Origin of the sequence: Nitrospira moscoviensis (assembly GCF_001273775.1) — a bacterium.
Classification (GTDB): domain Bacteria; phylum Nitrospirota; class Nitrospiria; order Nitrospirales; family Nitrospiraceae; genus Nitrospira_D; species Nitrospira_D moscoviensis.
Map to the genome: position 1 here is coordinate 1,616,888 of NZ_CP011801.1, position 54,861 is coordinate 1,671,748.

A 54,861-nucleotide genomic window follows, 5' to 3' on the forward strand; every position below is an offset into this window, starting at 1 on the left:
GTCACGTGGCCGGTGGCTCATTCGGAGGGCGACGAGGGGATGGCGCGGGTGACGAGCCACGAGGTAGGGTGAAGAAGGCTGAGGCTTAGGTGAAGGCTGAGTTCGGATTCTTCGCTCAACCTCGACCTTGACCTTAACCTTCCGTGTCTGGGACGAGCACGGCGCGGAGCAGCGCATAGGCGGCTTCGATCGTGCGGGTCATCTCCTCGGCCTTTTTGTACGCCTGCATGTATTGCGTGGGATGGTTGGTGAGATTCGCGTAGCGGGCGGGATTCCAGGTATAGAGCTGCACGCGTTTGGCGCGTTCCAGATCTTCCGATGTGACGGGGAGGGTAAGCCCGAGAATCTCCAAGGCGTGGTGCACGTCCTTTTGCGAGATGCCGTCCGTCATGATGCTACTGTGACAAGGCCGCGATAGGGCTGTCAATCAATGCCGACCGTTCTTCCCATCCTCCAGCCGACGCCGATCTTCACCCAGAAAGACTATCGCGATGTCCTCCGGCGAGAAATGGACGCCGGAAAAATTCCGCTGAGCCTCGGACGCGATTGCCCCGTCAAGTGCGAGTTCTGCTACGAGCTGGACCATTCGTACCGCGAGACGCTCGACCCACCCAAGACCACCGACGAGGACTGGAAGTATATTCTCGACTACATCAATAAGAAGCCGACCGATCCGAAGCAGTTCTGGTGCCTGGGCGGCAACGAGTTCATGGAGTGGACCGACCTGTTTCTCCATCCCAAGGCGATGGAATGGGTCGAAGACTTCCTCAAGTACACCGACAAGAACATTCAATTCTTCACGGTCGGCTTCGTCCATGTGCCGAAGATCCATCAACTGGCGGCTCAGTACCCCGGCCGGATCAATTTCGAGCTGTCCGTCATCACGTTGAGCGACTACCGCCCGCGGCTCATGCCGCATGCGCCGTCCGTCAAACATCTCATGAAAGTACTCGACGGGCCGGCGGTCTCCTCGGCGAACTTCTACGCCTTCGACGTCCACACCATGTCGAAGGACGCCGTGACGATTTCTGGCATCAACAAGAAGTGCGTGCTCTGGATGGGCACCCTCACGCCGGTGCGCGGGCTGAAGGAAGAGACGGCCAGCCTCATGCGGCAGGGGCGGAAGTTTCTGGCGGAGGAAGCCCTCCGTATCTACGACGCGGCCCTGCCCAATCTCCAGACCATCCACACGGAGGCCTACATCACGGCGTTCCTGAGCCGGCGGCGCATCGTGAGCCTGTTCGATTCGCTCGAATTGGAGAAGAGGGACACGCTGGTCACGGCCTGGAGCGTCTATAAGATCCTCACCACCTACCGGAAGAACCGCGCCAAGTTCCTCTATGTGCCGAATGCGATGCTCGCCGGCGATTCCGACTGCACGGTCTTGCTGACCTTCGACGACATCGCGCGGCGGCTGAGCGGCCAAAAGCTGATCCACATCCCCAAGTGCGTCATGCAGTCCGGCCGCGGTCCCTACAGCGACATCACCGGCGTGACGCTGGAGCAGTTCATGAAGAAGACCGGCGTCAAGGTGAAGGTCCTGCACAAGATCGACACCCGGTTTGCCAACGAGCAGCTCTACAAGAACGGCTCCTTGCAGAACTACGTCGAAAACTACGTCCGGAATCCGATGAGTCAGAGTTATGAAGCTCTGCCGCGCCCCGCATAGCAGCCATGTTCAAAAAGGCCTTCTGGCAAGGCCGCAGGGAGCACGGCGACTGAGGAGGTACATACCAAGCTTCGCTTGTCCCGCTCGCTTCAATCAAATGCGAGCGGATAGGTATCTTGCCTCCAGTCGTCTTATAGTACGCCGCAAGGAGACGTGCGACTGAGAACGCCGCCAGAAGACTTTTTCAACATGGCAAAAGGCTGATATGCCTGATCGGCATACCATCAAGTTCTACCAGGCGGACGTCTTCACGGATGAGCCGTTCGGCGGCAATCCCGTGGCGGTGATTCCCGAGGCCGATGGGCTGAGCGACGATCAGCTCCAGCAGATCGCCCGGGAGATGAATCTCTCGGAAACCGTCTTCGTCTTTCCGCCCACCGACAAGGCCGCCGTCGTGCGGCTGCGCATCTTTACCCCCACACAGGAAATTCCCTTCGCCGGCCACCCGGTGATCGGCACGTTCTTTATCCTCGCCGAGCTGGGCATCATCCGCGTGAAGGAATCGCTGACACGCGTGATGCAGGAGTGCAACATCGGGCTGTTTCCGGTGGAGCTCCATGCCGTCGCCGGCCTGGTTGAGCGGGTGGTGATGACGCAGCCGAAACCGGAATTCCTCGGTCCGATAGAAGAAACGGAAGACCTCTATAAGGTCGCCAGCGCGCTCGGGCTCTCCAAACATGTGATCGCCGATACCAAGTGGCCGATCGAAGTCGTGTCGACCGGCCTGCCCGTCATGATCGTGCCGGTGCGGACGTTGACCGCGGTTCGCTCGATCCGTCCGGATGCCACGGCCATCGCCGATCTCTGCCGGCGATTCGGCGCCAATGGACTCATGGTCTTTACCACCGTCACGGTCGAGCCGTCGGCGACGGTCCATACCCGCATGTTCGCGCCCTCGATCGGCATTCTCGAAGATCCCGCCACCGGGAGCGCGAGCGGCGCGCTCGGGGCCTATCTGGTCCAGAACGGTGTAGTCGATGTCCTCCCTGTGACGGAGATCATCGCCGAGCAGGGCTTCGAGATCGACCGGCCTTCCAGCATCTACATTCAAGTGGAGTCGGACGACGATATCATTCAGTCCGTCAAAGTCGGCGGGCAGTGTGTCAAAGTGATCGAAGGCACGCTCAACTTTTAGCAGGATGATGAAAACGCCCTGTAACGGCGTTCTCAGTCGCACGTCTCCTTGCGACGTACCACCTCGGGAAACGAGCCGTCTGGGCGGCTCGGGGGATGGGCGGGTGAGAAGGGTACGTCGCAGTCGCCGCGCTCCCTGCGGCCTTGTTACACGGCGTTTTGATCATCCTGTGGTGAGTCGTGCTGACGGTCGAACGGAAAGAAAGGGCGCATTCATGAAAGCCGTTCTCTTTCGTCAGCATGGCGGGCCGGACAAGTTGTCGTATGAGGACGTGCCGGAACCGGCGATCGGACCGGAAGATGTGCTTGTCAAGGTCAAGGCCTGCGCGCTGAATCATCTCGATATCTGGATTCGCCAAGGCAATCCCGCCTATCCAATGCCGCTGCCGCATATCTCGGGTTCGGATGTGGCCGGGCTTGTCGAGCAGGTCGGCTCGCAGGTGGACAACGTGACGGTCGGGCAGCGGGTCTTTCTCTCGCCCGGCATCAGTTGTTGGCGCTGCGAGGCCTGCCTGGCTGGGCGTGACAATTTCTGCCGCTCCTATGGGTTGCTGGGCGCTATGACGGCCGGCGGCTATGCAGAGTATGTGAAAGTCCCGTTCCGCAACGCGATTCCCATTCCCGGCGATTTGCCCTTCGAGCATGCGGCGGCGTTCCCGCTGGTCTCCGTCACCGCCTGGCACATGCTGTTCGCCTTGGCCGACCTTCGGGTCGGAGAAACGGTCCTCATCATGGGAGCGGGGAGCGGAGTTGGCCACATGGCCGTGCAGATGGCGCATCTCGCCGGGGCGCGCGTCATCACGACGGTCGGCTCCGATGACAAGATTCCGAAAGCCGTGCTCCTGGGCGCGCATGCCGTCCTCAACCATGCCAAAGAAAAAGTGGCCGAGCGGGTGAAACTGCTCACGGAAGGCCGCGGCGTGGACGTCGTCATCGAGCACATCGGTCCCGAAGTCTGGGAGAGCTGCCTCGCGTCGCTGGCGAAGGGCGGCCGCCTCATCACCTGCGGCGCGACGACCGGCCCGGAGGTGAAGCTGGATCTCCGGTACGTCTATTCGAGGCAGTACACCATCAAGGGGTCCTACATGGGCACCAGGGCGGAATTGCTCAAAGCTGGGGAGTTGGTCGGTCAGCACAAGCTGAAGCCGGTCGTCGACAAGACCTTCCCGTTAAAAGACGCCCGAGCCGCTCAAGAATATCTGCTCAGTAGGAAGTTTTTTGGTAAGATCGTGCTGGCCGTGTAAGGATGCTGAAAGCGGTCCCCGACGGCGTTCTCGGTCGCATGCCTCGCTGCGACGTACCCCAGAGGGTACGACTCACTCGTCATGCAACCTGCGGCCTTGTTGGATGATCGTTTTGAGCATCCTTAGAGAGAGAAGAGCGGCGAGAATGGTAAAGGACAAATAGGAGGGCCGTATGCCGAACACGATTGCGCGTATCATGACGAAAAATCCCAAGAGCGTCGGACCCAACACGTCCGTCATGAGCGCGGCCAAGACGATGCGCACGGCGCGGGTGGGGTCGTTGTTCGTCAAGAAAGGCAAAAAACTGGTCGGAATTCTCACCGATACCGACATCGTCCGCCGCGCCGTCGCCGGGGGCAAGCCGCTCGGCAAGCTGACCGTTGAAAAGATCATGACCAGCCCCATTTGCACGATCGAAGGCAGCCAAACCGTGGACGATGCGCAGGACATGATGGGCGATCTCGGTGTGCGGCACCTGGCCGTGACCAGAGGCGGAGACATCGTCGGCGTCGTGTCGGTGCGCGATCTGCTGATGTTCTACAAGCGCTATGCGCAGTCGAAGATATCGGAGATGGATTACTCGGAACCGAAGATCGGGCAGGACTGAAAAACCGTGACGCGTGATGAGTGACGAGCGCGGCCTGTTTGGCTGCATCTATGTTTAGGAGGTCGAGCAAGCCCATCTCTATTTGGCCATAAAATCGCCTCTCTCCATGCTAGAAAAGCTGTGTTTTGGTTGGGTGGCTCAGTTCTGAGAGGATCAGCTTATCATCGCAAGACACACGATCACTGACCCGACGTTCAGACGGTCTGAACGGTACTATCGATAAGCTTCTCTTCGGTGCTTAATGCGATACACGATCACCTTCCTGGCATGATCGTCGATCTCATACAGTATGCGATAGTCGCCAACACGGTAGCGGTAGCTTTCCACTCCGGAAAGCTTGATGGCTCGGTGAGATCGTGGGTTCTGTTCCATGCCTCGGAACGCATCGGCGATCTGTTTAGCGATGCCGGCAGGGAGAGCGAGGAATTCTTTGCGGGCGCGAGGTTGAAGCAGAACCTCGTAGGACATCAGCGGGCAAGCTGAACGTGATACGTGAGTTCGTATTCCTTTAGCACCTCGGTGAAGGGGATACCTTTTTCTTTCTTGGCCTTTTCCCGCCGAAGGTCTTCGAGATCCTCCAACTCTTCCATCAGGCTCTCATAGCGAGGATTACCCTTGGCCCATTCCCATACTTCACGGGAAATGCCGATGGAAGCCTGCTTCCCTCGTTTGCTCGCCTTTGTCTTTGGCATATACCATCTCCCTCTGTAGGTCTTTTCGTCATGATGGTAGCGATCCATCATCATAATGGTCAAGGGAAGAAAGCCATGGCGGACTTACTTTGTAAGCTCCTTCACGAGGTGCCCCAGCTCAGGCAGGATCAATTTCTCCATCGCGAGCCGGACGGCGTTTTCTGAGCCGGGGGTGGAGAAGAGCACGCGGCCTTTGATGATGCCGGCGGTGGCGCGGCTCATGATGGCCGGCGAGCCGATCTCCTGATAGGTCAAGTAGCGGAAGACTTCACCGAATCCGTCCAGCCGTTTCTCCAGCAACGCATCCACCGCTTCGAACGTTGAGTCCCGCCTCGAAATCCCCGTGCCGCCGTTGATGATGATGGCCTGCACCGTGTCATTCGCCGTGCCTTCGGCGATCCGGTCCTTGATCTGTGCGGGCTCGTCCTTCACGAGGTGATAAGCGGCGACGGTGTGGCCGTTCTCCTTGAGCAGCTTCTGAATCAGCTGGCCGCTCGTATCCGTCTCCGGCGTGCGGGTGTCGCTGCACGTGATGACCATGCAGCTGACGGACTTGGGTGCGCGGTGCTTATGTTCCTTGTGACTGGGGGTGGTCATGTGGGGTCAGGTTGAGATTAAGGTTGAGGCTGAGGTCGAAGGGCGAAGTTCGCCGCAACCTTAACCTGAGCCTTAACCTTCCTCTACTTCCACACCATATCCGGATTCAGCCTCGCGACCGGCGTGCCCTTGCCGATGTGTTCATCGAGGATCGTGGCGACGTCGGCTTCGGTGACTTTGGCGTACCAGGTGTTGTCGGGATAGACCACCACGGTGGGACCGAGTTCGCAGGGACCCAAGCAACCGGTGGCGCTTACCAGTACTTCGCCCGGTGGAGTGCCCCTCTGCATGAGTCCCATGTTGAAGGCCATGAGCAGCTGTGCGGCTCCGGCTGATCCGCAGGACGGCTTCGGATGGCCGGGTGGCCGTGAGTTGGTGCAGACAAGGATGTGATATTTCGGCTTGGGCATGCGATCTCCTCAATTAAAATTAAACATTCCAGGTTCAAAATTGCATTCAACTAGGCCGGTACAGCTGCCACTGGTCGATGGCTTCCTGGGGCAGGTTCCACTGCTTGAGCCCCTTCATCACCCAGTCGAGGTAGTGATCCTTCGGCTTGAATTTGCCGATGGGCGCCGCGGCGTAGGTGGTGACCAATTCCTTTTCACCCGATTCCGTCACGACCGTCACTTGCACATGCCGGTAGGCCCCCTGCGGAACGTCCTGCTCGAATTCGTCCAGGATCTTCACGTCTTCGTCGGTGAGCTCGAAGACGCCGCCCCAGACTTTTTCGCCGGGTGACGGCACGATGCTCGCGAGCCCGCACCGCCATTGAGAGGACCACCGGCAAAATTTGATGGTGTGGTCCGCCAGGGTGGCGAGGTAGAGGAACTTGTGCTCGGGGGCGCGGCGCTTGAGTTGGGTGGGATTCAAGTTGTCGGCGTACAGGAAAAATTTCATAACGAGCCACTCACCATGAAGATCGTGTGAAAGCTTGGTACTTGTAACACACCGTGTTTTCGCCAGACAAGCGGCTAGATCGGACGCGCCGCTCCATTGACAACAGGCCGAGGCCTTCCTAAGATGCCGCCGGCGCGTCGTGCGCGGCCGCTCGCCGAATCGCCGTTCCCACACCGGACTATGACTCAGGGACAGACACCCGCTTCATCTTCTTCGTCCTCGCTGGTGAAGGCCATCCATTACCTGGTGGTCGCGGTGCTCGTGCTGGGCGGGCTGTACTACGTGTATACGAAACCGCCCACGCTCGATCCCGTCATCGACAAGCGGGCCGCGGAGGCGTTGGCGCTGGTCCAGACGCATCGGGCGATCGGCCATCCCACGATTCTTCAAGCGATGAACGAGCACGTCCGCTCCATGAAAGAGCGGGGGCAGGGGGTGCGGCTGGGCGAATGGCGCGTCAAACAGGTGGATGGCGATCTGTACGAGATCCGTGTCCAGCTCCGGGATCAAAGTGTGAACGGCCAGTGGTTCGAGCGGGAATTCATCTGGCACGCGCATCTCGGTTTGAAAAAAGTGAACGCCGCCTCGCTGCCGGCCGACGGCGTGACGCCCAAGGAACCGGAGCCGGAATCCACGCCGGCGATGCCGTTGCCGCCGGTTCCCGGCGGTCCCACGACGAGTTAAACTCCTTTCAACTCCGGCGGCAGCGCGATCTGCACTTCGTTTCCGACGACCCGCACGGCGCAGCAGGGCACTTCGAAGTTGGGATTACCGACCCGCTGCCCCGTTGCCACGCTGAAGCGCCAGCCGTGCCAAGGGCATTCCACCACGCCGCCGTCCCGCAGCTTGCCTTCGCCCAGCGGTCCGCCGGCGTGCGGGCAGGCGTTGTCGATCGCGTAGAACCGGCCGTCGACGTTGAACAGCGCGATCCAGACGCCTTTGATTTCGACCGTCCGGCCGGTGCCGGGCGCGATATCGGTCACGTGGGCGACGGTGACAAAATCGGTCGAGGGGCGCGGTTCTTGTTCCATCCTCATGTTCTCGTTCGGTGACGGAAGGGGGCTTGCTTGATTTCAGGGGAAGTCTATGGCATAGAAAGGTGCAAACGTGCCCTCACCACGGACCGTCCAGCGAAAAGGAGCCGCGGTAGGGAAATGAGGTTGCTGCATGGAAATGACTCTCCTGCTCAACTCGACGTACGAACCCCTCAGGGTCGTCCATTGGCAAAAAGCCATCGCGCTGCTGTGGCAAGGTAAAGTCGAAGTCCTCGAAGTTTACGACCGCGAGATTCACGGCATCTCCCTTTCCATCAAGCTCCCCGCCGTCATGCGGCTCCTCAAGCTGGTCAAGCTCAAGGACAGCCATCGGGCCGTCAAGTTTTCTCGGATCAACATCTTCACGCGCGACGGCTATACCTGCCAATACTGCAATCACAAGTTCCGCACCGAGGAGCTGACGTTCGACCACGTCGTCCCGATCGCCAAGGGCGGGAAGAAGACCTGGGAGAACATCGTCACGGCCTGCTGGCGCTGCAACAACAAGAAGAGCGGCCGTACCCCCGAAGAAGCCGGCATGAAGCTCAAGAAGCGGCCGGTGAAACCACGCTGGAGCCCCGTCATCACCATCACAATCGGCATCCGCAACACGCCGGAAAGCTGGCGTGACTACCTCTATTGGAATATGGAGTTGGAAGCCGATCCCGCCGACACGTAACGGCTACTGAAACACGTTTTGGGCTGCGTTCTCGCGTCGTTCAGACCCTCAACGTACCGCAAGGGTACGCTTCGGGCCTTCACTCGCTGCGGCCTTGCCGAAAACGTGTTTGAGCAGCTGTTCATCCCGCTCGAAAAACTCAACACTTAACACTCAACATTCAACACTGTTGGCTTAGTCAGTGCACTGAATCGATCACGATATCGATATCGCGGCCGCCGGCGAGGGTGGGGTTCTTGGCATACTTGCCTTCGAGGTCGCCGGGCTGAGCGGGGCCGGCTTGGCCGTCACGATCCAATCTCGCCACCACGTCCACCATCCCGCGTAGCTCCGCCCCTTGGACCATGACGTCGGCGTTCGTAATTTCATACGACACAGGGAATTTCGGGCTGTCGATCCGCTTGGCGGCGATGGGCCGAGGGGGACCTTGCGGGCGCCGGACGATGACGAACAGGACGTCGGTCGGCCGCACCTGATCAGCCAAACTCGGCGCGATCGTCACCTGCCCCGCGATCACGCCGCTGCCCTGGGCGGGATCGCAACTGTGAGCCAGGCCCAGCCACGTTGCGAGGGCCGCCAAGGCGATGATCCCGCCCGCCATGCCGACCGCGCGCCCAGACAATCCCGCCATGTCCGCTTCCTCCGGTGTGAGTCGCGCATTATAGCGGCAGGAACCGGAAAAAGGGAGAGCGCGGTTTACGGTCGAGAAATGCCTATTGTATGATACGGCGGCGTGCGTCACGACTGTGCCAATGGAGGAATCGTCGTATGGCTCCCAATCCAGGATTTCCGCTCATGCTCGATGTCAAAGGCTGGTCCGTCGTGGTCATCGGCGGCGACGAGGAAGCGGCCGAGAAAACGCAGCGCCTGCTCGAATCGGGCGCGCGCGTGACGGTCATCAGTCCCACACTGAACGAAGCGCTGCGGCAGCTGGCCGCGTCGGCCAAGATCATCCATCGCGGGCGGCATTTTCGCGAGACCGATTTGGAGCACGTCATCCTCGTGCTCAACACGATCCGCGGCGATCGGGATTTCGCCAAAATGCTGATCGCCAAAGCGCGGGAAAAAGGCTTTCTCCTGTGGTCCGTCGATTATCCCGAGGCCTCGAGTGTCACGATGCCGGCGGTGGTCGCGTCCGGCCATGCCCGGGTGGCGATCAGCACCAGCGGTGTGGCGCCGGCGCTGTCGGGATTCATGAAGGAGGACTTGGAGCGCATTCTCGACGCCGAGTTCGCCTCGTTCGTCGAATGGCTCGGGCAGCTGCGCGAAGAGGCCAAGAAGAGCGAACCCGACGCCGAGAAGCGGCGCGCCCTGCTGCGCGAAGCGCTGGACGGGTTCCGATTGCTCGGCAAAGTGCAGTATCCGAAAGTCTGGCTCGACGAGAAGGCGAAAACGGCGTCGGCCGTGAAGCGTGAGGCGTGAAGCGAGGCAAGGAGGCGCGATGGTTCTGTTGGAATTCAGCATGTCGCCGTTGGGCAAAGGGGAAAGCGTCGGGGCTTACGTCGCTCGGTCGCTGGATATCATCGATAAGAGCGGCGTACCCTATCGTCTCAACCCGATGGGTACGGTCCTGGAAGGCGAGTGGGAGGAGGTGTTTACCGTCGTCCGGAAGTGCTACGAACGAATGAAGAAGGACTGCAATCGCATCTCGTGCACGATCAAGGTCGATTACCGAAAGGGGCATGCCGGACGATTGGAGAGTAAAGTGGCGAGCGTCGAGAAGAAGCTGAAACGTCGCATCAAGCAGTAGGCCTCCCTCCTGTAGGGCCAAGCGGCTCCGTGCCCAATGGTCCGTATCACTGGTCCATTTGCACCGGCCTGGCCTTCACCATACGAGACTTCCCAATAGACCTTCGGCTCTAAGGTTTTTCTGCTGGAACTTCATAGGCTCCCTCCGTATACTACGCGCTCTTTGATTCCGTGCGCTGCGTGCCATGTCGTCCGTGTGAGCGTGTTGTCATGAGCGCCGACCTGGTTCAGATGACAGAGCCCTTGACCGCATTCAGTGGCGCCCTGCTGTGTATTCCGCTGAATCCGGCCACCGATTCCGAGCGAATCCGGCCACCCCTCGGAGCCCCGCGACGCAGGGCCTCAGTGGTCTGTCTTCAGTGGCCGACTTCCGTCCGATTTTGCCAGCCGTTTGCGCATCGATTCTCCTTTGAGCGTGATCTTATAGGCGTTGTGCACGAGCCGGTCAAGAATGGCATCGGCCAGCGTCGGCTCCCCGATCGCCGTATGCCAGTGATCGATCGGGAGTTGACTGGCCACGAGGGTGGCCCGCCGCCCGTGGCGATCATCAAGGAGTTCCAACAGATCGCGGCGCTGTTCGTCAGTTAAGGGAGCCAGCCCCCAATCATCGAGGACCACGAGGTCCGTCTTCGCGAGACTCCGGAGCAGGCGCCCATAGCGGCCATCGCCTTTGGCCACCGCCAGCTCCCGGAAGAACCGCGGCAGTCGCAAATACAAGGCGGAGCAGCCCAGCCGGCAAGCCATCTGGGCCAACGCACAGGCCAGATACGTCTTGCCCGCGCCGGTGGGCCCCACAATCAACACATTGTCATGCTGACGAATCCACTGCCCCGTAGCCAGGGACGCGATGACGCTTTTCTCCAGCCCCCGCGGATGGCGATAATCGAGATCTTCCAAGGTGGCACTGCCGGGGAACCGGGCCTGGGCCAGCCGCCGCGCCAACCGGTGATTGTCCCGGACCGTGCACTCGCGATCGACGAGCAGCCCCAGTCGTTCCTCGAAGCTGAGCCGCTGCACCTCAGGCATCTCCAGTTGTTCCGCCAAAGCGGTGGCCATGCCGGTGAGCTTCATCGCCTCCAGCGCCGTGAGTGTGGGATGACGTAACATCAGAACCCTCCTTCCTGTTGATAATAGGTGGTGCCGCGCAGATGGTCGTGCGCATGCGGGAGTGGGACCGTCGGAACCGGCTCGGGGAGCGGCTGCTGGTCGAGGCCGGTCTGTAAAATGGACTGCACGCTCTTATAGGTGAACGCCTCCAGCACCTGCGCCCGCCGACAGGCGGCCTCCAACCGCGCTGCGCTGTACGTCCGCTCCAGGCGGAGAATCCCCAGACAGGAGCGATAGCCTTGTTCGGGATGCGGCCGCCGCGCCAGGAGTTCGGCCACGACGGTGCCGGTCGCGGGCCCGACGGTCTCCGCCCACTGGATCAGCCGGGAGGGCGACCACGCCAGATAGCGTTGGTGCGCCGAGGGGAGATGCGCGGTGACCGTGGTGTGGCGGCCGCGCTCGGCACTCCGCATATGGCTGGCCACCCGCTGCCCCTTGTAGAAACACTCGATGGTGGCCGCCGTGAGCCGGACATCCAGGGCCTGATGGACCAAGGCGGAGGGGACGCTGTAGTAGTGGCCCTCGACCTCAAGATGCGAATCGATATTCACTCGGGCGATCCGCCACTCGGCATAGACGTAGGGCTCGGTCGGCAGCGGCTGCAAGGCCGGCCGATCCACGGCCTCGAACTGGGACTGCCGACAGCCAGGGAGCTTTTTGAAGGGCCGGCGATTCAGCCGGTCCAAACAGGCGGCGATGGCCGTATTGAGCTCCGCCAGACTGAAGAAGGGGTGATGCCGCAGGCAGGCCAGGATCCAGCGTTCGACGAGCAGCACGCCCGCTTCGACCTTGGCCTTGTCCCGCGGTTTGCGCACCCGCGCCGGGATTACCGCGACGCCGTAGTGCCGGGCCAGATCGGCGTAGGTGGGGTTCAGCTCCGGTTCATACCGGCAGGCCTTGGTGACGCCGCTGCGTAAATTATCGGGCACGAGGATTTCCGGCACACCGCCCAAGAAGGCGAAGGCCCGGACATGCGAGCCGGTCCAATCGGGGAGCGTTTGGGTCCAGGTCGCCTCGGCATAGGTGTAGCTCGATGCACCAAGAACCGCGACAAAGATCTGGGCCTGTCGAATCGTCCCGGTCTGCCGATCCTGGACCGGCACGGTCTGGCCGGCATAATCGACGAAGAGTTTCTCGCCCGCCCGATGCTCCTGCCGCAGACACCGATCCAGGGTGGCGCGCCAGGCCCCGTAGAGATCACAAAAGCGGCTGTACTGATAGCCGTCGGGGTGCTGCGCTTTGTATTCCTGCCACAGCAGCGCCAGGGTCACGCCCTTGCGCGTCAATTCCTGATGCACCGTGGCCCAGTCCGGCATGGCCCGCGGCGGGCTGGTCGGCGAGGGGGCCGCCGGATACAGCCGGGTTTCCAGCTGCGCGTCATCCAGCTCTTCCGGCAACGGCCAGGACAGCCCAGCCGCCGTGGCGCGATAGAGCGTTTCCGCCACCGTGCTGCGCGCCACCCCACAACTGGCCGCGACTTGTCGGTTGCTGAGCCCGCAAGCCCATTTGAGTCGCAATAGGTCTTTGATTTTTCGCATGGTCACTCGCTCCGCTGGCATCAGTCCCTCCCCCCTAGTAAATGGAGGGGACACGATACCCAGGTTGAGGAGGACCTGTGTCGCGGGCGGCTCCGACAGGAGCCCGTGGCGGATCGCCGGCTTATTCCGAGGGATGTCGGCCACCGATTCCGAGGAGACTCGAAACAGTGGCCGACTTCCGGTCGGAATCAGTGGCCGCGTTCCGTCGGAATGGGTGGCCGACTTGCGTCGGAATCAGTGGCCGGCTTGGGTCGGAATACGCACCCTGCTGACAAAGGATCGTTCGATCCTCGAACGGGAGCTGATGGAGTTCCGTCCCTTCGGCCTGGATGAACATGGACACACGATCAGAGATTTGAGCGGAATGAGCATCCGTGCGACCGTCCTCTACCTGGAGAAGACGCTCGCCGAGACGCGCGGAGAAGCCGCGGGACGGGAAGCGGTGCAGGAGCTCTGTGAGCTCCTGAATCAGCGGATCAAAGATCCGGTTTATCATGTGACGCCGGAGTTTCTCCGGAACGCCTGGAACAGCTACTCGTATGAGTTCGCGGCCTACCTCTATGAGTTTTGCGAACGCCTCTCCGGCGACCCGCGTTTCATGTTCAACAGCGGAGCGGAAAAGGCTTCTCCCATCCTCCAGGTGCTGGCCCGTCCCTTTTCCCTGGAGCAGATCTACGGGATGTTTCCTTACTTCAGCAACAAGTTCGCGTCCGGTTCCATCGAAAGCCGCGTCATCGAGATCACGCCGGTCTCGGCTACGCTCGCGATGCGATTCTCCGATTCGACCCTGCGGCAGTTCGGCTCGTATCGGCGGCGGTGCGCGCACCTCGCCTGCCAGTCCGCGCAAGGGATTTTGGCCGCCGTGCCGGTGCGGGTTCACGGTCTTCCCCCGGCCCGGCTGACGGAACTGGCCTGTATTGCAGACGATGCCGACTGGTGCCGGTGGCTGATCCATTGGCAGCCGGAGAAGGACTCCGTCTTACGCCGTAAGGTGCGGCGGATCGTCGCGCGCCAAGTGGAGTCGCTGTCCCCGGGCATGTCCACGGAGCCGAAGCGCGATGAGGCGTGCAAGGCCGGCACGGCGGTTCCCGCCGTTTCGGGCCAGGCGCCGCCGAGGCGGCTCCTGTGGTTGGTATCCGGCTGGCTGGCCGGCGCCGGGCTCGCCGCCGGCGTGTGGCTCGTCAACCCCTCCGTCGGTCCCGGCGAAGCGGTGCTGGCCGTCCTGACCCCTGTCTTGATCGCCGGCGTGCTCATCAATCGCCGCCTCTGGAGGGACAGCCGGTCGCGCGAAGCGCTGATTCAGGAACAGATCAGCTTCGTCGAGGCGCGGCATGAAGAACTGCGCGAGGCGTATCTGGAGCAGGAACAGACGCGAGTCCAGTTGCGCCGCAAGGTGGCGCATCTCACGGCGCTCCATCGCGCCGGGCTGCTGTTCAGCTCCACCCTCGATCGCGAGACCCTGTTACAGCAGGTGCTGGAAACGCTAACGAACGATCTCCATTATGATCGGGCGATGGTCTCCTTCTTCGATCCGGCGGGCGGCATCATCGAACATGCGCGCGTCCGCGGCCTGTCGCCGGACGTCCAAGCGTTTGCGCAATCCTGCCGCATCCCGGTGACGGACCCGGAAAGCCCTGAAGGGACCGTCGTGTTGCAAGGCCGCCCGCTGCTGATCGAAGACGTGCGGGCCGTCCGGCCGCAGCTTCACCCCATGAATCGGACCTTGGTGGAGCTGAGCCAGGCCAAGGCCTTGATCATCGTGCCGCTCAAGGCCAAAGACCGCATCGTCGGCACGCTCACGGTCGACCGCGTTCAGCACGGCCTCACGCAGGACGATTTGGAACTGATGGCGACGCTCGGCAACCAGGTGGCGATCGCGCTCGACAACGCTTCGGCCTATCGGCAGATCGAGGAGTGGAACGCAGGCTTGGAGTTGAAGGTGCGGGAACGGACCGCCGCGCTGGAACAGGCGGACCGGCTGCGCACGCAATTCCTCTCGCACGTCTCCCACGAGCTCAAAACGCCGCTCACGTCGATCAAAGGCTTTCTCCAGAACTTGCTGGACGGCCTCACCGGCCCGTTGAACGACAAGCAGCAGCGCTACTTGTCCCGCATGTTGGACAACTCCGATCGGCTGATCCGGATGATCGACGATCTGCTGGACCGCACGAGCATCGAGGCGGGACGCGTGGAGCTCAGGCCCGCAGAAATCGACGTGACGGCCTGTCTGGCGGACGTCGTCGAGCAACTCCGGCCGCTGGCTCACGCCAGGCGGCAGCGGTTGGAGGTGTGGGACAAGTCCTCGGCGCTGACGGCCTGGGGGGATCGCGACCGCATGATCCAAGTGATCGTCAATCTCACGCAGAATGCCATCAAGTACACGCCGGATGAGGGAGTCATTACGGTGGCCGCTGAGCCGGCGGGGACGCGGATGGTCCGTATCGTCGTGCGCGACACCGGACCGGGCATCCCTTCCGACTGTCTCGACCGGGTGTTCGATCCCTTTTTCCGCGTGCCACAGCGGCAGCGCAGCGGACCGAAGGGATTGGGACTGGGCCTCTCGATCGTGAAAACGCTGGTCGAATTGCAGGGGGGCGCCGTCTCCGCGCGGAACCACCCGGACGGCGGGGCCGAATTCTCGTTCACGCTCCCGGTCCTCACGCAGACCGCGCCGCTTTATTCGCGATCCGATGGGAGTGCCGCAAAAATTCTTGTGGTCGATGACGATGCGGATATCCGCCAGCTGCTGATCGATCGTCTGCAGGCCCAAGGCTATCGTCCCCGCCCCGCGGCGGACGGCCGCCAGGCGCTGGAGATCCTGGCGGCCGAGCAATTCGGCGGCGCCATCGTCGATATCGGCATCGGCCACATCGACGGGTTGGAAGTCCTGACGCACATCCGCCGGCGGTATCCGGACATGCCGGTCATCATGATTACCGCTTCCGGATCCCAGGAGCTCGCGGTACGCGCCATCGGCATGGGCGCGCAAGCTTATGTGTTGAAGCCGTTCGAAGCCGGCGAACTGCAGCAGGCGGTGCACACCTGGTTTCGTCTTGAAGAATCCGTGTCGGAGCGGCGGCGATACAGGGAGGCGGATGGCCAGGATTGACGGGCGCGGCTTCTGCGCCTGGTTCCAGTCGATGCCGGCCGCCTGGCTGCTCGCCCTCGCCGTATGGGCGGCGGCGAACCCGTCGCCGGCGCTCGGTCAAGTGCCCCGCATTCAGGGACAGGGCACCGCGGCCTCCGGTATGGGCAACGCTTTCGCGGCGCAGGCCGACGATCCCTCGGCGTTGCACTACAATCCCGCCGGCATGACCCAGCTCCGCGGCGTGCAAGTCATGGCGGGCGGGCTCCTGTCGGGTGGAACGACGACCTTCACCAGCCCGACGGGCGTGACGGCCGTCGGCGATCGCAGTGGCAGTTTGGCTTGGCCCCCGCCCGGGCACCTGTATGTCGTCGCGAATCTGAAAGACCTCGGCGTCACGGCCCTGGGCGATGTGACGGCGGGCGTCGGCGTGACCGTTCCCTTCGGCTCGCTGACACGCTGGCCGGAGAACGGGCCCTTTCGGTTGGTGACGACCTTCACCACGCTGCCGCTGCTCGACATCAAGCCGACCGTCGCCTATCGGCTGACGCCGGACCTCTCAGTCGGGCTCGGCGCGGATATTTATACGTTCAGCGGATTGATCGGCGAAGGGCACGCTGAAACGCGCTTCATCTCACCCGGTGCGGCTCCGTTCGGAGCATCGGGATCGAAGGTGGAGGTGAACGGAAAAGACACGGCCGCCGGTTTCAATGTCAGTTTGTTGTATACCGCGCTACGCAATGCCGCCGGTCTGCCGGTGGCGAATATCGGTCTCGTGTATCGCAGCCAAGCCACGCTTCATTTGGACGGCGCGCTGCTGAGCAACGGCACCAAAGTATCCGACGTCTCCACGACGCTGGTGCTGCCCCAAGTCATCACCGGCGGGATTGCGATCTGGCCGGTGCGGAACGCCGAACGGGAATGGAAGCTGGAATTGGACGTCGACTATGTCGGATGGAAGTCGGTGCGGAATCTCGATGTCCGGCTGAGCAATGGAGCCGTGATTCCCCAGCCTCAAGATTGGCGCAGCACCTATGCCACCTTGATCGGCACCGAGTATCGCTGGTTGCGGCTTGATTCCATGCCGGGATGGGAGGTGGCTGCCAGAGGCGGCTATACTCATCAGCAGACCCAGATGCCGGACGCGACCTTCAATCCCGGCGTTCCCTCCGCCGACGTGCACATTCTTTCCATCGGTCTCGGCTTTCTGTGCTGGGGACAGGGCTCGCTGTTCGGCATGCCCTGCGGCGGTCTGGGGCTCGGGCCGGTCAAGGCCACAGCGGTGGGGCTGGATCTTTCCTACCAGGCGTCGCTCTACGAAGATCGAACGGTGAGCGGGAATGGCGGTGTGCGAGCCGGCGTGAATGGGCTGTATCAGACGACCTTGCACACAGGCGGGATTTCGGTCCGGATCAACTTTTAATCAGAACACCGAGAACTTGAAATATTTCTTCGGATTTTTCTTCACGTCCGCCACGAGTTCCTCCACCTCGGTCAACAGCTTGTCCGTCCTGGCGTAGAGATCGTCGCGCGTCACCAATTTGCCCATCGTCCCCTCGCCGTGCTCGACCTTCGTCAGCAGCGTTTCTCCACGCGAGGTCAGGTCCTCCAGCCGCGCGTACAGGGCCGGATCGGCCAATTTGGTCAGCGTGCCGTCCGGTTTGTTGAGTTTGGTTGCGAGCTCGTTCAGCGCGGCGACGGCCGCATTGGCGCGCGCATAGAGCTCTTGATCGGTGATCAACTTGCCGGCGGTGCCTTCGCCGCGCTCCACCTTGCCGAGGAGCGACAGGCTCTTGTCGGTCACCTGCTCCAACTTGTCGACGGCAGCGCGGGATTTGTTGTAGAGATCCGGATCGTTCACCAGCTTGCCGGTCGTGCCGTGCCCGTTGGTGATGGCCGTCAAGGCCGCTTGCAGCTGTTCCAGAGCCGCGTTGACCTTGTCGATCGTGCCGGTCGCATTGGTCGCCAAATGGCTGATGTCGGACTCCGCGCGGCCGGCCAGCGTGCTGCCGACGGGCAGGGGCGGGAGGGAGGCGGAGCCGGGGAGCACCTCCAGATATTTGTCTCCGAGCAGACCCAGCGCGCGGATGCTGATCGACGCGTCCTGCCGGATATGCGGCGCGACATGCGCCCGGACGGTAAAGGTGATCTCGACCTGAGGGCTGTTGTTCGCGATCGCGATCGTATGCACGTTGCCGATGTCAACGCCGTTCATGCGCACCGGACTGCCGATCTTCAAGCCCTGCGTATGGTCGACCACGGCGCGAAACGTCGTTTTCTGCCCCAGGAGCCCCATCCCTTCTTCCAGGTTGAGGATCACGGCGGACAGAATCGCCAGCGCGACGACCACCAAGGCGCCGACCTTCACGCGGGCCCAATTGAGTCGCGCCTGTCGGGTCATCGGACAGACCTCATGGCCGGCCTCCCGTCATTGCGAGAGACGGCTCGGGAGTGTGTTCCAGTCTTCGGCCGGCAGGGATGACGGATCCAGGAATCCTCGGATTTCGGCGTCCTGCTTGCCGGCCAATTCGAGTGGTGATCCGGTGAAGACCATGCAGCCCCGCTGGATCATGACGAGGTGGTCCGCCACGCGGAAGGCGAGATCGAGGTCGTGCGTCACGACGACTTGCGTCACGCCCTTGGCTTTGAGCTGGAGAATGAGATGGCCGATCGCGAAGGCGTTCACCGGGTCCAAGCCGGCCGTGGGTTCGTCGTACAACAACAGCGGGGCCCCGCTGGCGAGCGCGCGGGCGATGCCGACCCGTTTGCGCATCCCGCCGCTGAGCTCGCCCGGCATCTTGTCGATCACCTCTTCCAGGCCGACGAACTGCAGGCTTTGCCGGACGATCTCTTCCACCTCGGCGTCGGGCAACCGGCCCTCCTCCCACAGGCGGTAGCCGACATTTTCTCGGACGGACAGCGAGTCGAAGAGCGCCGCGCTTTGAAACACCATCGCCATGTTGCGGCGGATCGGGGCCAGTTGCCGATCGGACAGCCGGCCGATGTCCTTTCCGCCGACCGTGATGCTCCCGCGGTCCGGTTTGAAGAGGCCCAGGACGAGGCGGAGGATCGTCGTCTTGCCGGATCCGCTGCCGCCCAGGATCACCTTGGTTTCACCCTGCGCCACATCGAAGGAGACGTCCTGCAGCACGGGCTTCCCGTCGAGCGTGAGCGACACTCCGCGCAGGCTGATCAGTGGGGGGGCGGAGCCAGTCATGGAATGGCCATGAAGATCTTGGTGATGAAAAAGTCCGTCGCCAGAATGAGGATCGACGCGGACACCATGGACTGGGTGGTGGAGGCGCCGACTCCCACCGTGCCGCCCTTCGTCGAGAAGCCGGCGTAGCAGCCGACCATCGCGATGAGGCCGCCGAAGACCAGCGGCTTCACCAGTCCCAACGCCACATCCCGCTGGTGGATGGCCTCATAGGCCCAGGTCCAATAGAAATAGGAGTCGATGCCCAAATACAATCGCGCCACCAGCCAGCCGCCCAGGATCGCAATCGCGTCGGCGATGATCGTGAGCAGGGGAATCATGGTGAGGCAGGCCAGCAGCCGGGTGGTGGCGAGTTTGTGCACCGGGTCGGTGCCTTCCGCCTTGAGTGCGTCGATCTGTTCGGTCACCGTCATGGATGCGAGCTCGGAGGCGATGCCGGTGCCGACGCGGCCGGCGATCATCAAGGCGGCGAGCACCGGACCGAGCTCGCGGACGACCGACGTGCTGATGAGCTGAGACACGTAAATCGTCGCGCCGTACGGTTCCAGCTGGACGGCTCCCTGCAGCGCCAGCACCATCCCCGTGAAAAGGCCGGTGAGGACGACGATGAAGAGCGATCCGACGCCGATCCGATCCATCTGCAGGAGGGTTTCCCGGAGATAGAACGGCCGCCGGAAGAGGTTCACCAGCGTCCGCGCGGAGAGCTCGGTGAATTCCTGCACGACGAGGAGCGCGTTGAACAGTGTCTCTATGGGATTGAACGCGTGGGGCATGGGGATCCGTGCGGACATGGTGCGCGGCACGAGGGCGCGCCGGCGATCGTCCATCATTATAGGTAATGGATTGCCGAAGGACAATCAGATCGAAAGTGTTGACGCGGCCGGGCCGGACTCATGATATCGGCGGGGAACGCGCGGGCCGATCGCGCACAACACCTCGTAGGGGATGGTGCCGAGCCACGCGGCGACCTCGTCGGCGGTGATCCGTTCGTGCCCTTGCCGGCCGATCAGCACGACATCGTCGCCGACGGCGGCATCGGCGATGTGCGTGGCGTCGACCATCATCATATCCATGCAGACGAGGCCGATGATCGGAGCCCGGCGCCCGCGCAGCAGCACTTGACCGCAGTTCGACAGGCGCCGGCTGACGCCGTCCGCATAGCCGATGGGCAGAACCGCGACTCTGGTCGGCCGGCGGGCCGTAAAGGTGCCGTTGTAGCTGACCGTTTGTCCGGGTTGAAGCGTGCGTAGCTGCGCGACCGTGCTCCGGAGGGTGAGCACGGGTTTGAGATCGGGCACGGGCACCGACTTCGGCAGCGTATGGTATCCGTAGAGCATAATGCCGGGGCGGACCAGCGAAAAACGCGCGTGGGGAAACCGGACCGCGCCGCCGCTGTTGGCGGCGTGGATCAGCGGCACGGTGAAGCCGGCGGCGGCGACCGCCCGGATGGCCTGGTCGAACTGCGCAAGCTGCCGCTCGGTGGCATCGGCGGATTCGCCGTCGGTATCGGCCAAGTGGGTCATGAGTCCTTCGAAATGCACGCTCGCCGGAAAGCGTCCGGAGGTCATGAGGGCGGTCAAGTCCTTCAAGGTCAAACCAAGCCGTCCCATGCCGGTGTCCACCTTGATATGGATTGGATAAGGACCGGACAGCGAGGCGGCGGCCCGCGCCACGTCGGTCAGCAGCGCCGGGTCGCTGACGACCGGGGTGAGCCGGTGAGCGAGCACGTCGTCCACCTGCTCCCGGAACAACGGTCCCAGGACCACGATGGGGACGTCGATGCCGGCGTGCCGTAGCGCGAGGCCTTCTTCGAGCGATACGACAGCCAATCGCGCGACGCCCTGCCGGATCAAGGCGGAGGCGATTTCCACCGCCCCGTGCCCATAGGCGTTCGCCTTGACGACGGCCAAGACGCCGCAGCCGGGGGAGAGCACGCGGCGAAATTGCGTGAGGTTGTCAGTGAGGGCTGAGAGATCGACCGCGGCGCAGGTTGGGGAAAACGTCGAAGTGGTCGGCACGTGACGGGGAAATCCGGAGATCCGGTCAGACCTCCATGATCTCCTGTTCCTTTTTTTTGATCACGTCGTCGATCTTGTGGCCGTATTGGTCGGTGAGCTTTTGCGTGTCTTGCTCCGCCTTCCGCAGCTCGTCTTCGGTGAGCTTCGCATCTTTTTGCAGTTTCTTCAACTCCTCGTTGGCATCCCGGCGGAAGCCTCGGATCTGCACTTTCGTCTCCTCGCCGTGCTTCTTGCAGATCTTCGTCAGCTCTTTCCGGCGCTCTTCGGTGAGCGGCGGCAGCGGCACGCGGATGATTTTGCCGTCGTTGGACGGCGTCACGCCCAAGCCGGAATTGGAGATCGCCTTTTCGATCTCCTTGATGAGCTGCGGTTCCCAGGGTTGGATGGTGATCAGACGGGCTTCGGGTGTGGAGATGTTCGACACCTGTTTCAAGGGCGTCATGGTCCCGTAGTAATCGACCCGCACGCCGTCCAGCAGCGCCACGGAGGCGCGCCCGGTCCGCAGACCGGCAAGATCCCGCTTCAGGTGCTCGACGGCTTGTTCCATCTGGGCGGCGAGCTTCTGTTTGATCGCGGCTGCGTTCGACATGGCGACGCTCCTGACCGGGTCAGCGATTGCCGAGCGTGACGACGGTGCCGATCGGCTCGCCCAATGCGACCCGCTTGAAATTGCCCTTGACCTTCAGGTTGAACACGATCAACGGCAAGTTGTTGTCCATACACAGGCTGATGGCCGTGGAGTCCATCACCTTCAAGTTCTGATTCAAGATGGACATGAACGGAATCTCAGTATACTTCTTTGCGGCGGGGTTTTTCATCGGGTCGGCGTCGTAGATGCCGTCCACCTTGGTGCCCTTCATGATCACCTGGGCGCCGATTTCCATGGCGCGCAGCGCGGCGGCGGTGTCGGTGGAGAAGTAGGGGGTGCCGGTCCCGCCGGCGAAAATCACCACCCGCTTCTTTTCCAGATGGCGGATGGCCCTGCGGCGGATGTAGCCCTCGGCGAGCTGGCGCATTTCGATGGCGGACTGGACGCGGGTCATGACGCCGATCCGCTCCAGCGCATTTTGCAGGGCGAGCGCGTTGAGGACGGTCGCGAGCATGCCCATGTAGTCGGCGGACGCGCGTTCCATGCCGGAGGCGCTCGCCGCGATGCCGCGAAAGATATTGCCGCCGCCGATGACGACGGCGACCTGGACGTCCAAGGCGACGACGGAAGCGATTTCCTCTGCGAGGCCTTCGAGGATGGAGGGCTGGATGCCGTAACCCTGCTCACCGGCCAACATCTCCCCGCTGACTTTCAGAAGGAGGCGCCGGTATTTGGCAGAGCTCATGCTTCGCCCAGTTGATAGCGGGTGAACCGGCGGATATTCATGTTCTCGCCGATCTTGGCGATCTTCTGCGCGAGCAGATCCTTGACCGTCACGGCCGGGTCCTTGATGAAGGATTGCTCCAGCAGGCAGCTTTCCTGGAAGAACTTCTCCAGCTTGCCTTCCACGATCTTGGGCCAGGCGGCCGGGGGCTTGCCCATTTCCTTGGCCTGGCCTTCGTAGATGGCCTTTTCCTTCTCGACGATCTCGGCGGGAATATCCTCGCGCCGGACAAAGGCCGGTTTGGCCGCCGCGACCTGCAGGGCCAGGTCGTTCACGAAGGTTTTGAATTCCTCGTTGCGCGCCACGAAGTCGGTTTCGCAGTTGACCTCAATCAGCACGCCGATCTTCCCGCCCATGTGGATGTAGGCGTGCACCAAGCCTTGGTTGGTCTCCCGGCCGGCCTTTTTCGCCGCCGCCGCGAGACCTTTTTGGCGCAGGTAGTCGATGGCCTTCTCAATGTCGTTGCCGTTTTCAGCCAGAGCTTTCTGGCAATCCAGAATGCCCGCGCCCGTTTTCTCTCTGAGTTCTTTCACCAGCTGACTTGTTCCTGCCATGGTTCGATTGTCCTTCGCCAAAAGAAGAGGAGCCCCGTGCTACGACGATCGGTTCGTTACGATGCCGGCGCGCCTTCGAGGCTCATGGCAGGCTGTTTCTCACCGGCCGTCGGAGCGGCCTGGAACTCCGCTTCCTCGCGCTGCGACTTCAGATGTGCGCCCTCGATGCAGGCGTCGGCGATCTTCGACGTAATGAGCTTGATCGATCGGATGGCGTCGTCGTTGCCCGGGATCGGATAGGTGATGTGGTCGGGATCGCAGTTGCTGTCGACGATCGCGATGACCGGGATGTCGAGACGGTTGGCTTCCTGCACGGCGATCTTTTCCACGCGGGTGTCCAGCACGAACACCGCGCCTGGCAGGCTGCGCATGTTCTTGATGCCCGACAGGTACTTCTGCAGCTTCACGATCTCTTTCTGCATCTGCCCGATTTCTTTCTTGGTGAGCCCGTGCTCGCTGGGATTGAGCAGCGTGGCTTCCATCTTCTTCATCTTGTCGATGCTGCGCCGGATGGTCTGGAAGTTCGTCAGCATACCGCCGAGCCACCGTTGATTGACATAGAACATGTTGGCGCGCTTGGCTTCTTCTTCGAGGATTTCCGCGGCTTGCCGCTTGGTGCCGGCGAAGAGGATCGACTCCCCGGAGGCGACGGTGTCCCGGACGAAGGCATAGGCCTGTTCCAGGCGGGCGGCCGTCTGCTGCAGGTCGATGATGTAGATGCCGTTCCGCTCGCCGAAGAGGAATTTCTTCATCTTCGGGTTCCAGCGGTTGGTCTGATGGCCGAAATGGACGCCGGCTTCCAACAGTTCCTTGATCGTCACGACTCCCATGCCTTCACCTCCCCTCAGGGCTTGCAGAGCACCCGCGCAACGGATGAGGGGAATACCATCCCCTTGTTCTCAAGCCAAGCAGCGTACATACGCTGATGTGGATTTGTAAAAAAGATCAGCCGGCATGTTCTGCCGGCTGGCTGTCTCAGCGGCCGTAAAGACTTGGCACGCTACCATAGTCCGGCAGCCATTTCAACATCTGTTCTCGTCTAGGATCGATAGCTTGCGTTGATGCGGACATAGTCGTAGGACAGGTCGGTGGTCCACATGTGCGCCGCGGCCCGTCCTTGGCCCAGTTGCACCGTGATGGCGAATTCTTTTTCCTTAAAAACCTTGGCAATCTTGCGCTCGGCCGCCAGCCCCGTTCCCATGCCGCGGCGGACCATGGTAACGCGCCCGAAGCGCACGGACACCTTGTCTTGTTCGATCGGCACGCCCGACCGGCCCAACGCGCCCATCACGCGGCCCCAGTTGGCGTCTTCTCCGAACAGCGCCGTTTTCACCAGATTCGACGTGGCGATCGTGGCGGCGACTCGCTTGGCTTCTGCCGGTGTTCGGGCGCCGTTCACTCGAATTTGAACGACCTTGGTCACGCCTTCGCCGTCCCGGCAGATCGCCAGTGCGAGCGTGCGGCACAGGTCGGTCAACGCACGCTCGAAGCGTCGGTAGCCCGCCGTGCCCGGTCGAATCACGCGATTCTTTGCAAGACCGTTGGCCAGGCAGAGGACCGTATCGTTCGTGCTTGTATCGCCGTCCACCGTGATGCAATTGAATGATTGATCGACTGCTGCGGTCAAGGCGCGCTGGAGGGCAGGCGCCGGGATGGCGGCGTCGGTCGTCACATACGCCAGCATCGTGGCCATGTCGGGATGGATCATCCCGGAGCCCTTCGCCATGCCGCCGATCGTGACGACCTGCCCGCCGATCCGTACGGTCATGGCCGTCGTTTTGGGACGGAGATCGGTGGTCAGAATCGCCTGCGCCGCGTCCGCGCCGCCGTCGGCGCTGAGCTTCGCCAGCAGGTCCGGGATGCCCGCTTTCACCCGGTCGATCGGCAAGACGCGGCCGATGACGCCGGTGGATCCGACGAAGACCTCGTTGATCGGCACCGACAAGCGCTTCGCCACAAGCGACGCCATCGTCTCGGCCGCTGCGAGCCCGCGCGCGCCGGTGCAGGCGTTGGCGTTCCCGCTGTTGACGATGATGGCCCGGCCGCGGCGTTGTTTCAGATGCAGCCGGTCCAACATGACCGGCGCGGCGGCAACCCGGTTCTGCGTAAAGACTCCGGCAATCGGGCCGCTGACGTCGGAGACGACCAACGCCAGATCGGGGATGCCCGGTTTTTTGATGCCGCAATGGATGCCGGCTGCCCGAAATCCCACCGGCGCAGTGACGCCCGATCTCGACGGTTTCATCGGTACAGGTCTCGCCGGATTGTGAAAAAGAGGCGGCAGGAGTGCATCACGGATAGCTGCCGGGCGCGGTGAGCCCGGTATCTTCGGGAAGGCCCATCATGAGATTCATCGCCTGGATCGCTTGGCCCGCGGCGCCTTTCACCAGATTATCGACGGCCGCCACCGTTACCACCCAGCCGGCTCGGCGGTCTTGATAGATTCCGATATCGCAGTAGTTCGAGCCCTTGATGTAGCGAGGGTTCGGCATGGTTTCCTCGAAAAGACGGATGAACCGCTCGCCTTTGTAGAAATCCCGGTACAGGGCCCGCAACTCGTTCAAGGAGACGTCCTTCGTCAGTCGACAGTAAGCCGTGCACAGGATGCCGCGATTCATCGGTACCAGATGCGGGGTAAAGGCGACGGTGATGGCGGCCGTTCGGCCCCCCACAATTCCGAGTTCCTGTTCGATCTCGGGAATGTGGCGATGCTGCCCGATCTTGTACGGCTCCAGCGACTCGTGGGCCTCCGGAAAGTGGTAGGGCAGGGCGGGGCTGCGTCCCGCCCCCGAAATGCCCGACTTGGCGTCGATGACGATGCTGTCCGGCTGCAGCCAACCCTGCTTACAGAGCGGGGCCAACTGTAAGATAGCGGCGGTCGGGTAACAACCGGGAGAAGCGACCAGGCCGGCTTTGGCGATCGCGCTGCGGTGCAATTCCGGCAGGCCGTACACCGCTTCCTGCAGGAGTTGCGGGTACGCGTGCGGCGTCTGATACCACTGCTCGTACGCGGCCACGTCCTTCAGCCGGTAATCGGCGCTGAGATCCACGACCAGTTTCCCCGCTTTCCGGCAGAGCGCGACCGGCTCTTGGGATTTCGTGTGAGGCAACGCGAGGAACACCGCGTCGGCCCGCTCGGCGAGCGCGTGAGGCGCCAGCGCTTCGAAGGTGTGGGAGACGACGCCGGTCAGGCTCGGGAAGACGGAGGCGACGGACTGGCCGGCCGATTTCTCCGACGTCACGGCCGTCAGCTCATAGGCGGGATGCGCCGCGGCCAGACGGACCAGTTCCGCTCCGGCATAGCCGCTGGCGCCTGCGATGGCGACCCGGAACTTTTTCATGTGCACGACGTCCTACACGACGACGAACCGACGTGGAGACGCAAAAAAGGGAAGGCTGAGGAGCCTTCCCTTTTGTTCCACACCGGCTCCTGCGGCCTAGCGCTTCGAATATTGGAAGCGCTTGCGGGCCCCCTTCTGTCCGTACTTCTTTCGTTCCTTCACGCGCGAATCCCGCGTCAGGAGGCCTTCCTTCTTCAAGGGAGTCCGAGCGGCCGGACTCATGGCAACGAGGGCCCGCGCGATGGCGTGCCGCAGGGCCCCGGCTTGACCGGTCGGTCCGCCGCCGTAGACGGTGGCCTTGATCGAGTACTTGCCGGTGGCCCCGGCCATTTCCAACGGAAGCTGAATGATTTGCCTCAGGGTGAGACGAGGGAAGGCTTTTTCCAGCGGCTGTTCGTTGACCGTGATCTCGCCGGCCGTGCCCGTCACCCAGGCTCTGGCCACCGCACATTTCCGCCGACCCGTTGCATACTGTGTCACCGCTGCCATGCGACTACGCCTCCTTTATACAGGGAAAAATGCTAGAGAGAAATCGGTTCCGGCCGTTGAGCTTGATGGGGATGGTCCGGGCCCACGTAGACGCGGAGCTTCTTGGCCATATGGTTGCCGAGCGGATTTTTCGGCAGCATCCCTTCGATCGCCCTCGTCAGCAACTGAGTCGGATCTTTCCGGAACAGGTGTTCCGCGGTCGTCGTTTTCAGGCCGCCGGGGTACCCGGTATGGTGGCGGTAGAGCTTGGTTTCCATTTTGCCGCCCGTCAACTGGATCTTTTCCGCATTCACGATGACGACATGGTCGCCCATGTCCACGTTGGGCGTGAACGTCGGGCGGTGTTTGCCCCGCAGAATGCCGGCGACCTTGGCGGCCAACCGTCCGAGCGTCTTGCCCTCCGCGTTCACGAGATGCCAGGTTTCTTTCACATCCGCCGGTTTTTCGAGATACGTCGTCATCGTCCTTCTCCGCTCCTCACGAGATGTTCACGTTCAGACTGCTCACACTTCCTGCGCGCCGAAATTCTTGGTCTCCAACTTGGCGAGCCAGGCGTCCAAATTCTGCCCGCTCCGCCGCTTCCAGACGTCCTGCGTGACGTAAATCGGCGCATGGGTGCGCAACGCCAGCGCGATGGCGTCGCTGGGTCTGGCGTCGATCGTCCGCACGACCCCCTTGTTCTCCAGATACACGGTCGCGTAATAGGTGCTGCTCTTAACGTCCGTCAACACCACCCGAGCGGTGGTAATACCGAAATGCTCTCCGAAACTTTTGATCAGGTCATGACTCATGGGGCGCGGCGTGACGGCGGTCTCCAAGGCGCGGCGGATGGATTCGCCTTCCGGCGCGCCGACCCAAATCATGAACGGCTCCGGCCCTCCGTCGGCGCGGGTCAACACGACGATCCGCGTGTCCGTATTCGCATCGTCCACGACCCGGTTGACCGTCAGCTCGATCAACGAGTCGGTCTTCTGCGGTGTGTCTGTCGCCATCGCGCGTTCCGTTAGGAATCCAGTTTGCCGAAGTCTTCGGGTTTGAGGTTTTCGAGCCACTGCTCCAATTCGTCGGAGCTCTGTTTTCTGATCACCGATTCGCTGGCGAAGATCGGGGCTTGGGAACGCAGCGCCAGCGCGATGGCATCGCTGGGGCGCGAATCGACGGTGTATTCCGAGTCTTCGTACGTCATGTGCACTTTGGCGAAATAGGTGTTTTCGTTCAAATCGGTGATGACGACGCTGATCACCTTGGCGTTGAACGCGTCGAGATAGGATTTCATGAAATCGTGCGTCATCGGACGGGGCGGGGCCACGTTTTCCAGCGCCAAACTGATGGAGCTGGCTTCGGCCTTTCCCACCCATATCGGGAGCATTTCGGCCTGATCTTCGTCCCGCAGGATGACGATATACGCATTGTTGTAGGGGTCGAACATCAACCCCTTCACGTGCATCTGTGTAATCATGGTGATCGTCCGATTCTCTCAGGCGAAACCGAGAGAAGGATGGTCAAAGAATGGAAGACTCTAGCACTTCCGAAATTGCCGTGTCAACGAATCCGGCGACAAGACAGACGAATCCGCCTTTGCCGTGAACGATTGTCGGGCGAGCGGGGCTCTCAACTGCTCGGCGGGCGATAATTCTCGGCAAGCTTCGATGTGTCGGCCTGTTCACCGAGCTTCAAAAACGCCTTCATCTGCTTACGCACCAGGTCCCGTCCACTCTCGTCGCCCAGGTTCACTTGATATTCGTTGATCACCATCACCCGCATGGATTCCCATTTCTTCCAGCAGGACGTGCAGACCTTCGCTTTGATTTCATGTTCCAATTTGCCGAGGAACAGCGGGGCGGTAATCGCCTCGCCGGTCTGTCCGCAGGTGACACATGCGACCTCTGCCATCGCGACGCTCCTTTTCGTCTGTCGGATTCTTGAATTCCATCAAACCGACCGGCATTCTAGCAGAGGCTTTCTCGGGAAGAAAAGAGCCGGGGTTCCAATTGACCCGGTGAGGGCTTCGTGCTAGAAAAAGCAACTTTGCTCGAGTGCCGTTGCCCGGATGGCGGAACTGGCAGACGCGCCGGACTCAAAATCCGGTTCTCGCGAGAGAGTGGGAGTTCGACCCTCCCTCCGGGCACCATTGGGGATGGACGCCGCCCACCTCGGGCGATGAAAGGCCCTTGACAGACCTCGAACATTGGCCTATAGTTCCGCGGTCATTAGGACTTTGGACTCATAATGGGTTCGCTCAGGAAACTTTGTCGTTCATCATCTCTACACTTCATCTTTTAACTCACAAGGAGGCAGCACATGCGTAAGGTGTTGGCACTGGGAGCCGCGGTCATGATCGTAGGCTCAGTGAGTGTTGCAGTGGCCCAAGAGCGTCTGCAACAGGGCGCATCCGGTTCGTCGCTGGGCGTCGGCACCGGAGTCGGCGATATCTCGGGCAGCCCGGGCCGGACGCAGGCGTTCGACCGCAATGCGTTCCTGGATCGGCTGTCACTTCCCGAAACCGTGTATGGACGGGTGCTGGCCATCGACTTTCCGGCCGGCAAGATGCACCTGGAGACGGGCGGCAGCTCACATGACGAAGGCCGCGCCGGCGGGGGCGCGATGAACTCTCTCACGGTCTACTTCGACGACAAGACCAACATGGATCAACTGAAGACGTTGAACCATGGCGACGACATCTCCCTGCAGGTCGTGGAAGCGACCACCGCGCACCAGCAGTATGGCACCGGGCGGAAGATCGTCCGCGAGGTCTATCTGCTCCGCGGCAACGAGAAGCTGGCCGGTTTCGGCGGATTGGGCCAGCGGCCGAATCCGATGACCGAGCGCGCGATTGAGACGAACAGCGGCAGCACCACGGGCGGCGTGGCCGGTTCCGTGCTGCCAGGCGAGGTGAAGGGCATTGTGGATTCACCCATCGGCGAGTTCACCGGCGCGGCTCCCTGCTGGAACTGCGAACCGCAGCCGGGGTGGGGCTACCAGACGCAGAACAAGTCCGACTACGGCACCGACACGGCCAAGCCGAATCTGGTGAAGGGTCTGCAGTAAGCGATTCTCCGCTTCAGTAGAGCGGCAAAAGGGGCAGCTTCGGCTGCCCCTTTTTTATTGAACGCTGGTCCGGTATCTTGAGAACTGGTGAATCGAGAGGGTCGATCGATGGATCGCAACAATGGGCAAGACGGCTGCCTGCCTAGCTCCGATGCAGAGCTGGATCTGCGCGGTGTCATCTGTCCTTATAATTTCGTGAAAACCAAGCTCAAGCTCGAGATGATGCAATCCGGGCAAGTCTTATCCGTTCTGTTGGATGACGGCGATCCGATCCGGAACGTTCCGCGCAGCGTCGAGAACGAAGGGCATACGGTGCTGGCTCAAGAGCGTCTCGATAAGGTGTACCGCGTCCTCATCCGCCGCGAAGGCAACGATTAACGGCGTCTCCTTCCGCCTGTTGTTTTCCGCCTTTCTTTCCCGGCCACAACCAGCGTCACTTGCGACGGAGCCGGCCGGCGGGCGAGCTCGGTCTGTACCTGCCGCGCCGTTCCCCGGAGAATGGTTTCCATCCGAGTCGTGAGGTCGCAGGCCACCACGATACGGCGCCGAGGAGTCAGCCGGGCGATTGCGTCAAGGGCCGGGCTCAGGGACCCGGAAGGACAGAAGGCCACCGCTGTGTCCCCTGCGGCGAGGAGCGTATCCAGCGATCGCGTGAGCGCCGATCGGCGGCGCGGCAAGCGACCGTAAAAGCCAAAGGCATCGGCCGCGAAGCCCGACACAGTCAGCGCAGCGCTGACGGCGGACGATCCTGGAAGGCACCTGACCGGGATGCCGGCCGCGTGGGCGGCTGCGATCAGCCGGCAGCCCGGATCGGCGATCACCGGCGAGCCGCAATCCGATACGATGGCGATCCGGGCTCCCTGGGTGAGTCGATGGAGCAGGACCGCCACCTTCTCCTTCAGATTGCGAGGTCCGTAGCTCGTCAATGTGACGTCAATGCCGTGGCGGGACAGGAGCGCACGCGTTGCCGCCGGATCTTCCGAGGCGACGAGATCGACTTCGCGCAGGAGCTGCAGCGCGCGAAGGGTGATGTCGTCAGGGTGCCCAATCGGCACGGCCGCCACGTAGAGCAGGCCTGACGCGGGCGAAGCCCCGCGTGCAGGCGCAGCCATACCGGGGTTTTGTTGACTCCGTTCTCTCCTCATCGATATAATTTCGCCCTCACTTCGCCTGAACCGGATTTTGGCACTCGCGGCAGGGTTACCCCCAATGGCAGCAGTCTGCTTCATGGTCACGATGGTGCTGTATTTTGTGGCCACCGTGTCGTTTCTCGCCTATTTGCTGCGACGTTCCGAAGCCTTGACGAAGGTCTCGTTGGGGATCACGGGGATGGGATTTGTCGCCCACTCCGTGGCGCTCGTGGCGCGGATGCTCGCGGCGAGCGAACCCTCGACCCCCAGTTTTCATGAAGCCTTGTCGTTCTTTTCCTGGATGCTGATCCTGGTGTTTCTCGCGGTCGAGTTCCGGCATCGCATTCATGTCCTGGGGTCGTTCATGGTCCCCTTGGCGCTGATGTCGCTGGTTTCCGCGGCGGCGCTTCCGGAAACCGCTCCCACGCTGCAGCCGATGTTCAAGACCCTCTGGTTCCACGTGACGCTCAGCATGCTGGGCACGGTCGGCTTTGCGGTGGCGTTCGTGGCGGGAGTGATGTATCTGATCCAGGACCGCCTTCTCAAGTCGAAACGATTCAACGTCCTCTATACCAAATTGCCGGCGCTGGACTACCTCGATCACCTGAACCAGCAATCCATCGTCATGGGCTTTCCGCTCCTGACGTTGGGCATCGTGACGGGGGCCATCTCGGCGGAGTTCGCCCGCGGATCGTATCTCAGCTGGAATCCCGAGCAGACCGGCGCCCTCATCACCTGGCTCTTTTATTTCGTGGTGCTCCTCGGGCGCTTGACGGTGGGATGGCGCGCCAAACGGGCGGCCTATCTCACGGTGATCGGATTCGGCTGCGTGATTTTGACGCTGGTCGGGGTGGTGCTCAAGGGGCACGGAGCGCTGTCGTGACATGCATCTGATCGTCGTCGGCCTGAGCCACAAAACCGCGCCGGTGGAGATCCGGGAAAAGCTCGCCGTGCCGGAAAGCCGGCTGGGCGAGGCCTTGACCCGGTTGTGCTCCTATCCCGGCGTGAAAGAAGGCATCCTCCTGTCGACCTGCAACCGGGTGGAGGTCTATTCGGTCGTCGACGAGATCGAATCCGGCTACAGCCGCATCCAGGAATTCCTCGCCGATACCCACCTGTCCCTCTCCAGCGAGCAACTCACGCCGCATCTCTATTGGCACACCGGCGACCGGGCGATCGCGCATCTGTTCCGGGTCGCGGCGAGCTTGGACTCGATGATCATCGGCGAATCGCAGATCCTGGGGCAGCTCAAGGACGCGTTCGAGGTCGCGCTGGCGCACAAGGCGACCGGCGTGATCATGAACAAGGTGGTGAAGAAAGCCATTTCGGTCGCCAAGCGCGTCCGCACCGAGACGAAAATTTCCGAAATGGCCGTCTCCGTCAGTTATGCAGCCGTCGAATTGGCCAAGAAGATCTTTTCCAACCTGGAGGAGAAGACTGTCCTGCTCGTCGGCGCCGGCGAAATGGCCAAATTGGCCGCCCGGCATTTGATCGCGCAGGGCGTGCAGCATGTCCGGATCACGACGCGGACGCCCCACCACGCCGTCGAGTTGGCCGAGAAATTCGGCGGGATGCCGGTGGCGTTCGATCAGTTCAAGGACGAAATGGCGTCGGCGGACATCGTGCTGGTCTCCACGGGCGCCGCGCACTACTTGATCGGCGCGGACGACGTGCACCGCGCGGTGAAAGAACGGATGAACCGGCCCATGTTCCTGATCGACATTTCCGTGCCGCGCAACATCGATCCGGCCGTCCGGCACGTGGACAACGCGTTCTTGTTCGACATCGACGATCTCAAGCATCGCGTGGAACAGAACCGCGCCGAACGGCTGCAAGAGGCGGAAAAGGCCGAGCGGATGGTCGTCGAAGAAGTCGGCACGTTGCGCGAATGGATGAAGTCGCTGGAAGTGACGCCCACCATCGTCGCGCTGCGGAGCCGCGTCGATGAGATCAAGCGCGCCGAGATCGAAAAGGTCATCGGCCGTCTGGCCCACCTGTCCCCGCAGGATCGGGAGGTGGTCGAGGGGCTGGCCTCTTCCATCGTCAACAAGTTGATCCACAGTACGATGATCACCCTCAAGTCCGAGGTCAATTCGGCCGGTGGAGCGGCTTACGTCGACGCGGCGCGCCGGTTTTTCAACCTCGATCAGCCCTCGCCCATGAATAAGCCGGACGAGGAAGGCGACCGTGTCCGCTGCCTGGGGCGCCAGGCGGCCGAACCGGTGCAGCCGGCGCCCGAGACCGTGAGCCGCAAGCGGACGTCCTGAAACCGGCGCGGACGCGGAGACAACGCGAGACAAAAGGAGCAGACGTGTCTGTACCGACCGGCCCGCGATCCAGCCTGGTGCTTGGCACGCGGGGCAGCAAATTGGCCCTGCAGCAGAGCCGATGGTTCCAGGCCCGGGTGCACGAGGTCGCGCCGGACGTGCGGGTCACGCTGCGCACGATCCAGACATCCGGCGACAAGATCGTCGATGTTCCCCTCGCCAAAATCGGCGGCAAGGGGCTGTTCGTCAAGGAAATCGAGGAGGCCTTGCTCACCGGAGAGATCGATCTGGCCGTGCACAGCATGAAAGACGTGCCGGCGCAATTGCCGGATGGGCTCGAAATTCTCTGCGTGCCTCCGCGCGAAGACCCGCGCGACGCGCTGATCAGCCGCACCGGCCGGCCGTTCAAAGACCTGCCGCGCGGCGCCTGCATCGGGACCAGCAGCCTCCGCCGGCAATCGCAACTGCTGCATGCCAGGCCGGACATCGCCGTCAAGCTGTTGCGCGGCAACCTCGATACCAGGCTGCGCAAGCTCCGCGACGGACAATTCGACGCGATCGTCCTGGCCGCGGCCGGCTTGCGCCGGCTGGCGTGGGCGCAGGAGATCACCGAATATCTCGACCCGGCCGTCAGCCTCCCGGCGATCGGCCAGGGAGCGCTGGGCATCGAAGGCCGCAGCGGCGACACGTTTGTCCGGTCGGTTCTGAATCGGCTCGATGACCCGGCGACGCGCACGACCGTGACGGCGGAGCGCGCCCTGTTGCATCGGCTGGAAGGGGGCTGCCAGGTGCCGATCGCCGCCCATGCCATCCTGTCCGGCCAGGGCCGCCTCCGCCTCGACGGCTTGATTGCGAGCGTAGACGGAAAAACGGTCATACGAGACGCCGTGGAAGGGAACGCCGAGGAGGCTGCCTCGTTGGGAGTGCAACTCGCCGAACGGCTGCTGTCGAAGGGCGGCGACCGGATCCTCCGCGAGATTTACGGGACATGACTGAACGGCGATCGACAGGCATCGTCTATCTCGTCGGGGCGGGCCCCGGCGACCCGAAGCTGCTGACGCTGCGCGGCAAAGAATGTTTGGCGCAGGCCGATGTGGTGTTGTACGACTACCTCGCCAATCCGCTGCTGCTGTCGCATGCCCCGGAGAGCGCCGAACGAGTGTATGTCGGGCGCCGGGGCAAGGGAAAGTATCCGGCGCAGGAGGAGATCAACCGTCTGCTGACGGATCGGGCGCAGGCGGGCAAGACCGTGGTCCGTTTGAAGGGCGGCGATCCCTTCGTCTTCGGTCGGGGCGGAGAAGAAGCGGAAGCGTTGGCCGCCGCCGGGATTCCGTTCGAAGTGGTGCCGGGGGTCACGGCGGCCGTCGCGGCGCCGGCCTATGCCGGGATTCCGGTCACCCACCGCACCATGGCCTCCACCGTCACCTTTGTGACGGGCCATGAAGATCCGGACAAGCCGGAAACGGCATTGGAGTGGCCGAGGCTCGCGAGCAGCCATGGCACGCTCGTCTTTCTCATGGGGATGAAGAATCTCCGGTCGATCGTGGCACAGCTGCTTACGGAAGGCCGGCCGACAACGACGCCCGTAGCCATCATCCGCTGGGGCACGAGGGCGGCTCAGCAGACCGTCGAGGGCTGTCTGGCCGATATCGTCGACAAGGCGGAGGCCGCCAAGCTGGAGCCGCCGACGGTGATCGTCGTCGGCGACGTGGTGCGGCTGCGGCGGCAGTTGAATTGGTTCGAGCGGCGCCCGCTGTTCGGCAAGCGTGTGCTGCTGACGCGCGCCAAGGAACAGGCCGCGGAATTTGCGTCGCTGCTCGCCGCCTATGGGGCCGAACCGGTGGAAGCGCCGACGATCAAGATCGCACCGCCGGCCGACTGGACCGCCGTCGATCGGGCGATCGCCGACATCCGGTCCTATCGCTGGCTCATCTTCACCAGCTTGAACGGCGTGTCCTCGTTCATGGGCCGCCTGCTCGCGAAAGGGTTGGACGCGCGCTGCCTGGCCGGATCGACGATCTGCTGCATCGGGCCGCGAACGGCGCAGGAGCTTGAACGATATGGCCTGAAGGCCGATATGATTCCGGCGGACTATCAGGCCGAAGGGATGGTGGCCGCGTTCGAGGGGCGCGATGTCCGGGATGCCCGCATCCTGATTCCGCGGGCCGAGGCCGCCAGGGAATTGCTGCCCGAAGAGTTGCACGCACGAGGCGCGCGCGTCGACGTGGTTCCCGTCTATCGGACGGTCCTGCCGGACGCGGGCATCGAAGCGTGGCGCCGGCTGCTGATCAATCGTGAGATTCATGTCGCCACCTTTACCAGTTCGTCCACCGTGCGCAACTGCGTCGAGCTGTTGGGCGGCGCCGAATCCGCGAAGGAGCTGTTGAAGCCGGTGGCCGTCGCCTGCATCGGTCCGATCACGGCGAAGACCGCCGAAGAATTTGGTTTGACGGTATCGATCCTGCCGAGAGAGAATACTGTGCCGGCGCTGGCGGAGGCGATCGCGGAACAGTATGGAAGCCGGCCGTACATGGCGGCCGGCACGCATTCATGAGCTGGACAGCAGGGTGGCAGACAAAAGGAGGAAAGCGGCATGGTTCCGGTGAAGTCGTTCATGATCCCACGCGAAAAATTTGTGACCGTCCCTCGCGACACCGACGCCCAAACCGCCGCCCGCATCATGCGGGACCGCGGCATCGGCAGTCTGTTCGTGACGAACGATCGCGAGATCATCGGCATTCTGACGGATACCGACATGATGCGCCGGGTGGTCGCGGCGGGCGCCGACGCGACGAAGACCACGGTGGAGCAAATCATGTCGGCTCCTATCCTGACGATCGAAGAGAATAAGACTCTGTTGGACGCCAACGATCTGATGGCGCAGGCCCACGTGAGACACTTGGGCGTGACGCGGGACAGCAAATTGGTCGGCGTCATCTCGGTCCGCGACCTGGTGGTGTTCCTGACGAATCTGCCGAGGAAGTAAAGGATGGCCTTTCCAATCCAACGCTTGCGGCGGCTCCGGCAGCACGAATCCCTCCGCCGGATGGTGCGGGAGACGACGCTCGCGCCGGCCGATTTCATCTATCCGCTGTTCGTGGTGGAAGGCCGGGACCGGCGCGAAGCCATCGCGTCGATGCCGGGGCAGCATCGGCTGTCCGTCGATCTATTGATCAAGGAAGCGGGGGAGGTGAAGGCGCTCGGGATTCCAGCGATCATCCTGTTCGGCATCCCGGACCGGAAAGATGAGCACGGCAGCTCGGGGTTCGATCCGCACGGCATCGTGCAGCGGGCCGTCCGGGCGGTGAAGGAGCACGTGCCGGGCTTGATGGTCATCACCGACGTCTGCATCGACGAGTACACGAGTCACGGCCACTGCGGCATCGTGCGCGACGGCAAGATCCTCAACGACGAAACGCTGGACTGTTTGCGCCGCATGGCGCACACGCATGCGGAGGCCGGCGCCGACATGGTCGCCCCGTCGGATATGATGGACGGCCGCGTGGCCGCGATCCGCAAGGAGTTGGACGAAGGCGGATTTCCGGATCTGCCGATCATGGCCTATGCCGCCAAGTTTTCGTCCTGTTTCTATGCGCCGTTCCGCGATGCGGCCCACTCCAGCCCGCAATTCGGGGACCGCCAGTCGTATCAGATGGATCCAGCGAACGGCCGGGAAGCCCTGCGGGAAATCGACCTCGACATCGAAGAAGGGGCGGACATCGTGATGGTGAAGCCGGCGCTGCCCTATCTCGACATCATCGCGGCGGCGCGCGGGCGCACGCTCCTGCCCGTCGCCGCCTATCAGGTCAGCGGCGAGTACAGTATGATCAAGGCGGCGGCCCAGGCGGGGTGGCTCGACGAATCGCGCGCGATGATGGAATCGCTGCTCGCGATCAAGCGCGCCGGCGCCGACCTCATTCTCACCTATTTCGCCAAAGACGCCGTCCGGCTGCTGCACTGATTCCTCGATGAAGATCACCCGCGGATACCGAAGCGGCGCCGACCGACCGTATCCCGTGGCGACGATCGGCAATTTCGACGGCCATCATGTCGGCCACCGGTCGCTGCTGCGGCTCGTCGTGGAAGCGGCCCGCCGGCGGAACGGAACGGCGCTGGTCCTGACTTTCGATCCCCATCCGGTGAAAATTTTGGCTCCGCAGGCCGGCTTGCGGTATCTGACCAGCCCCGACGAGAAGCTCGCGCGGTTTGAAGAGGCCGGCATCGACGAAGTCGTGCTGCTCGAGTTCGATCGGGCCTTCGCCGCCCTCTCCCCGGAGGCCTTCGCGGACGAGGTACTGGCGCGCGGGCTGGGACTCAAAGAGCTGTACGTGGGGGAGCATTTCGCATTCGGCCATAAGCGTGCCGGGAAGATCGGCGAGTTGGCGGCGTTCGGCCGCCGGCTGGGTTTCGTCGTCCATCCGCTGCCTCCGGTGGTCGTCGAGGGCGTGATCGTGAGCTCCACGAGAATCCGCCGATTGATCCAGGAGGGCGATGTACGGCAAGCCGCGACCCTGCTCGGCCGCCGGTATGCGTTGGCGGGCGTCGTATCGGCGGGAGCGCAGCGCGGACAGAGCCTTGGATGGCCGACGGCCAATCTCAAGCTGCCGCCGGACCGCGTGGTCCCAGCCGACGGTGTGTACGCGGCGATCACGATGGTGGACGCACAGCGGTCTGACTCGATCGCCTACATCGGGACGCGCCCGACCTTCGACGCCGGCGAACGGTTGCTCGAAGTGAATCTCTTGGACGGCGTGCGCGATCTGTACGGGCGGACCCTCGCCGTCGAGTTCGTGGAGCGGGTGCGCGGCGACCTGCGGTTCGCCGAGCCGGAGGCGCTCAGCCGGCAAATCGCCGTCGATGTGGAGCGGGCCAAAGCCATGCTTCGCCGCCATCATGACGCGGCCGTTGAACCATGACTGCCGCGACCCCCGCCAAAGTCAACCAGCCCCCCCGCCAAGCCTGGCCGCCCTTGCTCCATCGCCTGGTCCGTACGGTCCGCACGCGCCGTCTCTTTGAGCCGGGACAGCATCTCCTGGTCGCGATTTCCGGCGGCCCCGATTCCGTCGCGCTGCTGGCTCTGCTGCATCGCCTGGCCGGCCCCTGGCGTCTGACGCTGACCGCCGCCCATTGCAACTATGGTCTGCGCGGTGACGAATCGGAAGAGGATGAACGATTTGTCGCGGCCCTGTGCCGCCGGCTGGATGTGCCGCTGATCGTGCGGCGGCTGGACGTGCGCAGCGGAGGGCGGCGGGGTTCGATCCAGGCGGTAGCGCGGGATCTCCGGTATCGGGCGTTCCTCGACATCGCACGGGAGTGCGGAGCGGACCGCGTCGCCCTGGGACATACGGCGGACGATCAGGCGGAGACGGTCTTGCTGTGGATGCTGCGGGGCGCCGGACTCACCGGCCTTGCTGGCATGCCGGCCGCGCGCGGGGAGCTCATCGTGCGCCCGTTGTACGACAGTGCCCGCGAGGACGTGCTCTCCTATCTAAGCCGATCCGGGCTCTCGTATCGCCGAGATTCCACCAACGAGAAGCCGCTGTATGCCAGAAATCGGGTCAGGCACGAGGTCCTGCCGGTGCTGAAGCGGCTGGTGCCTTCCGCCGTGCGGGCCCTTTGCCGGTCGGCGGACCTCTGCCGGGAGGACGATCGATTTCTGGACGCCCATCTCGCCGCCCTGTGCGAAGGTCGGCTGAAGCGTGACTCGGACGGCTCCTGGGCGGTCGAACGTCGATTCATCCGGCAACTGCCCCGCGCGTTGCAACGGCGCCTTATCCGTGAGCTGCTCCGCCGGTGCGATCCTCGCGGCCGCGCCGCAAGCGCGCGCGCGGTGGAGGAGGTGCTCCATGCGATCATGGCGGCCGGGGCGAATCGGACGAAGATCTCGGGCCGGTACCGTGTCACGGAAAAGGAGGTGCGATGCCTGCCGCCGGGCCACGCGCTCTCCAAGGAGAACCATGCCGGTCAGGCTCCCTTTCTTCTGCCGATCCCGTCGTCTCTCGTCTGGGCTGGAACCGGCCAGACAATTGCGGTACAACAGCTGGCCCCGTCCCACGTCGGGGGGGAGTTCGGGCCGCGGCGCATTGTGGTGGACGCGGAGCGAGTGTCCCGGCCGCTGATCGTCAGGGCCTGGCGGCCGGGCGATCGCTTTCACCCGCTGGGGATGAAAGGCCGGTCGAAAAAACTTCAAGACTTCTTTACGGACCTCAAGGTGCCGATGGAGGCGCGGCGGAGGATTCCCATCGTGGCCGCGCCGGAAGGCATCGTCTGGGTGGTCGGCTATCGGCAGGATGAGCGATGGGCGGCGACGGCCGAGACGCGGATCTGCCTCCTGTTGACGGCCGGGCCAGAATCCCAAGCGGAAGGAGCGTCATAGGAATGGAACGGATGTTCGGACGGCCGATCGTCACCCAGGAGCAGATGCGCGCCCGCATCAGGGAAATGGGACGGCAGATCAGCGCCGACTATGCCGGGAAGGATTTGGTGCTCGTCGGCGTCTTGAAAGGCGCGTATGCGTTCTACGCCGACCTGGCCAGGGCGATCCGGATTCCCTTGCGGGTGGACTTCATCGTCGTGGCCAGCTACGGGTCCGGGGCGCGGACGTCGGGGAAGGTCAAGCAGGTGACGGAATTGACCGAGGATATCAAAGGCAAGGACGTGCTGCTGATCGAAGACATCGTGGATTCCGGACTCACGGTGCAGTACCTGGTCAAGTCGCTCGCCAAGAAAAAGCCGAAGAGCATCAAGGTCTGCACGTTGCTCAGCAAGCCCGAGCGGCGGGTCGTCGACGTGCAGGTGGACTATGTGGGATTCAAGATTCCGAACAAATATGTGGTGGGATACGGCCTCGACTACCAGCAGAAATACCGCAACCTTCCCTACCTCGCGGTGCTCGACCAGACCGGCGACCAGGGCGAGTAGGGTGGGCCGCGATGTTGTCAGCCCGATCGGCGCTGTGTTAACATCACGGTGTTTTTCTCCCAGTTTCCGCCACGATTCCACAAGGAGATCCGGATGAATTCCAGGGTCAAGAACCTGCTTTTCTGGGTGGTGGTCGGCCTGTTCATGATTCTGCTGTTCAACCTGTTCAGCGTTCCGACCCACGCGCCGGAAGAAGAGATCATTTTCAGCGATTTCATGACCAAGATCGAGAAGGGGGACGTCGAGAAAGCCACCATCAAAGGCAGCCATATCAGCGCCGTGTTGAAAGACAAGACACGCATCCGCACCTACAGCCCCGACTATCCCGATCTGGTGAAGGTCCTCCGTGAGAAGGACGTGCAGATCGAAGTGAAGCCCCCCGATGAAAGTCCGTGGTACATCACGTTTCTCGTGACGTGGGGTCCCTTCATTCTGTTTCTCGGCCTCTGGTTCTTCCTGATGCGGCAGATGCAGATCGGCGGCAACAAGGCCTTGTCGTTCGGCAAGAGCCGCGCCCGCATGCTGACCGAGGAGCGCAAGAAGGTCACGTTTTCGGACGTGGCGGGGATCGACGAAGCCAAGGAAGAAGTGCTGGAGATCATCGAGTTCCTCAAGGATCCGCGCAAATTCCAGAAGCTCGGCGGGCGCATCCCGAAGGGCGTCCTGATCGTCGGGCCTCCGGGCACCGGCAAAACCCTGCTCGCCAAAGCGATCGCCGGCGAGGCCGGCGTGCCGTTCTTCAGCATCAGCGGCTCGGACTTCGTGGAAATGTTCGTCGGCGTCGGCGCCTCGCGCGTCCGCGACCTGTTCGAGCAGGGGAAGAAACACGCCCCCTGCATCATTTTCATCGACGAGATCGACGCAGTCGGCCGGCTTCGCGGAGCGGGCTTGGGCGGCGGCCATGACGAGCGGGAGCAGACGTTGAACCAATTGCTCGTCGAGATGGACGGCTTCGACACCACCGAGGGCGTCATCCTGATTGCGGCGACCAACCGGCCGGATGTGCTGGATCCGGCCTTACTGCGGCCCGGTCGCTTCGATCGCCAGGTGGTGGTGAACCGGCCCGATCTGCGCGGCCGTTCGGAGATCCTGAAAGTCCATACGAAGAAAGTGCCCGTCGCGGCCAACGTAGAATTGGAAAAAATCGCCCGCGGCACACCGGGCTTCTCCGGCGCCGACCTGGAAAATCTGGTCAACGAAGCGGCCCTGTGGGCGGCCCGCCAGAACAAGAAGGAAGTGGAGATCGTCGACTTCGAGATGGCGAAGGACAAGGTGCTCATGGGCGCCGAGCGCAAGAGCATGATCTTGAGCGACGAGGAAAAGCGTGTGACCGCCTACCATGAAGCGGGCCATGCCCTGATGGCGAAGCTCTTGCCCGGCACGGACCCGGTCCACAAAGTGACGATCATTCCGCGCGGCCGCGCCTTGGGCGTGACCATGCAGTTGCCGACCGACGACCGGCACAATTATTCGCAGGAGTTCCTCTACAACACCCTCGCGATTCTCATGGGCGGCCGGGTGGCCGAGGAGCTGGTTTTCAAGCACGTGACCACCGGGGCCGGCAACGACCTGGAGCGGGCCACGGATCTCGCGCGTAAGATGGTCTGCGAGTGGGGCATGAGCGAAAAGCTCGGGCCTCTGACGTTCGGCCGGAAAGAGGAAGAAATCTTCCTGGGCCGTGAAATCGCCACCAAACGGGATTTCAGCGACCAGGTCGCGCTGGAAATCGATCTCGAGATCAAGCGCCTCGTCACCGAGAATTACGAGCGCACGAAGCGGATGCTGACCGAGCAGATGACCAGCCTCAAGGCTCTGGCCGAGGCCCTGTTGGAAAAAGAAGTGCTCGACGCGCCGGAGATCGATCAGATTCTGTTGCAGTCGTCCTCCCAAACCGTTCCCGCATAACTGATCTAATCGCCAATCCCCCGCCGGCTTGCGGGCACGGGAGCCGGCAGCGGGCCTTCGTTGCCATGTGCATGAGCGGTCGGATACGCTCGCTTCGGGAAGCGTATTGCTTTGGCCCGCGTGTGCGTGCATGATGAGGGAGAGCCCTATGGAACAATCCCTGTCTCAGCCTGTGTCTTCCGCCTGGTTCCTGGCCACGGGCCGGGTGATCGACTGCGCCGAACGACCCTTGATCATGGGCATCGTCAATGTGACGCCGGACTCCTTCTACGACGGCGGGCGCTATGCCGACCCCGGCGCGGCCGTGGCGCATGCGGTGGCGTTGGTCGAGCAGGGGGCCGATATTCTGGACATCGGGGCGGAATCGACGAGGCCGGGCGCGGCTCCGATCTCCGAGCAGGAGGAAATCGACCGGCTCATCCCGGTGGTGAGCGCCGCGGCTCGGCGGGTACGTCTGCCGATTTCCGTGGATACCACGAAGGCGCGGGTGGCGGAGTTGGCGATCGCCGCCGGCGCCTCGATCATCAACGACGTGAGCGCGCTGCGGTTCGATCCCGGCATGGCGGGGGTGATCGCGCGCTCGGACGCGGCGGTCGTGCTCATGCACATGCAAGGCACGCCTCGGACGATGCAACAGGCGCCGCACTACAGCGACGTCGTCGGGGAGATCAGGGAGTTTTTCCGCGAACGGATGCAGGTCGCCGAGCAGGCCGGCATCTCCGAAAGCCGGATCGTGCTTGATCCGGGCATCGGTTTTGGTAAGCTGCTCGTACACAACCTCGACATCCTGGCCCACTTGTCTTCGTTCGCCATGCTCAACCGTCCGCTCCTGATCGGCGTCTCGCGCAAGGGTTTCATCGGGCAACTCGTCGATCGTCCCGCGGCCGAGCGGGAGTGGGGAACCGCCGCGGCGGTCGCGTTGGCGGTCGATCGGGGGGTGCAGATTCTCCGCGTGCACGATGTGGCGATGATGGCGGACGTGGTCAAGGTGGCCTGCGCGATGAGGCGGCGTGCCGCAACCCGACAGGAGCACTATGCGTAAGTTGTTCGGAACGGATGGTGTGCGGGGCGTCGCGAATCTGGAGCCGATGACCAGCGAGATCGCGATGCAGCTCGGGCGGGCCGCGGCGCATATTTTCATGCGGCGCGCCGGCCGCCATCAGATCATCATCGGGAAGGATACGCGGATCTCCGGCTACATGCTGGAATCGGCGCTCACCGCCGGCATCTGCTCGATGGGCGTCGACGTGTTGCTGGTCGGGCCGATGCCGACGCCGGCTATCGCCTTCCTGACGCGCAGCATGCGGGCCGACGCCGGCGTGGTGATCTCCGCCTCGCACAATCCGTATCAGGACAACGGGATCAAGTTCTTCTCGGGCGACGGGTTCAAGTTGCCCGACGAGGTCGAGGCGCGCATCGAACAGTTGATCGTCTCCGACGAGATCAGCCACTTGAGGCCGACGGCGGATTTGATCGGCAAGGCCTATCGCATCGACGACGCGGAGGGGCGGTATATCGAATTCGTCAAGCGGTCCCTGCCCAAGGAGCTCGACTTCCAAGGGATCAAGCTCGTGGTGGATTGCGCCAACGGCGCAGCGTACAAAGTCGCGCCCACCGTCCTGCGAGAACTCGGCGCCCATGTGGAAGTCATCGGCAACAAGCCGGACGGCATGAACATCAACGCCGGCTGCGGCGCCGTACATCCCGAACAGTTGCAGGAAGCCGTGCGGCAACGCCAGGCGGACATCGGAATCGCGTTGGACGGGGACGCGGATCGGGCCATCTTTGTCTGCGAACAGGGGAAGATCGTGGACGGCGATCATGTCATGGCGTCCTTGGCGCTGGACATGCAGCAGCACGGCCAGTTGACCAAACAGACCATCGTCGGCACTGTCATGAGCAACTTCGGGTTGGAGCTGTCCATGGCGAAGGCCGGCATCACGCTGGTTCGGACTCCCGTCGGGGACCGCTATCTGTTGGAACGGATGCTGGCCGACGGCTATAACTTCGGCGGCGAGCAATCGGGACACTTCATTTTTCTCGACCACAACACCACGGGCGACGGGTTGATCTCGGCCTTGCAGATGTTGTCGCTCATGAAGCGGACCAAAAAACCGCTGTCCGAATTGGTCAAGGCGATGTCGCCGGTGCCGCAAGTCTTGTTGAACGTGACGGTCAAACAGAAACCGGTGCTGGAATCGATCCCCGACATCCATCGGGCCATTCAGGAGAGTGAGCAGCGCCTGAACGGCAGCGGACGGGTGGTCGTTCGATACTCGGGCACGGAACCGCTCCTTCGGATCATGATCGAAGGAGAGCAGGATAGTCTGATCCACGAAGTCGCCGAGAACCTCGCCAAGGTGGTACGGGTTCATATCGGCTAAGCTCCGGCCCTCCGTGTGAGGGAGGCTCATGCTGCCGTCCCTCACCGTTGTCTTCCTCGCCGGTCTCTGCATCGGCTCCTTCATTCCATTTTTCCCGCTGGCGCTCCTCGCGCTTCTCCTGGCCGTCGCCCTGGCGTTGACCTTCGGTGAACGCCTGGCTTGGATCGATCCTCGGCCTGCGGCTTGGCTCTATGCGGCGCTGTTGGCCGGTGTGCTCTACTGGACGCTGGCCGTCCCACTTCCATCGGACCATCAGCCGCCGCCCGGTTGGCGTGACGCCGTGCCCACCGATGTGGTCGGCCGCATTGCGGCGCCCGTTCAGCATGCGCCGGGACGCCAGACGGTGGCGCTCGCTGTCGAGGCCGTAACGCCGGCGCCGGCGGGGTGGCGACGGCCGGACCGCATCAGACTGGTGTGGAGAGAGCCGGGCACGGTCTTGCTGCAGGGCGACCGGATCGCGCTACGGGCCAAACTGCGTCCGCCGGGCGGGACATTGAATCCCGGCGGATTCGACTACGCCGGCTATCTGGAACGGCAGGGCATCGACGCCGTTGCAACCGTGACGGGGCCCGAAGCGGTTCACGTGCTGGAATCAGGCGGCCTGAGCCGGCGCTGGAGCGTCGGGCACTCGATCGACCGCTGGCGCGCGACGATCCGAGACGCCGCGATCAAGACGTTGAGCCAACCGGCTCTGGGTCTCTTCCTGGGAATCATCATCGGCGAGCGGGGCTATCTCGCTCAAGAGGTCCAGGAATGGTTCATGGCGACCGGGACGGTGCATTTGCTTTCGATCTCCGGCTCGCATCTGGGGCTTGTCGCCCTGGTCGGCTTCTGGCTGGTCAAACGAGCGGCGCTCGCGCTTCCGGTGTCCGCGCTCCTGACGTTGTCTCGCGTGCTGACTCCCTCGCGCATCGCCGTGCTGCTGACGTGGCCCCTGGTGCTCCTCTATGCATTGCTCGCCGGGGCCGAGCTGGCGACGATCCGCTCCCTCATCATGATCACGCTGGCGTTCGTCGCCTTGTGGCTCGGGCATGAACGCCGGCTGCATCACGCGCTCGCCGCCGCGGCGCTGCTGATCGTCGTCCACGATCCACGCGCCATCTACGATCTCTCGTTCCAGCTCTCGTTTCTCTCGGTCCTGGTGATCGTCCACGTTGTCGCCGTCATCTCCATGGATGAAGCGGAGCGGACGCCGGCCCCGCCGGGCGTTCTTCAAACCGTCGCCGTCTCCGCCCGCAACGCCGTGCTGACGAGCGGAGCGGTGACGCTCGCCACGTTCCCCGTCGTCGCCTACTATTTCAACCAACTCCCGTGGATGGGAATCGTGACGAATCTGCTCGCGATTCCGGTCACGGGGTTCGTGTTGGTCCCCCTGGGGCTCCTGTCGGCTGTGTGGACCGGAGCGGCGGGCGCCGATTCCTTGGCCTTCGGCGCGCTGCAAGAGACGCTGAGCGACTGGTTCATTCAAGGATTGCGATGGTGCGCGGACCTTCCCGGAAGTCAATGGCACGTATCGGCTCCCGCCGTGCCGTCCGTGGCGGTTTTCTATGCGGCGCTGTGGCTGGCCGGCGGGCGAGGCATATCGAAGCCGGTGCGGCTCTGTTCCGTGACGGCGGTGGTCTGTCTGGCGGCCTGGTGGATCTGGTCGCCGCGTGTCGGACTCGACGGCGACCGGTGGCGCGTGACGTTTCTTGACGTGGGGCAAGGAGACAGCGCCGTCGTGGAATTGCCCGACGGGCGTACCGTGTTGATCGATGGAGGCGCCCGGTACGAGCGTTTCGACATGGGGCGTTCGGTCGTCGGACCGTTCCTGTGGAATCGAGGCATCCGGCGCCTCGACCACGTCATCGGCACCCACCCGCAGCTGGACCACGTGGGCGGACTGGTCTGGCTGTTGCGTCACATCGACGTCGGACAGTATTGGAGTACGGGTGTGGAACGGCAGGAACAGTTCGTCCTCGAACTGCAGAAGGTCTTGCAGGAGAACGCGATCCCCGAGCAGCTTGCGGCGCAGGGGGATGAGGTGCTGCCGACCGGCCCCTGCCGCCTGACGATCCTGAACCCGATATCCCCGCATGTGAGGCCGGTCGTCCATGCCAACAGCGGGAGTTGGCTGAACAACCACTCGATCGTGTCGCGGTTACAGTGCGGGACGCATGGAGTCTTGTTCGCGGCCGATGTCGAAGTGGACGGACTTCGCCGTCTCACCGGCGAAGGAAGCCGTCCGGTGACGGTGGTGAAGGTGCCGCATCACGGAGCCAAGAGCTCGCTTGATCTCAAGTGGATCTCGGACCTGCATCCTCGGTACGCGGTGGTCTCCGTCGGCCGGTCCAACTCCTATGGCCATCCGATGCAGGCGGTGCTCGACGCCTATGCGCGTGAGCAGGCGGCCATTCTACGGACTGATCGGGACGGCGCGGTCTGGGTCACGGGTCGCGTATCTTCCCCTGATCTGACGCTCACCCGCGCGCGCGATCTCCTGCTGCAACCAGTCGGGTCGGGCCTCGGGGCCTGGCCGGGAGAACGGGAAAACTGGCGCCGCCTCCTGCTGCAGCTTCGGGATTTCCATCCCCTTCCATTCGCATCCCTTTCCTGACCATCGGGAAATCCCCTAGAGACTGTCACGTTTCATCGTACAACCGTGAAACGGAAGTGACAGTTTTCGTCCATTTTCGGCCGAAATGAACACCCCTCATAGCAGAAGCGGCAGAGATTCCGCAGCCTTAGCACAATGCTAGCAAGGCATAGCATGTGCACACGTCCCAGGCCGCAGGCACCATTGTGTCCACAGGAGCATCATCATGTCCAAGCTTGTCCGAATTGTGATTCAGCTTCCGGTCGAGTTGAAGGAACAACTCGACGCGCTCAAGCAGCAGGGCTACACCACCAGCGGATTCATTCGCGCGATGTTGGAGCGGGAGCTCGGCAAGGCGGAAACGAAGCCGCAGCCGGTGATGCGCAAGGTCGTCAACAAATAGGGTCGCGACCATGGTCCGAATACCACACCTTCCTCGGATGAACGGAGTGCCCGGTGGCGCGACTGTCTGATCTGGTTCGTGAGCAAGCGCTGGCGGCTGCCACCGACCGGCCGTCTTCCCTCCGCCTCGACCCTGATTCACCCCAGGAATGGTATGAAGCCGCCCGGCTGGAATTGCGCCGCGTCCGGGACGGCGTCCGTGGAAATGTGATCCCGGGAGTGTCGCAGTGCGAAGCACTGGCCCGATCGCTGGTCTACGAACTGCGGCGGAGCGACGACTGTGTGCGGCGGGCGCTGGCGGGCCGTTCCGATCAGTATCTGATCGATAACGCCGTCCACGTCGCGATTCTGAGCGTCAAGATCGGCATGGGCCTGTCGTACAGCGCGGAAGCGTTGGAGCAGTTGGCGCTGGCGGGTCTGCTGCACGATGTCGGCATGTGGGCGTTGCCCGACACGGTCACCGCCAAAGCAGGGCCCTTGACTCCCGAGGAGATGGCGACCGTCCGCTCGCATCCGGAACGGGGGCGGCGGGTCCTCGCCGCGCTCGGCGGCGCCTACGATCGTCTCGCCGCCGTCGTGGCGCAGGAACATGAACGGTGGGACGGCAGCGGCTACCCCTGCCGGCTCAAGGAAGATCAGATCACCGAGCACGCGCAGATTCTCGGGTTGGCGGACGTATTGGACGCACTCGTCACGCAGCGGCCGTACAAGAACTCCATCACGCCGCACCAGGCGCTCCGCGAGCTCTTCGTTCACGGCAAGCCGCTCTTCTCACGCCGGGTGCTGAAGGCGTTGGGCGATGCCGTCACGCTCTATCCGGTCGGCACGCCGGTGCGGTTGAACACGGGAGACGGCGGCACGGTCTCCCGCATCAACCCCGGATATCCCCTCCGCCCCATTCTGGCCATGAAGAGCGGGACATCGGCGGGCGGCGAGCTCGATCTGGGGCGGACGCCGTCGGCCTATATCGTGGAAGTGCTGCAACAGGGAGGCGAATCATAGCCATGGAGCCGGCCATGAAACGGATGACGAAGGGCTCATTCGTCGCGGCGATGACGGTCGTGACGATCGGACTGGCGAGCGTGGCCGGATGCCGGAACCCCGCCCAGTCGACGCTCCCGCCCTCGGCGATCAGCGCGGAGCCGCCGGCGGTCCCGCCGCTCCCCAAAGGGGATGTCTATGCGGATGAAACCGTCCCGACCGCCGACACGCCGATTGAAACCGGCGATACGCTCGAAATCGTGATCCGGCGGGGAGCCGGCGAGGAAAAGTTCACCGGCTTGGTCCGCGAGAACGGGACGGTCTCGGTCGGCTTCATGGAGATCGATGTGGGCGGCGTGACGGCGGCGGAAGCCGAGCGGCGGGTGCAGGAGGCGGCCACGGCGTTCATGCGCCAGCCGCGGGTGCAGGTCGCCCTCAAGAAAAAGCTGTTGAAGGTGAAGCGGATTTTCGTGTTCGGCGACGTCAAGAAGCCCGGCATGATTCCGATGGCGCGGAACATGACGATGCTGCAGGCCATCGCCGCGGCCGAATATCAGGAAACGGCGCTGCTGGAAGAAATCCGCGTGCTGCGGGGCGGGGATTTGAGGAAGCCCCTGATCCTGACCGCCGATCTGGCGCGGGCCTTCACCTACGGCGATCTGTCGCGCAACGTGGCGCTCGAAGAAAACGACATCATCTTCGTGCCGCGCGAGCATTTGGGCGATGCGAACGAGGCGGCCAAGAAGATCCTCCCGGTCGTCCAGGTGGGAGTCATGCCCCTGTATCCCGCTTATCTCCTTCCGGCGTTCACCACCGTGCGGTAGGCGGCCCCGGTGATCGAGGCGTAACGATATGGCTCAGTACGAACTGAACGTCATCGATTACTGGCTGATCCTCAAAAAGAGGAGATCTCTCATCCTCGTATCGGCTCTTTTGGTGGTGCTCTTTACGTTCCTGTTCTCCGAGTTCTTCAAACCGGCGCCGATCTACGAGGCGGTGGCCCGCGTCAAGTTCGAGCGCAACACGACGGTGGCGCAGCAGCTCCTGGAATCCCTCTCCTATTCGAACGCCAACGACCTCGGGACGCAGACCGAATTCATCCGCAGCTTCCCGGTGATGGAACGGGTGGCGGTGGACTTGGGCCGGGTGAAGGCGGACGCCGCCGAGGACGAGAAGCGATCGGCCGCCTATCTCAACACGGTCTACAACCTCGGCCAAGAAATCAAGGCGCAGCGGGAAGGGGATACGAACATCATCCGCATTTCCGCCCTCACCGATCAGCCTACATTGGCCGAGCGGATGGCGAACTCCACTGCACAGGCCTACCGGGTGGAAAACATCGCGGCGCGCAATCGCCTCGTGACGGAATCGCGGCGGTTCGTCGAAGAGCAGCTAGCCAACCTGGAACAGCGGCTGAACGAGTCGGAAGAGGCGCTCCGCGCCTTCAAGGAGCGGGAAGGCCAAGTCTTCCTGTCGGAGGAAGCCAGGGCGGCGCTGGACGCCTTCACGAAGTTGGAAGAGCAATACAACGACGTGATGCGCAGGCGCGCCGAGGCCGAGCGGCAGATCGCCGTGCTGCAGCGGGCCGACGCGTTCGTCGGGAACCAGAGCCGGCGGATCTTCACCGAGGATCAGCACGCGCTGCTCACGCTCCTCAACCAGCGGCTCCTCGACCTGATTCAGGAGCGGGACACGTTGCTGATCAATTACACCAAGGACCATCCGCAGGTGGTCGAGCAGCAGAAGAAGATCGACAACGTCAAGGCCGAGATGATCCAGGAATTGAAGTCCAAGGTCCTTACGCTGAGCGATCGGGAGGACGCGCTCCAGAGCCAACGCGATCACTATCGGAATCGGTATCTCGGCTATCCCAAAGCCGCGATTCAGATGAGCCGGCTGGAACGGGACGTCAAAGTGAACGCCGACCTGCTGGCGACGTTGAAGGCCAAGCACCAGGAGTTGCTCATCAAGGGGGCCGAGCGGATCGAGGAAGTGACGATCATCGTGCCGGCCATGACGCCGGAGACGCCGATCAACGCGTCGAATCCCATGTTGAACCTGATGATCGGCTCCCTGATGGGCTGCTTCCTGGGCATCGTGTTGGCGTTCGCACGCGAATCCTTCGACACGTCCATCGGGACGATCGAAGGCGTCGAGGAGTTCCTGAAGGTCCCGGTGCTGGGCATCATTCCGCAGTTCGACCACCGGGAACTGGCGGATATGGCGAAGGCCGCCTTGCCGCCCCAGACCCCGCCGTCGGTGGTTGAGTGTCTGTCGAAGCTCATCTGCCTGATCGACCCGAAGTCGGTCTTGTCCGAGAGCCTGCGCTCGCTCCGCACGAACATTCAGTTTGCCAGCATGGACCGGCGGGTCAAATCGATCATCTTCACGAGCGCGGGATTGGGCGAAGGCAAGAGCACCTGCGTCATCAATCTGGCCATCACGATGGCGCAGGAAGGCATGCGCGTGCTGCTCGTCGACGCCGATCTCCGCAAGCCGATCGTGCATCAGCGGCTGGGCTTGGAGCGGGCGCCGGGCCTGGTGGACGCGCTCCTGGGCACGACCTCCTGGAAGTCGTACGTGCGGTCGGCCACCGATCTGATGCTCGGCACCGTCGGCGTGGACCGCGTGATGAACACGCCGGGGTTGGACAACCTCCACGTGCTGACCAGCGGGTCCGAATCAGGCAATCCCAACGAGTTCCTGAATCTGAACAAGATCAAGACGCTCACGGCGGAGATGCAGGAGGACTACGACATTGTGCTGATCGACACGCCGCCGATTCTGCCGGTGACCGACGCCGTGGCGTTCAGCTCGCGGGTGGATGGGACGATTCTGGTGTACCAAGTCGGCCGTATCGGACGAAACGCGCTCAAACGGGCCAAGTTCCTCCTCGACCATGCGCAGGCCAACGTGCTCGGCGTCGTGTTGACGAACGTCAAAACAGAAGTGACGCCGGAGTATGGGCTCTATCGTTACGAGTACCGCTGACGGTTCAGGAGCGGACATGTCATGCAGCAGGCCGCCATCACCCCTCACGATACGCTGGTCGTTTCCGCGCTGGCCGTCGCCGTCGCGCTGGGCCTCACGCTGACCACGCCCACCGTCGGGCTTCAGGCCGTGTTGGGGTTGCTCATCGTCCTCGTCGCCGTCACGTCCGTGCCCGCCTCGCTCTATCTCTTGATCGCCTCCATGCTGCTGTCCCCCGAGATCGCGGTCGGGCGGATGGAAGGGCGGGGCGTCGGCGGGCGGGAGCTGTCGCTGCGCATGGACGACATTCTCCTGATGGTGATCGGGCTGAGCTGGTTCGTCAAAAATATTCTCTACCGCGAGCTGGCCCTGTTCCGCGAGACGCCGCTCAATCGTCCCATCGCTGTCTACATGATCGTCTGCGTCGTAGCGACGCTGATTGGAGCGTTGACGGGACGCGTCAAGCCGATGTCCGGCTTCCTGTTCGTGCTCAAGTATTTCGAGTACTTCTTCATCTATTTCATGGTCGTGAATCATGTGCGGAGCCAGCGGCAAGTCGTCAATCTCATCGTGGCGCTGCTGGCCGTCGGTCTGGTCATCAGCCTCTACGCGATCTATCAAATTCCCGGCGGCCAGCGGGCGACCGCGCCCTTCGAAGGCGAAGTGGGAGAACCCAATACGCTCGGCGGGTATCTGGTCTTCTTGCTGGCGATCATGGCGGGTCTCGCACTCCACATCAAAGCCGGCCCGATCCGGCTCATTCTGTTGACGCTCGGCGGGTTCGCGGTGCTGGCGCTCATGGCAACCCTGTCCCGATCGTCCTATCTGGCCGGCACGGTGCTGCTGTTGGCCGTCGGAGTCACGCAATGGCAGCGGCCACGGGTGCTGACAGTGCTGTTACTTGTCGCGGCCCTGATCCCCATCTTCGCGCCCGGCAACGTCAAGCAACGGGTGGGTGAAACATTTTTCAGCCGCCAGTATGGAGGGGAAGCCCACATCGGTGGCGTCGCGCTGGATCTCTCGACGACGGAACGGCTCAAGTCCTGGGGCTACATCGTCAAGGATTGGATGCATGCCCCGGTTCTCGGCCGGGGAGTGACGGGCTATGCCTGGGCGGACGCGCAGTACGTGAAGATTATCGGAGAGACCGGCCTCGCGGGATTGGCCGCATTCGGGTTCATCATGTATCGGCTCTGGCGCTGTGCGCGGGAGTCGTTTCTGTCGCAGACCGATCCATTCGCGAAAGGGTTGGCCCACGGGTTTCTGCTGGGATTGGTCGCCATGCTGGCGCACGCCATCGGGGCCAACACGTTCATCATCATTCGCATCATGGAACCCTTTTGGCTCTGCGCCGGGCTGGTCGTGCTGCTGCCGAATCTTTCGGCCGAGCCGGAACCGGGGCCATCCGTCCAGAGGCGGCTGTGAACTGGTTCGTCTTCTGTTACTGGTTCGAGCCGGATGCGCCGCGCGACCCGGTCGGGCTCGTGCGCATCTGGGCCCTGGCCGATGCGCTGATCCAAGCCGGCGATCGCGTGACGGTCTTCGCTCCACGCTATCGGTCCGCGTCGGTCGTGCGTGCGGCGCGCGTCATTCCGATCCAACTCATGCCGGTTCGCATTCTGCGTCCGCTGTCCTATGCGCTGCGGTCGTTTGTGTCCGGCGTGGCACGCGCGCTCATCGCCCGCCCGGACGTCGTGTACTACCGGTGGATGATCAGTCCGCACGTGCTGGTGTTGTCCAAGCTGGTCGGCGCGCGCTGTATCTGCGAAGTGAACGGCGAGCCGGTACCAGAATGGTCCAATGGCGGAAAGGTGCGACGGGCGGCCGGACATTGGATTGCCCGGGTGTCGTTATGCCGCTGTGATCGCGTCGTGGTTTTGACGGAGGGACTGCGGGAACTTCTGGTCCGGTCCTATGGCGTGGCGGCGGAGCGGATCATCCTGCTGCCGAGCGGAACCGATACAGAGCGTTTTGCGCCGCGCGATCCCGTGGCCTGCCGGCAGAGATTAGGACTGCCGCCCGGCGACCACTATATCGGGTTTGTCGGGAGCTTCTATCGATACCAGGGATTGGCTTCTCTGATGGACGCGACGGCGGCGGTAAGGGCCCGCTGCTCCAATGTCCGATTGCTCATGGTGGGCGACGGCGAAGCGGGGGGAGAGTTGAACACGCAGGCGCAGAAGCTGGGATTGAGCGACTCCATCATCTGGACCGGCCGAATCCCTTATGAGGAGGTGCCGGCCTACATCGGCGCGATGACCGTCTGTGTCGCACCCTTCTGCGGCGATCGGGGAGAGACCTCGCCCGTGAAGATTTTCGATTACTTGGCCTGCGCGAAGCCGGTCGTCGCGAGCGACATCCCGTCAGTCCGGACGGTCTTTGCTTCCAATCGGGGCGTGCAGCTGGTGCCGCCGGATCGGTCCGACCGGTTGGCGGAAGCCATCCTGTCCTTGCTGCACGATCCGGATCGCTGCAGGGCAATGGGAGAGGGGGGCCGCCGCTTCGTGGAGCAACGGTTCGGGTGGGTGTCGATCGGCGAGCGCCTGCGCGCCCGTGTCGTGGAGACGGAGGTGACGTCGAGCCATGCGCATGCTGGCCTATTGTGACGAAGATCTGAGTGTGGCGGCCGGCGGCGCTCGGCAGGTGCTGGATCTGGCCGCGGCGCTGACCCAGCGCGGCCACGAAGTGACGATCGTGGCGCCGCAGCCGATCGCGCCGATCGAAGTACCGGCAGATCGGCTGAGGATGCAGCCGGTCCCGGTCGTGCGAGGGGGAGCAATCCGCCCGCTCTCGTTCTTGCTCGGCTCGATGAAAGTCTTGGGCGGCGTGATACGGACGTGGCGTCCGGATGTGTTCCTGTGGTTCGACTCGCCGGGTCAGTTGGCTCCGCTCCGGGTGCTCCGGCATCACGAATGTCCCGTCGTGTATTTCGTGAACGGCCTGCCGGAGGAAGAAGTGCAAGGGCTGTGGCGGTGGGCTCCCATCCGGCAGGCGTTGTCATACGGGCTGCGCCGGGCGGCGGCACGGGCGCAGGCGGTAGTGACTGTCTGTCCGGAAATCTGTAAGTCTTTCGGGACGAGAGAGAGAGCGCGCTGTACGGTGATTCGAAACGGCGTGGACCCGGTCCGCTTCTCCCCGCAGTCCCACGAGGAAGCCCGAGCGAAACTGAGTATCAGCGGAACCGGTCCCTACATTGGGTTTGTCGGCGGGTTCTTTCCCTGGCACGGACTGGAAACCCTTATCCATGCCGT

At 63.0% G+C, this 54,861-nt stretch carries 59 protein-coding genes and 1 tRNA gene (2 of these 60 only partly in view); 34 read left to right on the forward strand and 26 right to left on the reverse strand.

The features are described 5' to 3' along the window. On the forward strand, positions 1-72 hold the end of the coding sequence (locus NITMOv2_RS07920) for a B12-binding domain-containing radical SAM protein (RefSeq protein ID WP_053379351.1). 1,881 nt of this gene lie to the left of the window's left edge; 72 of the gene's 1,953 nt are visible here — the last part of the coding sequence; its start codon lies beyond the left edge, outside the window; its stop codon occupies positions 70-72. 61 nt (positions 73-133) lie between these two features. Here the strand turns inward: NITMOv2_RS07920 and NITMOv2_RS07925 are convergent, their stop codons facing one another. Next, on the reverse strand, positions 134-391 hold the full coding sequence (locus tag NITMOv2_RS07925; RefSeq protein WP_083447861.1) for a hypothetical protein: 258 nt from the start codon (positions 389-391) through the stop codon (positions 134-136). 39 nt (positions 392-430) lie between these two features. Here NITMOv2_RS07925 and NITMOv2_RS07930 point away from each other — a divergent pair, with 39 nt between their 5' ends. From NITMOv2_RS07930 to NITMOv2_RS07945, 4 genes are all read left to right on the forward strand, one after another. Further along, positions 431-1,669 (forward strand): hypothetical protein, encoded by a 1,239-nt coding sequence (locus tag NITMOv2_RS07930; protein WP_053379352.1) that lies wholly within the window; start codon positions 431-433, stop codon positions 1,667-1,669. A 205-nt stretch (positions 1,670-1,874) separates the two neighbouring features. Then, positions 1,875-2,804, forward strand: a complete 930-nt coding sequence (locus NITMOv2_RS07935; protein WP_053379353.1) for a PhzF family phenazine biosynthesis protein — start codon at positions 1,875-1,877, stop codon at positions 2,802-2,804. A 214-nt stretch (positions 2,805-3,018) separates the two neighbouring features. Beyond that, the gene (locus tag NITMOv2_RS07940; RefSeq protein ID WP_053379354.1) at positions 3,019-4,047 is read left to right on the forward strand and encodes a zinc-binding dehydrogenase; all 1,029 of its coding nucleotides are present in this window, start codon (positions 3,019-3,021) and stop codon (positions 4,045-4,047) included. 172 nt (positions 4,048-4,219) lie between these two features. Then, positions 4,220-4,654 (forward strand): CBS domain-containing protein, encoded by a 435-nt coding sequence (locus tag NITMOv2_RS07945; RefSeq protein ID WP_053379355.1) that lies wholly within the window; start codon positions 4,220-4,222, stop codon positions 4,652-4,654. Between the two features lie 213 nt (positions 4,655-4,867). Here the strand turns inward: NITMOv2_RS07945 and NITMOv2_RS24975 are convergent, their stop codons facing one another. The 5 genes from NITMOv2_RS24975 to NITMOv2_RS07970 all read right to left on the reverse strand — a co-directional run bounded on the left by NITMOv2_RS24975 (position 4,868) and on the right by NITMOv2_RS07970 (position 6,843). Then, entirely contained in the window at positions 4,868-5,122 is a 255-nt protein-coding gene (locus NITMOv2_RS24975; protein ID WP_083447862.1) for a type II toxin-antitoxin system RelE family toxin, read from the reverse strand. Then, a complete protein-coding gene (locus NITMOv2_RS07955; RefSeq protein WP_145976223.1) occupies positions 5,122-5,346 on the reverse strand; it encodes a hypothetical protein in 225 nt (74 codons plus the stop codon). The genes NITMOv2_RS24975 and NITMOv2_RS07955 overlap by 1 nt, the downstream gene beginning before the upstream one ends. An 84-nt stretch (positions 5,347-5,430) precedes the next feature. Then, positions 5,431-5,943, reverse strand: a complete 513-nt coding sequence (locus tag NITMOv2_RS07960) for a MogA/MoaB family molybdenum cofactor biosynthesis protein (protein ID WP_053379358.1) — start codon at positions 5,941-5,943, stop codon at positions 5,431-5,433. Between the two features lie 83 nt (positions 5,944-6,026). Beyond that, complete coding sequence (locus NITMOv2_RS07965) at positions 6,027-6,353, reverse strand: (2Fe-2S) ferredoxin domain-containing protein (protein ID WP_053379359.1); 327 nt, start codon at positions 6,351-6,353, stop codon at positions 6,027-6,029. A gap of 46 nt (positions 6,354-6,399) precedes the next feature. Beyond that, the gene (locus tag NITMOv2_RS07970; RefSeq protein ID WP_053379360.1) at positions 6,400-6,843 is read right to left on the reverse strand and encodes a gamma-glutamylcyclotransferase family protein; all 444 of its coding nucleotides are present in this window, start codon (positions 6,841-6,843) and stop codon (positions 6,400-6,402) included. Between the two features lie 123 nt (positions 6,844-6,966). Here NITMOv2_RS07970 and NITMOv2_RS07975 point away from each other — a divergent pair, with 123 nt between their 5' ends. After that, positions 6,967-7,527 carry a hypothetical protein gene (locus NITMOv2_RS07975; RefSeq protein WP_145976224.1) on the forward strand — a complete coding sequence of 187 codons (561 nt, stop codon included), beginning with the start codon at positions 6,967-6,969 and terminating at the stop codon, positions 7,525-7,527. Here NITMOv2_RS07975 and NITMOv2_RS07980 read toward each other — a convergent pair. Continuing rightward, the gene (locus NITMOv2_RS07980) at positions 7,524-7,874 is read right to left on the reverse strand and encodes a Rieske (2Fe-2S) protein (protein WP_053379362.1); all 351 of its coding nucleotides are present in this window, start codon (positions 7,872-7,874) and stop codon (positions 7,524-7,526) included. The two genes, NITMOv2_RS07975 and NITMOv2_RS07980, sit on opposite strands and share 4 nt — an antisense overlap. Before the next feature lie 136 nt (positions 7,875-8,010). Between NITMOv2_RS07980 and NITMOv2_RS07985 the strand changes: the two genes are divergently transcribed. Continuing rightward, on the forward strand, positions 8,011-8,556 hold the full coding sequence (locus tag NITMOv2_RS07985) for an HNH endonuclease (RefSeq protein WP_053379363.1): 546 nt from the start codon (positions 8,011-8,013) through the stop codon (positions 8,554-8,556). Positions 8,557-8,734: 178 nt separating this feature from the next. Here NITMOv2_RS07985 and NITMOv2_RS07990 read toward each other — a convergent pair whose 3' ends face one another. Continuing rightward, on the reverse strand, positions 8,735-9,187 hold the full coding sequence (locus tag NITMOv2_RS07990) for a c-type cytochrome biogenesis protein CcmI/CycH (RefSeq protein ID WP_053379364.1): 453 nt from the start codon (positions 9,185-9,187) through the stop codon (positions 8,735-8,737). A 137-nt stretch (positions 9,188-9,324) separates the two neighbouring features. On the opposite strand from NITMOv2_RS07990, the gene NITMOv2_RS07995 reads away from it, so the two are divergent. Both NITMOv2_RS07995 and NITMOv2_RS08000 read left to right on the forward strand, forming a co-directional pair. Next, positions 9,325-9,978, forward strand: coding sequence for a precorrin-2 dehydrogenase/sirohydrochlorin ferrochelatase family protein (locus tag NITMOv2_RS07995; protein WP_053379365.1), 654 nt, complete (start codon positions 9,325-9,327; stop codon positions 9,976-9,978). Between the two features lie 19 nt (positions 9,979-9,997). Further along, positions 9,998-10,306 (forward strand): MTH1187 family thiamine-binding protein, encoded by a 309-nt coding sequence (locus NITMOv2_RS08000; protein WP_053379366.1) that lies wholly within the window; start codon positions 9,998-10,000, stop codon positions 10,304-10,306. Positions 10,307-10,647: 341 nt separating this feature from the next. Here the strand turns inward: NITMOv2_RS08000 and istB are convergent, their stop codons facing one another. Beyond that, positions 10,648-11,412 (reverse strand): IS21-like element helper ATPase IstB, encoded by a 765-nt coding sequence (istB, locus tag NITMOv2_RS08005; RefSeq protein WP_053378012.1) that lies wholly within the window; start codon positions 11,410-11,412, stop codon positions 10,648-10,650. Beyond that, on the reverse strand, positions 11,412-12,950 hold the full coding sequence (gene istA / locus NITMOv2_RS08010) for an IS21 family transposase (protein ID WP_145976116.1): 1,539 nt from the start codon (positions 12,948-12,950) through the stop codon (positions 11,412-11,414). Before istA ends, istB begins: the two co-directional genes overlap by 1 nt. A gap of 223 nt (positions 12,951-13,173) precedes the next feature. Between istA and NITMOv2_RS08015 the strand changes: the two genes are divergently transcribed. Beyond that, a complete protein-coding gene (locus NITMOv2_RS08015; protein WP_187299403.1) occupies positions 13,174-16,059 on the forward strand; it encodes an ATP-binding response regulator in 2,886 nt (961 codons plus the stop codon). After that, positions 16,046-17,458 carry an OmpP1/FadL family transporter gene (locus NITMOv2_RS08020; RefSeq protein WP_053379368.1) on the forward strand — a complete coding sequence of 471 codons (1,413 nt, stop codon included), beginning with the start codon at positions 16,046-16,048 and terminating at the stop codon, positions 17,456-17,458. Before NITMOv2_RS08015 ends, NITMOv2_RS08020 begins: the two co-directional genes overlap by 14 nt. Here the strand turns inward: NITMOv2_RS08020 and NITMOv2_RS08025 are convergent, their stop codons facing one another. From NITMOv2_RS08025 to NITMOv2_RS08095, 15 genes are all read right to left on the reverse strand, one after another. Then, a complete protein-coding gene (locus NITMOv2_RS08025) occupies positions 17,459-18,436 on the reverse strand; it encodes an MlaD family protein (RefSeq protein ID WP_053379369.1) in 978 nt (325 codons plus the stop codon). A gap of 27 nt (positions 18,437-18,463) precedes the next feature. Next, positions 18,464-19,252 (reverse strand): ABC transporter ATP-binding protein, encoded by a 789-nt coding sequence (locus tag NITMOv2_RS08030; protein ID WP_083447864.1) that lies wholly within the window; start codon positions 19,250-19,252, stop codon positions 18,464-18,466. Then, positions 19,249-20,025: an MlaE family ABC transporter permease gene (locus tag NITMOv2_RS08035; protein ID WP_053382029.1), complete on the reverse strand. Its 777-nt coding sequence runs from the start codon at positions 20,023-20,025 to the stop codon at positions 19,249-19,251. The genes NITMOv2_RS08030 and NITMOv2_RS08035 overlap by 4 nt, the downstream gene beginning before the upstream one ends. A gap of 84 nt (positions 20,026-20,109) precedes the next feature. Continuing rightward, positions 20,110-21,270: an alanine racemase gene (alr, locus tag NITMOv2_RS08040; RefSeq protein ID WP_053379371.1), complete on the reverse strand. Its 1,161-nt coding sequence runs from the start codon at positions 21,268-21,270 to the stop codon at positions 20,110-20,112. Positions 21,271-21,295: 25 nt separating this feature from the next. After that, positions 21,296-21,859, reverse strand: a complete 564-nt coding sequence (gene frr / locus NITMOv2_RS08045) for a ribosome recycling factor (protein ID WP_053379372.1) — start codon at positions 21,857-21,859, stop codon at positions 21,296-21,298. Between the two features lie 19 nt (positions 21,860-21,878). Beyond that, complete coding sequence (pyrH, locus tag NITMOv2_RS08050; protein WP_053379373.1) at positions 21,879-22,604, reverse strand: UMP kinase; 726 nt, start codon at positions 22,602-22,604, stop codon at positions 21,879-21,881. After that, complete coding sequence (gene tsf / locus NITMOv2_RS08055) at positions 22,601-23,197, reverse strand: translation elongation factor Ts (RefSeq protein WP_053379374.1); 597 nt, start codon at positions 23,195-23,197, stop codon at positions 22,601-22,603. Before tsf ends, pyrH begins: the two co-directional genes overlap by 4 nt. Positions 23,198-23,253: 56 nt before the next feature. Beyond that, complete coding sequence (gene rpsB / locus NITMOv2_RS08060) at positions 23,254-24,027, reverse strand: 30S ribosomal protein S2 (protein WP_053379375.1); 774 nt, start codon at positions 24,025-24,027, stop codon at positions 23,254-23,256. 209 nt (positions 24,028-24,236) lie between these two features. Further along, positions 24,237-25,442 carry a bifunctional glutamate N-acetyltransferase/amino-acid acetyltransferase ArgJ gene (gene argJ / locus NITMOv2_RS08065; protein ID WP_053379376.1) on the reverse strand — a complete coding sequence of 402 codons (1,206 nt, stop codon included), beginning with the start codon at positions 25,440-25,442 and terminating at the stop codon, positions 24,237-24,239. A 46-nt stretch (positions 25,443-25,488) separates the two neighbouring features. Next, positions 25,489-26,538: an N-acetyl-gamma-glutamyl-phosphate reductase gene (gene argC, locus NITMOv2_RS08070; RefSeq protein ID WP_053379377.1), complete on the reverse strand. Its 1,050-nt coding sequence runs from the start codon at positions 26,536-26,538 to the stop codon at positions 25,489-25,491. Between the two features lie 96 nt (positions 26,539-26,634). Then, positions 26,635-27,027: a 30S ribosomal protein S9 gene (gene rpsI / locus NITMOv2_RS08075; RefSeq protein ID WP_053379378.1), complete on the reverse strand. Its 393-nt coding sequence runs from the start codon at positions 27,025-27,027 to the stop codon at positions 26,635-26,637. A 32-nt stretch (positions 27,028-27,059) separates the two neighbouring features. Next, a complete protein-coding gene (gene rplM, locus NITMOv2_RS08080; protein ID WP_053379379.1) occupies positions 27,060-27,488 on the reverse strand; it encodes a 50S ribosomal protein L13 in 429 nt (142 codons plus the stop codon). Positions 27,489-27,530: 42 nt separating this feature from the next. Next, positions 27,531-28,019 (reverse strand): bifunctional nuclease family protein, encoded by a 489-nt coding sequence (locus tag NITMOv2_RS08085; protein WP_053379380.1) that lies wholly within the window; start codon positions 28,017-28,019, stop codon positions 27,531-27,533. An 11-nt stretch (positions 28,020-28,030) separates the two neighbouring features. After that, on the reverse strand, positions 28,031-28,486 hold the full coding sequence (locus NITMOv2_RS08090) for a bifunctional nuclease family protein (RefSeq protein ID WP_053379381.1): 456 nt from the start codon (positions 28,484-28,486) through the stop codon (positions 28,031-28,033). A 152-nt stretch (positions 28,487-28,638) separates the two neighbouring features. Then, positions 28,639-28,920 carry a Fe(2+)-trafficking protein gene (locus NITMOv2_RS08095; protein WP_053379382.1) on the reverse strand — a complete coding sequence of 94 codons (282 nt, stop codon included), beginning with the start codon at positions 28,918-28,920 and terminating at the stop codon, positions 28,639-28,641. A gap of 151 nt (positions 28,921-29,071) precedes the next feature. On the opposite strand from NITMOv2_RS08095, the gene NITMOv2_RS08100 reads away from it, so the two are divergent. The 3 genes from NITMOv2_RS08100 to NITMOv2_RS08110 all read left to right on the forward strand — a co-directional run bounded on the left by NITMOv2_RS08100 (position 29,072) and on the right by NITMOv2_RS08110 (position 30,453). Next, positions 29,072-29,158 (forward strand) — tRNA-Leu (locus NITMOv2_RS08100). A 170-nt stretch (positions 29,159-29,328) separates the two neighbouring features. After that, complete coding sequence (locus tag NITMOv2_RS08105) at positions 29,329-30,075, forward strand: hypothetical protein (RefSeq protein ID WP_053379383.1); 747 nt, start codon at positions 29,329-29,331, stop codon at positions 30,073-30,075. 108 nt (positions 30,076-30,183) lie between these two features. Next, a complete protein-coding gene (locus tag NITMOv2_RS08110) occupies positions 30,184-30,453 on the forward strand; it encodes a sulfurtransferase TusA family protein (RefSeq protein ID WP_053379384.1) in 270 nt (89 codons plus the stop codon). Here the strand turns inward: NITMOv2_RS08110 and rsmI are convergent. After that, positions 30,450-31,187 carry a 16S rRNA (cytidine(1402)-2'-O)-methyltransferase gene (gene rsmI, locus NITMOv2_RS08115; protein WP_053379385.1) on the reverse strand — a complete coding sequence of 246 codons (738 nt, stop codon included), beginning with the start codon at positions 31,185-31,187 and terminating at the stop codon, positions 30,450-30,452. The two genes, NITMOv2_RS08110 and rsmI, sit on opposite strands and share 4 nt — an antisense overlap. A gap of 97 nt (positions 31,188-31,284) precedes the next feature. Here rsmI and NITMOv2_RS08120 point away from each other — a divergent pair, with 97 nt between their 5' ends. The 20 genes from NITMOv2_RS08120 to NITMOv2_RS08210 form a co-directional block, all read left to right on the forward strand. Further along, a complete protein-coding gene (locus NITMOv2_RS08120; protein ID WP_083447866.1) occupies positions 31,285-32,088 on the forward strand; it encodes a cytochrome C assembly family protein in 804 nt (267 codons plus the stop codon). 1 nt (position 32,089) lies between these two features. Beyond that, positions 32,090-33,472 carry a glutamyl-tRNA reductase gene (gene hemA / locus NITMOv2_RS08125; RefSeq protein ID WP_083447867.1) on the forward strand — a complete coding sequence of 461 codons (1,383 nt, stop codon included), beginning with the start codon at positions 32,090-32,092 and terminating at the stop codon, positions 33,470-33,472. 44 nt (positions 33,473-33,516) lie between these two features. Further along, positions 33,517-34,464 (forward strand): hydroxymethylbilane synthase, encoded by a 948-nt coding sequence (hemC, locus tag NITMOv2_RS08130; protein ID WP_053379387.1) that lies wholly within the window; start codon positions 33,517-33,519, stop codon positions 34,462-34,464. Continuing rightward, positions 34,461-36,026 (forward strand): uroporphyrinogen-III C-methyltransferase, encoded by a 1,566-nt coding sequence (gene cobA / locus NITMOv2_RS08135; RefSeq protein WP_053379388.1) that lies wholly within the window; start codon positions 34,461-34,463, stop codon positions 36,024-36,026. Before hemC ends, cobA begins: the two co-directional genes overlap by 4 nt. Positions 36,027-36,065: 39 nt before the next feature. Beyond that, positions 36,066-36,458: a CBS domain-containing protein gene (locus NITMOv2_RS08140; RefSeq protein ID WP_053379389.1), complete on the forward strand. Its 393-nt coding sequence runs from the start codon at positions 36,066-36,068 to the stop codon at positions 36,456-36,458. A 3-nt stretch (positions 36,459-36,461) separates the two neighbouring features. Further along, complete coding sequence (gene hemB / locus NITMOv2_RS08145; RefSeq protein ID WP_053379390.1) at positions 36,462-37,433, forward strand: porphobilinogen synthase; 972 nt, start codon at positions 36,462-36,464, stop codon at positions 37,431-37,433. 7 nt (positions 37,434-37,440) lie between these two features. Beyond that, positions 37,441-38,388, forward strand: a complete 948-nt coding sequence (locus NITMOv2_RS08150) for a bifunctional riboflavin kinase/FAD synthetase (protein ID WP_083447868.1) — start codon at positions 37,441-37,443, stop codon at positions 38,386-38,388. Beyond that, a complete protein-coding gene (gene tilS, locus NITMOv2_RS08155) occupies positions 38,385-39,848 on the forward strand; it encodes a tRNA lysidine(34) synthetase TilS (protein ID WP_053379391.1) in 1,464 nt (487 codons plus the stop codon). Before NITMOv2_RS08150 ends, tilS begins: the two co-directional genes overlap by 4 nt. A 2-nt stretch (positions 39,849-39,850) precedes the next feature. Further along, entirely contained in the window at positions 39,851-40,393 is a 543-nt protein-coding gene (gene hpt, locus NITMOv2_RS08160) for a hypoxanthine phosphoribosyltransferase (RefSeq protein ID WP_053379392.1), read from the forward strand. A 93-nt stretch (positions 40,394-40,486) separates the two neighbouring features. Then, positions 40,487-42,298: an ATP-dependent zinc metalloprotease FtsH gene (gene ftsH / locus NITMOv2_RS08165; protein WP_053379393.1), complete on the forward strand. Its 1,812-nt coding sequence runs from the start codon at positions 40,487-40,489 to the stop codon at positions 42,296-42,298. A 148-nt stretch (positions 42,299-42,446) separates the two neighbouring features. Beyond that, positions 42,447-43,340 (forward strand): dihydropteroate synthase, encoded by an 894-nt coding sequence (gene folP / locus NITMOv2_RS08170; protein WP_053379394.1) that lies wholly within the window; start codon positions 42,447-42,449, stop codon positions 43,338-43,340. Next, positions 43,333-44,682, forward strand: a complete 1,350-nt coding sequence (gene glmM, locus NITMOv2_RS08175) for a phosphoglucosamine mutase (protein WP_053379395.1) — start codon at positions 43,333-43,335, stop codon at positions 44,680-44,682. The genes folP and glmM overlap by 8 nt, the downstream gene beginning before the upstream one ends. Before the next feature lie 28 nt (positions 44,683-44,710). Then, entirely contained in the window at positions 44,711-47,278 is a 2,568-nt protein-coding gene (locus NITMOv2_RS08180; RefSeq protein WP_053379396.1) for a DNA internalization-related competence protein ComEC/Rec2, read from the forward strand. Positions 47,279-47,483: 205 nt separating this feature from the next. Further along, positions 47,484-47,660, forward strand: coding sequence for a YlcI/YnfO family protein (locus NITMOv2_RS23835; RefSeq protein WP_187299404.1), 177 nt, complete (start codon positions 47,484-47,486; stop codon positions 47,658-47,660). Positions 47,661-47,713: 53 nt separating this feature from the next. Next, complete coding sequence (locus tag NITMOv2_RS08185; RefSeq protein WP_053379397.1) at positions 47,714-48,661, forward strand: HD-GYP domain-containing protein; 948 nt, start codon at positions 47,714-47,716, stop codon at positions 48,659-48,661. 14 nt (positions 48,662-48,675) lie between these two features. Then, positions 48,676-49,464, forward strand: a complete 789-nt coding sequence (locus NITMOv2_RS08190) for a polysaccharide biosynthesis/export family protein (protein ID WP_145976227.1) — start codon at positions 48,676-48,678, stop codon at positions 49,462-49,464. Between the two features lie 28 nt (positions 49,465-49,492). Beyond that, positions 49,493-51,631, forward strand: coding sequence for a GumC family protein (locus tag NITMOv2_RS08195; protein WP_053379399.1), 2,139 nt, complete (start codon positions 49,493-49,495; stop codon positions 51,629-51,631). A 21-nt stretch (positions 51,632-51,652) separates the two neighbouring features. Then, positions 51,653-53,035 (forward strand): O-antigen ligase family protein, encoded by a 1,383-nt coding sequence (locus NITMOv2_RS08200; protein WP_053379400.1) that lies wholly within the window; start codon positions 51,653-51,655, stop codon positions 53,033-53,035. Next, positions 53,032-54,216, forward strand: a complete 1,185-nt coding sequence (locus tag NITMOv2_RS23390) for a glycosyltransferase family 4 protein (RefSeq protein ID WP_053379401.1) — start codon at positions 53,032-53,034, stop codon at positions 54,214-54,216. Before NITMOv2_RS08200 ends, NITMOv2_RS23390 begins: the two co-directional genes overlap by 4 nt. Continuing rightward, on the forward strand, positions 54,200-54,861 hold the 5' portion of the coding sequence (locus NITMOv2_RS08210) for a glycosyltransferase family 4 protein (protein WP_187299405.1). 505 nt of this gene lie beyond the right edge of the window; 662 of the gene's 1,167 nt are visible here — the first part of the coding sequence; its start codon is at positions 54,200-54,202; the stop codon falls past the right edge of the window. Before NITMOv2_RS23390 ends, NITMOv2_RS08210 begins: the two co-directional genes overlap by 17 nt.

Bases quoted from the DNA above. Each gene is read 5' to 3' on its own strand.
- NITMOv2_RS07925 (WP_083447861.1), bottom strand. From the start codon at position 391: ATGACGGACGGCATCTCGCAAAAGGACGTGCACCACGCCTTGGAGATT.
- NITMOv2_RS07930 (WP_053379352.1), top strand. From the start codon at position 431: ATGCCGACCGTTCTTCCCATCCTCCAGCCGACGCCGATCTTCACCCAG.
- NITMOv2_RS07935 (WP_053379353.1), top strand. From the start codon at position 1,875: ATGCCTGATCGGCATACCATCAAGTTCTACCAGGCGGACGTCTTCACG.
- NITMOv2_RS07940 (WP_053379354.1), top strand. From the start codon at position 3,019: ATGAAAGCCGTTCTCTTTCGTCAGCATGGCGGGCCGGACAAGTTGTCG.
- NITMOv2_RS07945 (WP_053379355.1), top strand. From the start codon at position 4,220: ATGCCGAACACGATTGCGCGTATCATGACGAAAAATCCCAAGAGCGTC.
- NITMOv2_RS24975 (WP_083447862.1), bottom strand. From the start codon at position 5,122: ATGTCCTACGAGGTTCTGCTTCAACCTCGCGCCCGCAAAGAATTCCTC.
- NITMOv2_RS07955 (WP_145976223.1), bottom strand. From the start codon at position 5,346: ATGCCAAAGACAAAGGCGAGCAAACGAGGGAAGCAGGCTTCCATCGGC.
- NITMOv2_RS07960 (WP_053379358.1), bottom strand. From the start codon at position 5,943: ATGACCACCCCCAGTCACAAGGAACATAAGCACCGCGCACCCAAGTCC.
- NITMOv2_RS07965 (WP_053379359.1), bottom strand. From the start codon at position 6,353: ATGCCCAAGCCGAAATATCACATCCTTGTCTGCACCAACTCACGGCCA.
- NITMOv2_RS07970 (WP_053379360.1), bottom strand. From the start codon at position 6,843: ATGAAATTTTTCCTGTACGCCGACAACTTGAATCCCACCCAACTCAAG.
- NITMOv2_RS07975 (WP_145976224.1), top strand. From the start codon at position 6,967: ATGCCGCCGGCGCGTCGTGCGCGGCCGCTCGCCGAATCGCCGTTCCCA.
- NITMOv2_RS07980 (WP_053379362.1), bottom strand. From the start codon at position 7,874: ATGGAACAAGAACCGCGCCCCTCGACCGATTTTGTCACCGTCGCCCAC.
- NITMOv2_RS07985 (WP_053379363.1), top strand. From the start codon at position 8,011: ATGGAAATGACTCTCCTGCTCAACTCGACGTACGAACCCCTCAGGGTC.
- NITMOv2_RS07990 (WP_053379364.1), bottom strand. From the start codon at position 9,187: ATGGCGGGATTGTCTGGGCGCGCGGTCGGCATGGCGGGCGGGATCATC.
- NITMOv2_RS07995 (WP_053379365.1), top strand. From the start codon at position 9,325: ATGGCTCCCAATCCAGGATTTCCGCTCATGCTCGATGTCAAAGGCTGG.
- NITMOv2_RS08000 (WP_053379366.1), top strand. From the start codon at position 9,998: ATGGTTCTGTTGGAATTCAGCATGTCGCCGTTGGGCAAAGGGGAAAGC.
- istB (WP_053378012.1), bottom strand. From the start codon at position 11,412: ATGTTACGTCATCCCACACTCACGGCGCTGGAGGCGATGAAGCTCACC.
- istA (WP_145976116.1), bottom strand. From the start codon at position 12,950: ATGCGAAAAATCAAAGACCTATTGCGACTCAAATGGGCTTGCGGGCTC.
- NITMOv2_RS08020 (WP_053379368.1), top strand. From the start codon at position 16,046: ATGGCCAGGATTGACGGGCGCGGCTTCTGCGCCTGGTTCCAGTCGATG.
- NITMOv2_RS08025 (WP_053379369.1), bottom strand. From the start codon at position 18,436: ATGACCCGACAGGCGCGACTCAATTGGGCCCGCGTGAAGGTCGGCGCC.
- NITMOv2_RS08030 (WP_083447864.1), bottom strand. From the start codon at position 19,252: ATGACTGGCTCCGCCCCCCCACTGATCAGCCTGCGCGGAGTGTCGCTC.
- NITMOv2_RS08035 (WP_053382029.1), bottom strand. From the start codon at position 20,025: ATGCCCCACGCGTTCAATCCCATAGAGACACTGTTCAACGCGCTCCTC.
- frr (WP_053379372.1), bottom strand. From the start codon at position 21,859: ATGTCGAACGCAGCCGCGATCAAACAGAAGCTCGCCGCCCAGATGGAA.
- pyrH (WP_053379373.1), bottom strand. From the start codon at position 22,604: ATGAGCTCTGCCAAATACCGGCGCCTCCTTCTGAAAGTCAGCGGGGAG.
- tsf (WP_053379374.1), bottom strand. From the start codon at position 23,197: ATGGCAGGAACAAGTCAGCTGGTGAAAGAACTCAGAGAGAAAACGGGC.
- rpsB (WP_053379375.1), bottom strand. From the start codon at position 24,027: ATGGGAGTCGTGACGATCAAGGAACTGTTGGAAGCCGGCGTCCATTTC.
- argJ (WP_053379376.1), bottom strand. From the start codon at position 25,442: ATGAAACCGTCGAGATCGGGCGTCACTGCGCCGGTGGGATTTCGGGCA.
- argC (WP_053379377.1), bottom strand. From the start codon at position 26,538: ATGAAAAAGTTCCGGGTCGCCATCGCAGGCGCCAGCGGCTATGCCGGA.
- rpsI (WP_053379378.1), bottom strand. From the start codon at position 27,027: ATGGCAGCGGTGACACAGTATGCAACGGGTCGGCGGAAATGTGCGGTG.
- rplM (WP_053379379.1), bottom strand. From the start codon at position 27,488: ATGACGACGTATCTCGAAAAACCGGCGGATGTGAAAGAAACCTGGCAT.
- NITMOv2_RS08085 (WP_053379380.1), bottom strand. From the start codon at position 28,019: ATGGCGACAGACACACCGCAGAAGACCGACTCGTTGATCGAGCTGACG.
- NITMOv2_RS08090 (WP_053379381.1), bottom strand. From the start codon at position 28,486: ATGATTACACAGATGCACGTGAAGGGGTTGATGTTCGACCCCTACAAC.
- NITMOv2_RS08095 (WP_053379382.1), bottom strand. From the start codon at position 28,920: ATGGCAGAGGTCGCATGTGTCACCTGCGGACAGACCGGCGAGGCGATT.
- NITMOv2_RS08105 (WP_053379383.1), top strand. From the start codon at position 29,329: ATGCGTAAGGTGTTGGCACTGGGAGCCGCGGTCATGATCGTAGGCTCA.
- NITMOv2_RS08110 (WP_053379384.1), top strand. From the start codon at position 30,184: ATGGATCGCAACAATGGGCAAGACGGCTGCCTGCCTAGCTCCGATGCA.
- rsmI (WP_053379385.1), bottom strand. From the start codon at position 31,187: ATGGCTGCGCCTGCACGCGGGGCTTCGCCCGCGTCAGGCCTGCTCTAC.
- NITMOv2_RS08120 (WP_083447866.1), top strand. From the start codon at position 31,285: ATGGCAGCAGTCTGCTTCATGGTCACGATGGTGCTGTATTTTGTGGCC.
- hemA (WP_083447867.1), top strand. From the start codon at position 32,090: ATGCATCTGATCGTCGTCGGCCTGAGCCACAAAACCGCGCCGGTGGAG.
- cobA (WP_053379388.1), top strand. From the start codon at position 34,461: ATGACTGAACGGCGATCGACAGGCATCGTCTATCTCGTCGGGGCGGGC.
- NITMOv2_RS08140 (WP_053379389.1), top strand. From the start codon at position 36,066: ATGGTTCCGGTGAAGTCGTTCATGATCCCACGCGAAAAATTTGTGACC.
- hemB (WP_053379390.1), top strand. From the start codon at position 36,462: ATGGCCTTTCCAATCCAACGCTTGCGGCGGCTCCGGCAGCACGAATCC.
- NITMOv2_RS08150 (WP_083447868.1), top strand. From the start codon at position 37,441: ATGAAGATCACCCGCGGATACCGAAGCGGCGCCGACCGACCGTATCCC.
- tilS (WP_053379391.1), top strand. From the start codon at position 38,385: ATGACTGCCGCGACCCCCGCCAAAGTCAACCAGCCCCCCCGCCAAGCC.
- hpt (WP_053379392.1), top strand. From the start codon at position 39,851: ATGGAACGGATGTTCGGACGGCCGATCGTCACCCAGGAGCAGATGCGC.
- ftsH (WP_053379393.1), top strand. From the start codon at position 40,487: ATGAATTCCAGGGTCAAGAACCTGCTTTTCTGGGTGGTGGTCGGCCTG.
- folP (WP_053379394.1), top strand. From the start codon at position 42,447: ATGGAACAATCCCTGTCTCAGCCTGTGTCTTCCGCCTGGTTCCTGGCC.
- glmM (WP_053379395.1), top strand. From the start codon at position 43,333: ATGCGTAAGTTGTTCGGAACGGATGGTGTGCGGGGCGTCGCGAATCTG.
- NITMOv2_RS08180 (WP_053379396.1), top strand. From the start codon at position 44,711: ATGCTGCCGTCCCTCACCGTTGTCTTCCTCGCCGGTCTCTGCATCGGC.
- NITMOv2_RS23835 (WP_187299404.1), top strand. From the start codon at position 47,484: ATGTCCAAGCTTGTCCGAATTGTGATTCAGCTTCCGGTCGAGTTGAAG.
- NITMOv2_RS08190 (WP_145976227.1), top strand. From the start codon at position 48,676: ATGAAACGGATGACGAAGGGCTCATTCGTCGCGGCGATGACGGTCGTG.
- NITMOv2_RS08195 (WP_053379399.1), top strand. From the start codon at position 49,493: ATGGCTCAGTACGAACTGAACGTCATCGATTACTGGCTGATCCTCAAA.
- NITMOv2_RS08200 (WP_053379400.1), top strand. From the start codon at position 51,653: ATGCAGCAGGCCGCCATCACCCCTCACGATACGCTGGTCGTTTCCGCG.